The sequence below is a fragment of the Streptomyces sp. NPDC059564 genome (assembly GCF_042735575.1).
Taxonomy (GTDB): domain Bacteria; phylum Actinomycetota; class Actinomycetes; order Streptomycetales; family Streptomycetaceae; genus Streptomyces.
Window position 1 is genome coordinate 1 of sequence record NZ_JBHWBP010000026.1, and the last position, 43,015, is coordinate 43,015.

The following is a 43,015-nucleotide window of genomic DNA, read 5'->3' on the forward strand; positions in this document are numbered from 1 at the left end:
CCCTCCTGGCCACCGCGGCCGCCGCTCCCCCGTGTTGCTCCCCCGTACGTTTCCCCCGTACGTCCCCTGCGGGCTCCCCCGTACGTCCCCCGTACGACCCCCAGGGGTTTCCCCCTTTGTGCTGTCCCCCGTACGCCCCGCGAGCGGTCCCCCGTACATTCCCCCGTACGTCCGCTCACGGGCCCCCGTACGCGTTCCCCGTACGTCCCCCGTACGTTTCCCCCGTACGCCGTGCCGTGGTGCCGGCCCGGCTGGTGCTACGGGCGCGTGCCGGACGCGTGGTTGTCCATGGCCACGATGTCCTCGCCCGAAGCGTGGTTGTCGAGCGGCTTCTCGCCCGGCTTCTTCGGAGCCGGAGGATCGAGCGGATCCAGCGGGTTGATCTCGACGCCCGAAGCGTGGTTGTCGAGCGGTCTGATGTCGCCGTCGAGCGGCAGGCTGTTCTCGTTCGTCGTCATCGGATCTCCTGATGGATGAGTCGGGCCCGTTCGGCGATTCCCCCGCGGACCGCCGAACGGGTAGTCCTCCAGCCGCCCCGGGTGCCCCCCCGGCACACCGGGTCGATGCACCTATCGTGTCGCGTGGCGATAAACGAACGATGAACGCGGCCGTCCATCCGCCCCGGGCCCGCGCCCGGGCCGGTCAGGCGGCCAGCTCGGAGGCCAACAGGGCCCGTACCTCGGTCAGTTCGGCCGACCCCAGCTGCGCGAAAACGGTCTCCGCATCCCGCCAGCAGGCCCGCGCCCGGTCCGGCTGGCCGAGCCGCCGCAGCGCCTTGCCCAGCACCGTCAGCACGGTCGCCCGGCGCCACTCCCCGCCGATCCCGCGCAGTGCGATGGCCTGTTCGGCGTGCTTGGCGGCCAGGGTGGGCCGCCGGGCCGCGAGGTGGGCCTCGGCGAGCCGGAAGTGCGTCACGCCCTCCCACAGGGGCTGGCGGTTCTCGTGGAACAGCGACAGCGCCTCGGCGAGCTGCGTGAGCGCCTCGCGCAGCCGTCCGGCCTGGGTCAGCGCGATGCCCAGCGCGTACCGGCCGTTGGCCAGGCGCAGGGTCAGGCCCATCCGGTCGTAGATGGCGATGCCCTGCTGGGCCAGGTCGATGGCGCTGGGCAGGCGGCCCAGCTCGACGTGGATCCGGGAGAGGTTGCACAGGGCGCTGGCCTCGCCGACGAAGTTGGCGTCGGCCCGGAAGTTCTCGATGGCCTCCAGCAGGTAGCGCTCGCCGTCGCGGTGCCGGCCCTGGTAGAGGGCGATGATCCCGCGGTCGTTGGGCGCCCAGCAGCTGGGCAGCGGGTCGCCGGCCTCGCGGGCCAGGTCCATGGCCTGGCGGGCCTCGTCGTCGGCCTCCGAGAAGCGGCCCGCGACGAGGTGGACCATGGTGAGCGTGGTCCGGGCGCGGCCCTCGGCCCGAGGATCCCGCGCCGCCTGCGCGGCCTCGCGCAGGGTCAGCGCGGCGGACTCGTACTGCTTGGAGTTGGCCCCGGATTCGGCGAGGTCCTTGGCCGCCCACAGCAGGTCCACGGCCCGGCGCAGCGCGGAGGGCCGCCCGGCCGCCTGGCGTACGCAGGCCAGCAGCGGGTCGGCCTCGGCGAACAGCCAGTCCAGGGCGGCGCGGGGCTCGGTCAGGACCAGGCCGGGGTGGCAGGTGTCCGACAGGTGGGCGGGCAGCCGGTCGCCGGGGCGTTCCAGGGCGTACACCCGGGAGGCGGTGGCGAGGTAGAAGTCGAGGAGCCGGTCGAGGGCGGCGCCCTGCCCGTGGGAGGGCTGTTCGTCGCGTTCGGCGCAGGCACGCGCGTAGAGGCGTACGAGGTCGTGGAAGCGGTAGCGGCCGGGTGCGGCCGATTCGAGCAGGGAGCAGTCGACTAAGGCCTCCAGGAGGTCCTCGGTGTCGTGCTCGGGCCGGTCGAGGACGGCGGCCGCGGCGGCCAGGGAGATGTCGGGGCCGTCGGCGAGGCCGAGGAGGCGGAAGGCGCGCTGCTGGGCGGGCTCCAGCTGGCCGTAGCCGAGCTCGAAGGTGGCCTTGACGGCGAGGTCGCCGGCCTGGAGCTCGTCGAGGCGGCGGCGTTCGTCGGCGAGCTTGGCGGCGAGGACGGAGACGGTCCAGGTGCGGCGGGCGGCGAGCCGGGAGGCGGCGATGCGGATGGCCAGCGGCAGGAACCCGCAGGCGCCGACCACGTTGAGGGCCGCCTGCCGTTCCGCGCCGACGCGTTCGGCGCCGACGATGCGGGTGAACAGCTGCAGGGCCTCCTCGGGGCTCATCACGTCGAGGTCGACGAGATGGGCCCCGGCGAGGCCCGACATCCGGACCCGGCTGGTGACGAGGGCGGCGCAGCCCGCGGTGCCGGGCAGCAGCGGGCGCACCTGTGCGGCGTCGCGGGCGTTGTCGAGCAGGACCAGGACGCGGCGGCCGTCGAGGACGGTGCGGTAGAGCGCGGCCCGGTCGGCGGCGGAGTCGGGGATGGCGCTGTCGGGGGTGCCGAGGGCGCGCAGGAAGGAGCCGAGGACGGCCTCGGGCAGCGCGGGGCGGGGGTCGGTGCCCTGGAGGTCGACGTAGAGCTGGCCGTCGGGGAAGTGCGGGCGGGCGGCGTGCGCGACGTGCACGGCGAGGGTGGTCTTGCCGACGCCGCCTATGCCGGCGAGTGCGGACACGGCCATGACCTGGCCCTCGGCGGCGGAGAGGATCTCGCCGAGTTCGGCGACGAAGGGGGTGCGGCCGGTGAAGTCGGGCACGGTGGCGGGCAATTGCGCGGGCCTCACGGGTACGGGTGCCGCCGCCGGGGCGGGGTCTTCGGCGCGGGCGAGTTCGGCGTCCGCGTTCAGGATGCGCTGTTGGAGGGCGGCGAGTTCGGGCCGGGGGTCGACCCCGAGTTCGTCGGCGAGGAGGCGGCGGGTGTCGGCGTACACGGCGAGGGCCTCGGCCTGGCGGCCGCTGCGGTACAGGGCCAGCATCAGCAGTTCGCGCAGCCGCTCGCGCAGGGGGTGGGCGGCGGTGAGGGCGGTGAGTTCGGAGACGGCCTCGGCGTGGTGGCCGACCTCCAGGTCGAGGTCGAGGCGGGTCTCCAGGAGCTGGAGGCGCCATTCGGCGAGCCGGGTCCGCTCGGTGTCGGCGTGCGGGCCGGGGACTCCGGCGAGGGGTTCGCCGTCCCAGAGGTCCAGGGCGCGGGCGAGCAGCGTGCGGGCCAGGGTGCGGTCCCCGGCGGTGCGGGCCGTTTCGGCGTCGGCGGCGAGGCTGCGGGCGATGCCGAGGTCCAGGTCCTCCTGCCGGCGCAGCCGGATCGCGTAGCCGCCGGCGTCGCTGACGAGCAGCCCGGGGTCGAGGACCTTGCGCAGCCGGGAGGCGTACGTCCGGATGGTGGCGAGGGCCTGCGGGGGCGGGTCTTCGCCCCAGATGGCGTCGATCAGCTCGGGGGCGGTCGCGGTGCGGCCGTCGCGCAGCAGGAGTACGGCGAGCAGGGCGCGCTGCTGGGGGCTGCCGGAGGGCAGGGCCTCGGCGCCGTGCCAGGCCCGGATGGGGCCGAGGACGGCGAACCGGTTGTCGGCGGGGGAGGGCTCCACGGCCGGGTCGGGGGGCTCGGGGGCGTCGGGCACGTCGGCGGTGTTCCGGGACCGGGCTGCCTCGGGGTGGTTCCGCTGGTGCGGGATGGCCGGTATGCCGTCCATCTGTCGTCCCCCCTGCCTTCCGTCGGTTTAAGGGTCAGTCTGCCCTGTCTTGCACGCACACGTCAGCCCGCAGCGGAGTGAGCCGCTCCTCGTTCTGCGCCAGATAGCTGACGGTTCGTCAGATCGACGCTACGGTATGAGACATGGAGACCTTCCCGAAGATCATCTCGGTGGACGATCACACGGTCGAGCCCCCTCACGTCTGGCGGGACCGGCTCCCGTCCAAATACCGCGACACCGGCCCCCGGATCGTCCGCGCCCCCCTGAAGGAAATGACCTTCCTCGGCGGGAAGTTCGCACCCGTCATGGGCGCCCCGGGAGACGACGGCCCGATCGGCGACTGGTGGGTGTACGAGGACCTGCACCGGCCGCTCACCCGCCTCGACACGGCGGTCGGGTACGACCGGGACGAGATCAAGCTGGAAGTCATCACCTACGAGCAGATGCGCCCGGGCTCCTTCTCGGTTCCCGAGCGGCTCGCCGACATGGACGTCAACCACGTCCAGTCCGCCCTCTGCTTCCCCACCTTCCCGCGCTTCTGCGGCCAGACCTTCACCGAGGCCAAGGACCGCGAGCTCGGACTGCTCGGCGTGCGCGCGTACAACGACTGGATGGTGGAGGAGTGGTGCGGCCCCGACGCCCGCGGCCGCCTGATCCCCCTCACCCTCATCCCCCTGTGGGACGCCCGCCTCGCCGCCGCCGAGGTCCGCCGCAACGCCGCCCGCGGGGTGCGCGCGGTCGCCTTCTCCGAGATACCCCCGCACCTGGGCCTCCCCTCCATCCACACGGACGAGTGGGACCCCTTCCTCCAGGCCTGCGACGAGACCGGCACGGTCATCGCGATGCACATCGGCTCGTCCTCCCGCATGCCGTCCACCTCGGCGGACGCCCCGCCGGCCGTCGGCTCCACCATCACCTTCGCCAACTGCTGCTTCTCGATGGTCGACTGGCTGATGAGCGGCAAGTTCGAACGCTTCCCCAACCTGAAGATCATGTACGCGGAGGGCCAGATCGGCTGGATCCCGTACATCCTGGAACGCGCGGACGTGGTCTGGGAGGACAACCGCGCCTGGGGCGGCGTCGCGGACAAGGTCCACCGCCCGCCGTCGGAACTCTTCGCCGAGCACGTCTTCGGCTGCTTCTTCGACGACGCGTTCGGCCTGAAGAACCTGGACGCGATCGGCGTCGGCAACGTCCTGTACGAAACCGACTACCCCCACTCGGACTCGACGTGGCCCAAGTCCCGCGAGGTCGGCGAATCCCAGATGGGCCACCTCTCCCCGGACGTGGTGGACCGCATCGTCCGCGGAAACGCCATCACCCTCCTGGGCCTCACCCCGGACGGCCTCTGGCCGGGGGCGTAGCGGAGTGGGACCTGCCTCTGACTGCAGAAACGATATCTCTGGACGTAGATCTTGATATCGTTTAAGTGTGGCAGGGGCAGGTAGCCCCCCGTCTGAGGAGGTTCCCCGTGGCCAGAACCGTGATCGATGTCGACGACGCGCTCCTGGCGGAGGCCGCCAAGCTTTTCGGCACGAAGACGAAGGTCGCCACCGTCAACGCGGCCCTCCAGGACGCCGTCAACCGGCGCAAGCGGGAGGCATTCTTCACCCGGCTCGCCGAGGGGCGCCTGCCGGACCTGACGGGTCCCGTCGAGCAGTCCGACGCCCCGCTCGTACCCGCAGAGCCCCCCGCTCCGGCCGTGCGGGACAAGGCGGCATGAGCACTCGATTCCTCATCGACAAGTCCGCACTCGCCCGCTACCCCAAGCCGGCGGTCCGGAAAGTGCTCGACCCCCTGCACAATGCGGGCCTCCTGGCTCTGTGTGGCGCCATCGAGCTGGAAGTGATCCACAGCGCCCGGGGGCGGGCCGAGGCCCAGGAGATCCGCGAGGAGCTCCGCGGTTTCGACTGGCTCCCCACCTACGACGAGGCGTGGGACCGGGCCGTCGATGTTCAGGCCCTGCTCATCGAGGCGGGGACGTGGAGGGCGCTGTCCGTCCCAGACCTGATCATCGCGGCGACCGCCGAGCTGCACGAAGCCACCGTGCTCCACTACGACGGCGACTACGACATGATCGCCAAGGTCACCGGCCAGCCGACGCGATGGGTCGTTCCGCCGGGCACGGCGGACTGACTTCCCGGGCACGCTGCGATCAGGACCCGCCGGGGCGGTGGACCTTGCACGGTGCCGTGCCGTCGGGGCATGCTTCGCGGGGGCGGAGCGGGAGGGATCATGGCGGTGGACAAGCGGACCGTGGTGACGGCTGTGCTGTGCGCGGTGGCCGCGCTCGGGGCCTCCGCGGCGGTGGCCGAGCTGGTGCCGCCGCCCGACGGGGCCGAGGCTCCCGTACGGGCCAAGTCGGCGACGCCGTCCGGCTCGGCGACCGGGCCCGCGCGCTCGCAGGCCTCCAAGCCCCAGCTCGCGACGCCCCCGCCGGCGACCCCCAAGCCCGGCGGGCCCGCCGCCTTCACCGGCGCCGTGTTCACCGGCGGCCTGGACGGCGACCACTTCTGCACCGCCACCGTCGTCCGCAGCCCCGGCAAGAACCTCCTCATCACCGCCGGCCACTGCCTCCTCGAGGGTGAGCAGGGCGGCGAGGACACCGCCGTCTTCGCGCCCGCGTACGCCAACGGCTTCGCCCCGTACGGGACGTGGAAGATAGAGCGGGTCTACGAGGACGAGCGCTGGGCCGACGGCACCGACGACGACTACGACCTCGCCTTCGCCCGCCTCGCCCCCGACGACAAGGGCCGCAACATCGAGGACGTCACCGGCGGCGCCCCCCTGGACACCTCCGGCCGCGCCGGCGAGGAGGTCACGGTGACGGGCTACCCCGCCGACCGCAAGGTCCCCCGCACCTGCACGGCCGTCGCCACCCGCCTCAGCCCGACGGAGCAGCAGTTCGACTGCGCCGACTTCCCGGGCGGCACCAGCGGCAGCGCCTGGATCGGCCGCGACGGGAAGATCATCGGGATCCTGACCGGCGGGGACACGGACGACGTCTCCACGAGCACGGTCCTCGGCGACTACGCGGCGAAGCTCTACGCGAAGGCCACCGCCGGACACTGACCCGCCCTCGGCGGCGGCCGCCGCCGGGAGGGGTGATTTCCAGCCGATTCGCGTGCACCGCACCGGCCCGCGCGAGTTCGTCCACGCCCTCCCGGCCGACTACGCGTACGGCAAACCGCAGGAGTAGCCGGCCGGCGGCGCGCCTCAGCGGCCCAGTGCCCCGCGCAGGGTCAGGCCGTGGTGGCGGTGGAGGCGGTAGATCTCCAGGCACGACAGGGCCGTCACCGTGAGGGGTGCGCCCAGTACGAAGACGGCCCGGGCGGCCGGCGGGACCTGCGCGTAGGCGCCCGTGGCGAAGTCCACCACGGCCATCTCCCACACCAGCAGGGTGGCGAGGGCGGGCGGGAGCAGCTCGTGGATGTCGGCGGTGCGGAAGACGTGGACGAGGGACAGCCCGATGCCGTAGAGGGCGAAGCCGAGCGACCACAGGCACATCAGCCCCAGGACGATCTTCCCCGGGAGCCCGATCGCGTCGCGCAGCCCCTGCGTCTCCGCGGACACGGCGAGCGGGAAGGTGGCCATGGAGGCCATCAGGGCCAGCACGGCCCCGAGGGAGCGCAGGGCCCGCCTCAGGTAGGCGCGCCGCACGGTGCCGCGGGCGACGGCGACGAAGACGCCCACCACGAGGGGGAGGGTGCAGGCCAGGACGAGCGTGCTGTTCCAGCTCTGGTCGAGGCGGTCACTGGCCACCGCCTCGGCGCCGTCCGTCGGATCGGTGACGGCGGAGTACGTCATCGTCAGCGCGAGCCACGCGGCGAACCCGAGCCCGGTCCGCCACAGTTGGAGCTTGCGCACCGTGGGGTCGGTGATGACGCCGGGGCGCGAGGGGCGGAACACGTGCTGGGCGGTGTGGAAGGGGTTGAACACGAACCGGGCGATCCGCTGACCCCGCGTCGGCGGCGGGGGCGGTGGCGGAGGCGCCATCGCGTACGGGTTCGGGTACCCCTGCGGGGGCACGGGCGGGACGCCCGGTGCCTGTGCGGGGACGTACGGGGGCTGCGGCGGGCCGCCGTACGGGCTGGGCGGGCCGCCGTACGGGCCGGGTGGTCCGCCGGGCGGGCCGCCGTACGGGCCGGGGGGCCCTGCGTAGGGGTTCGGGTGTTCGTCACCCGTGTGCATGCTCACGCCGTCTCCCCGTGGTGCCTAGCCGGTCGGCCTCCCGCAGGGTAGCGGCGCGGGCGGCCGGCCGTCAGCCCCGCCCACCCGGCAGGGCCTAGGCGAGCAGCCCCAGATGGACCGGCTCGGCCGGGGCCTCGGCGAGGAGGTCCGCCAGCCGTGGGGGCCAGAGGGGTTCGCCGAGGGTGGCGAGGCGCTGCTGGGGGAGCCACTGCCAGTGGATGCCGGGTGATTCGAGCCGCGGCTCGCGCTGGGGGCCGGTGGTGACGTAGATGTGCTCGTGCTGGCGGACCGGGATGCCCTGGTGGGTGAAGTCGTGCTCCCAGGTGCACAGCAGCCGCTGCGGCTCCAGGTCGGTCCAGCCGGTCTCCTCGCGCAACTCCCGCCGCACGCACTCCTCGGGGCTCTCGCCCGGGTCGATCCCGCCGCCCGGGGGCAGCCAGTGGATGCCGACTTCGATGTTGTTCTCGCGGAACAGGAACACCGATCCGCTGGGGGAGAGGACGACAATGCGCGCTGCCTGACGAGGAGTTCTCATCGGTTCAGGGTACGTCCGGGCCACCGCGCGGCGGGAGGGGTCGGCGGCCCGGCCGCCGGGCCCGTTCCCGCCGTGCGGCCGCGGTCAGATGGTGACGCAGATGCCGTCCTCGATGGTGCGGCCGTCGCGCTCCAGGCCGCCGCAGACGAGCTTGGAGCCCGCCTGCTCGTACCCGACGCCCCAGCGGTGGGAGGCGGCGTTGACCTTGTTCGAGTGGAAGTCCCCCCAGTAGGAGCGCAGGACACCGGGGAGGCCGTCCTTGGTCTGGACGGTGATGTCCTGCACGAAGCGGTTGTGGTGCGCGGTCATGACGCAGATGTACTTGCCGCACTGGCTGTCCACCTGCGCGTTGGCGGGCGACGCCGCGGCGAGGGCGAGGCCGAGGGCGGCGAGCAGGGTCGCGGACTTCCGCATGACAGATCCTCCTGGGTCGGGTCGGCCGCACCCCCGTGCGGCCGGCCCGACCAGTAGAGCGTCCCGCCGCCTCCGAAAGGTGGCTGTTGCGGTCATTTCCCCTGATCAGGTGGCCTTTGTGGTCTGATCATGCGACCGGCGCGCCAGCCGTACCGTTTCTGCGCGACGGGTGCGCGGATCTACGCCGCCTGCAGCGCCAGCGTCGGGGAGAGGCGGGCCGCGCGGACCGCCGGGTAGAGGCCCGCCACGGTGCCGATGGCCAGGGTGGACGCGAAGCCGCCCGTGACCGCCCACAGGGGGACCACCCAGGGGAGGTCGCCGGCCCGGGCGTAGATCCCGGTCGCGGCCCCGCCGAGCGCGATGCCCGCCAGGCCCCCGAGCCCGGACAGCAGCAGCGACTCGGTGACGAACTGGATCCGGATCTGCCCCTTGGTGGCGCCGAGCGAGCGGCGCAGGCCGATCTCGTGGCGGCGTTCCAGCACCGAGATGATCATGGTGTTGGCGACGCCGACCCCGCCCACCAGGAGGGCGATCCCGCCCAGCCCGAGCAGGAGGGTGCTGAAGGCGCCCTCGGTGGCCGCCTTCGCCTGGAGCGCCGCCGACGGATCCGTCACCGAAACCGCGCTCGGGGTCCGGGGGTTGGCGCTCCGGGCCATGAGCGCGCGTACGTCCGCCACCCGGTCGTCCGCCGAGCGTTCGTAGACCGCCGTCGGGTGGCCGTCGAAGCCCAGCAGCCCGGTCGCCGCCTCCCAGCCGATCAGGGCCGAACGTTCGATCTCCGGGGCGAGGGGGACGGGCTCCAGGATGCCGACGACCGTGAAGTAGCGTCCGCCGATGAAGACCTGCTGCCCCGGCCGTGTGATGCCGAGGCGCTGCGCGGAGACGTGCCCGAGCACCACCGAGGGGTAACGGCCGTTGGCGGCGTTCAGCCAGGTGCCGCTGCGCACGCCGGCGCGGAGCGTGCCGAGGAGGTCGTCCTTGACGGCCTTGAGGGTGATGCCGCCGGTTTCGGTGGAGGGGATGTTCTCCGACCGGCGGACGGACTGCGCCACGTCTCCCGTCGTGCCGACCGACTCGACCCCGTCGATCCGGGAGATCATGCCGGGGGCCTCCGGGGGGAGTTTGGTGTCCTGCCCCGAGAACATCGACTGGCCGGGTGTGGCCACCAGCATGTTCGTGCCGAGCTTGTCGAGCTCCCGCAGGAGCTTGGCCTGGCTGGACGAGGAGATCCCGACCACCGCGATCATCGTCGCGATGCCGATCGCGATCCCGAGCGCGGAGAGGAAGACCCGCATGGGCCGCGACCGCAGCCCGGCCGAACCGGCGTGCAGGACGTCGCGGGGGGACAGCCGAGGCGGCCGCAACTTCGCCCGGCCCCGCGTCCGGGCGCCCGCGTCGGAGCCCGCGCTGGTTCCCGTACCGCCGCCCGCGGCGTCACGCGTGCCGCGGCCGCCGCTCACGCCGCCTCCGTTCCAGGGGCGTTCCACGCGTCCGCCACGATTTCGCCGTCGCGGATGCGGACCTGGCGGGGGAGGCGCGCGGCGATCTCGGTGTCGTGGGTGATCACGGCGATGGTGGCCCCGTCCTCGTTCAGTTCGTGCAGCAGCTCCATCACCGACCTGCCCGACGCCGTGTCCAGGGCCCCCGTCGGCTCGTCGGCCAGCAGCAGGTCCGGTTCGCCCGCCACCGCCCGGGCGATGGCCACCCGCTGCTTCTGTCCGCCCGACAGCTCGTGCGGCCGGTGGTCCATGCGGTCGCCGAGGCCGACCCGCTCCAGGGCCCGCTCCGCCCGGCGCCCCCGCTCGGCGCGCGGCAGCCCGGAGTACAGCAGCCCCTCGGCGACGTTCGCCCGGGCGCTGAGGCCCGGCACCAGGTGGAAGGACTGGAAGACGAAGCCGACGTGCCGCGAGCGCAGCGCCGACAGCGCGCGGTCGGACAGGGCCGCCACGTCGTGCCCCGCGATGGCGACGCGGCCCGCGCTCGGCCGGTCCAGGGTGCCGACGATGTGCAGCAGGGTGGACTTGCCGGAGCCCGACGGGCCGACGATGGCGAGGAGTTCCCCCCTCAGCACCGTGAGGTCGACCCCGCGCAGGGCCGCGACCCCGCCGGGGTACTCCTTGGTGACCCCGGTCAGCTCCACGACCGGGCGGCTGTGCTCCCTCATATCTTCGGCACCCCCACCCGCATGCCGTCCTTCAGGTCGCCGCCGGTCACCTCGACCCGGCCGTTGCCGAACATGCCCAGCTCCACCCGTACGTCGCGGGCCCGGCCGTTCTCGACGACCTGGACGCCGAAGCCGCCGCCGGGCAGCGCCAGCAGCGCGTTCACCGGGACGGACAGCACGCCGGTGCGGGTCTCGCCGGTCAGCGACACCGACACCGGGGACTGGTCCGGGCCCTTGACGTCGCCCGGGCGGTCGAAGACGACGCCGACCTCGACCTTGGCCTTCTTGTCACCGCCCCCGCCGCCGCTCCCGGAGCCCCCGCCGGAGCCGCCGTTCTGGTCGTCCGTACCGGCCGTGCCGCCCACCGCGTCGATCTTTCCCGTCGCGCCGGTGCCGTCCGGGAGCCGGACCGTCACCTGGTCGCCGGTCTTCGCCGCGCCCGCCTTCGCCGCCTCCAGCTGGAAGCGGACGATCCGCTCGGTGCCGGTCACCGTGAGCACCGGCTTCCCGGGCCCCGGCTCGTCGCCGAGCGCCGAGTCGCTCCGCTTCACCCGCTGCGGCCCGGACGCGAAGGCGATGTCCTCCTTGGCGACCTCGCCCGTCTCCGGCGCCTTGTGCGCCTTCTGCCAGCGCTTCACCGCCGCCGTCGTACCCGCCGTGAAGGTGCCGTCCTCCGCGTCCAGGCCCGTCCCGAAGCCGAGGGCCACCAGGTTCCGCTTGAGCTGTTTGACGTCCTCGCCCTTGTCGCCCGCCTTCAGCGGCCGGTACATCGGCGTGGCCCCGTACATCAGCCGCACCGGCTTCCCGTTGATCTCGTAGAGCCTGCCGTCCCGCTCGACCGCCGAGCCCTCCGCGGCCACCCAGGTCAGCACCCCCGGGCCCGGCGCGCTCAGCTTGCGCTCCTGCGCGTAGCCGAGGGTGCCGTCCACCTGTATCCCGGAACTGAGGTCGCCGCGCCGGACCGGAGCCGTCTCCGGGGGCAGGCCGTCGCCGCGCTGCTGGCGCCCGCCGTCCTGCGCGGGCCGGTCGAGGACGGCGTAGCCGCCGCCCGACACGGCCAGGACCACGGCCAGGGAACCCAGCAGCCATGCGCCGCGCCGGGCCATCAGGCCGCTTCGCACTTCTTCTGGGCCTCCTCGAAGGCCTTCTCCTGCCCCTTGGGGACCTCGATGCCGCTCTTCATGCCGCCGCCGTACTCGGGGTCCTTGAGGTCCACGCCGTTCTTGCGCATGCACTGCACCCAGCGCAGTTCCTTGTCCTTCTCCTCCTGCGTCGGCTCCTTCCCGGAGCCGGGACCCTGCATCCCGCAGGCCTTCATGGCCTCCTCCATCTTCTGCGGGTCCGAGCCGCTGCCGACGGTCATGCCGCGCGGGTCCTGGCCGGGCTCGGGGTCGGGGGCGTCGATGCCGTGGTCGCGCAGGCACTTGCGCATCTTCAGCGCGTTGTCGGCGTCGGCGCCCCCGTTGCCCGAGCCGCCGCTGCCGCCGCCCGCCGAGTCGCTCCCGCCGTCCTTCTTGTCCGACGCGCCGCCGTTCGTGCAGGCGGTGACGAAGAGGGTCAGGCCGGTGAGGACCGCGGCCGTGCTCATGGTCAGGGATCGCTTCATGGGCCCGAGCGTGCGGGAAAGCCGGGTTTCGCTTCCCTCTCGCAGGACGCTTACAACGGCGAAATGCGCTCCTCCTGTAGAGAGGGAGGATGCGCGTACTGGTGGTGGAGGACGAGGGATTCCTCCGGGAGATGATCGCCGAGGGGCTGCGCCGCGACGCGCTGGCCGTCGACGAGGCGGGCGACGGCCTGGAGGCGCTGCGCCGCCTGCGCCTGGGCGAGTACGACGTCCTCGTCCTCGACCGGGACCTGCCCGGGCTGCACGGCGACGAGGTCTGCCGCCAGGTGGTGCGCGAGCGGCTGCTGACCCGCGTGCTGATGCTGACCGCCTCCGGGACCGTACGGGACCGGGTGGAGGGCCTCGGCCTCGGCGCCGACGACTACCTCACCAAGCCCTTCGCCTACGACGAGCTCCTCGCGCGCGTGCTGGCGCTGGGCCGGCGCACCCGCCCGGCGCTGCCGCCCGTCCTGGAACGCGCCGGGCTCGCCCTCGACACCGCGCGCCGCTCCGCCGCCCGCGACGGGCACCGGCTCGCGCTCTCGCGCAAGGAGTTCGCGGTGCTGGAGGCGCTGCTGCGGGCCGAGGGGGCGGTGCTGAGCAGCGACGACCTGATCGAGCAGGTGTGGGAGCAGGACACCGGCTACAGCACCAACGCGGTACGGGTCACCCTCAGCAAGCTCCGCGCGAAGCTGGGCGAGCCCCCGCTGATCGAGACGGTGCCGGGGGCGGGCTACCGCATCGCGGCGGGTTCCTGCGGCGCCGGCCGTTCCCCGCAGAGCACCGGTCCGCGATGAGAGCGGTGCTCCGCTCCGAGCGCGCCCGGCTCACCGCGCTGTACGGCACGCTGCTGCTCCTCGCGGGCGGCGGCCTCGTCGCGCTGGTCAACGTACTGCTGCGCAAGGGCCTGTACTCCCGCATCAGCTGGGCCGTCACCACCGTCATGCCCGGCGGAGTCCCCGCCGAGGGGACCGGCGACCCCGTCCCCGGCCAGAAGGTCTTCGAACCCGCCCAGAAGCTGCCGCCCGGCACCGCGCCCACCCCCGAGCAGATCGAGCAGTGGCGCGTCACCCGGAACCTGTCCACCGCCGCCGCCCGGGCGGCCCTGCACGAGCTCACCCTCGTCTCCCTCATCGCCCTGGCCCTCTTCGCCGTACTCTCCGCCTGGCTCGCCTGGTGGATGGCGGGCCGCGTCCTGCGCCCCGTCGCCGTGATCACCGAGACGGCCCGCCGGCTGTCCGGGGCGAACCTGCACGAGCGGATCGCCCTCCAGGCGCCGCCCGGCGAGCTCAAGCGGCTCGCCGACACCTTCGACGGGATGCTCGACCGGATGGAGGACCTGGTCGGGGCGCAGCGCCGGTTCGCGGCCAACGCCGCCCACGAGCTGCGCACCCCGCTGGCCGTGCAGCGGGCCGCCGCCGAGATCGGGCTGGCCGGGGAGCCGGAGCCGGCGAAGGTGGCGCGGATCCGGGAGCGGCTCATCGCGGTGGCCGACTCCAGCGAACACCTCGTGGAGTCGCTGCTGCTGCTCGCCGTCTCCGAGGAGGGGCTGGAGTCGGCCCGGCCCGTGGACCTGGCGGCGCTGGCCGAGGCGGAGCTGTCGGCGGCGGAGGCGGCGGAGGCGGACGCCGCCGGGCTGTCCGTCGTACGGGACCTCGCGCCGCTGACGGTGAGCGGCGACGGGACCCTGCTCGGCCACCTGGTGCGCAACCTGCTCGCCAACGCGGTGCGCCACAACCGCGCGGGCGGCCGGCTGCGCGTGTCGACCTCCGCGGACGGGCTGCTGACGGTGTCCAACACCGGCCCGCTGATAGACCCGGAGGAGGTGCCGGGGCTGCTGGAGCCGTTCCGCCGCCGCGCGGAACGCCGCCACACGGCGGGCGAGGGGGCGGGCCTGGGCCTCTCGATCGTCGCCTCCATCGCCCGCGCCCACGCCGCGCACCTCCAGGCCGAAGCCAACCCGTCCCCGGACGGCGGCCTGACGATCCGGGTCCGCTTCCCGGCGGAACCCCGGGCCTGAGTTCGGCGGGAACGAAGATCGGCTCCTGTACGGTCGGAGCAATGAGCAAGCACGCCCGAGCCCGATCCCGTTCCCGGGGCCGCACCCGTACGCGCTCCCGCTCCGCCGCCCGCCGGCCGAGGGCGCTGACCGTCGCGGCCACCGTCGGCCTGCTGGCCTTCGGCGCCGGCTGGGTGCACGCGCTGCACGAGCAGCCGGGCGCGCCCGTCCCGCCGGCCCGCGCCGACGCCCGCCCGCAGACCAAGGACCGGGCCGCCCGCGACGCCCACCGCCCGGACCCCCGCCAGGGCCTGCCCGTCACCCTCAGCGACGCGTCCCGCGCCCGGATCCCCGCGGAGGCGCGCCAGCTGGTGCTGGTCACCGGCAAGGCGCCGGACTCCTCGGAGTCCACCGTCACGCTCTACACCCGGCCCGCAACGGGCGCCGACTGGGCCCCCGCCGGGCAGTGGCCGGCCCGCAACGGCGCCAAGGGCTGGTCCACCGAGCGCGCGTACGGGGACCTGACCTCCCCACAGGGCGTGTTCTCCCTCACCGACGCGGGCGGCCTGCTGCCCGCCCCGCCCGGCACGAAGTTCCCGTACGACCGGGACGCGGCCTTCGTGGCAACGGGCCTCGGCGTGAACGGGGAGTCCCTGGCCGGCTCCTTCGACTACGTCGTCGCGATCGACTACAACCGCAGGCAGGGCGTGTCCCCGCTCGACCCGGACAAGCCGGACGGCGAGCGCAAGGGCGGCAACATCTGGATCCACGTGGACCACGACGGCCCCTCCCAGGGCTGCGTGGGCATCCCGAAGGAGGCGATGAAGACGCTCCTGGAGACCCTGGACCCGGCGGCGCACCCGGTCATCGCGATGGGACCGCCCGGGTTCTGAGCAGCAGTCCGATGTACGCGAGGTCGAAGACCGAGCACAGCACGCCGAGCCCGAGGATGAACCCGGAGCGTTCCAGCACCCCGAAGAGCAGGGTCGGCGCGAGCGTCCCGAGCCATTTCGCGACGGCGATCAGCAGGGACTGTCCGCGCGGGCCGTTGCGGGCGGCGTACATGCCGATGAACAGGCCGGACATCAGCAGGTTCTGGAGGAACGCCGAGTAGCGGGTGGCGTCGTGCGTGCCGAAGTGGGCGAGGAAGAGCCACTGCACGGCGAACGCGGAGGCGAAGAGGAGTCCGCTCCAGGCCGCGAACAGCGGCCGGGTCACGAAGCCGGGCAGCCCGGCCCGCCCGTACCGCAGGTACGTCCAGATGATCACGGTGTCGGCCACGGCCCACACCACGTTGACCACCCCCTGCGCGGAGAACCCGCCGCGGAACTCGTTGACGGCGTACGTGGTCTCCCAGGCGAAGTTCAGCGCGAGCGCGGCCACCGGCATGGCGTACGTACGGTCCCGCAGCCCGACCCGGATCGCCTCCGCGTACACGACGGTCCAGGCGACTCCGCTGATGAGCGTGAGCATCAGTTCCACGGGCCGCACCCTAGGGGCTGCCCGCCCCGGCGCACAGCCCCCGGGAAGGGTTCGGGCGCGCGCCCACTGCACGGGGGACGCCCGTCGGCCGGTTGCACCGCACCCACCCCTTGCCTGACGGTCCGTCAGCTACGACGATGACCCGGCACGACGCATCGGCACGACGGACAGACAGTCGATCGGCAGACGAAGGCGAGGCGGGCCCGGCATGGCACGCGTGTTTCCGGAAGGCCGGCTGGCGTACGGGATGCAGCTCCCCGTCCAGTCGCAGAGCACCATCTACGCCGAACCCTGGGAGGCGTCGGCCGGCGCGGCCGACCTCGCCGAGGTGGCCCGCGCCGCCGACCGGGCCGGCTTCGGGTACCTGGCGACCTGCGACCACGTGGCGATCCCGCGCCGCCTCGCCGGTCCCATGAGCACCGTCTGGTACGACCCGGTCGCCACCCTGGCCTTCCTGGCCGGGATCACGGAGCGCGTCCGCCTGCTGAGCCACGTCGCGATCGTCGGCCTGCGCCATCCGCTGGTCACCGCCAAGCAGTACGCGACCCTCGACCACCTCAGCGGGGGCCGCCTGATCCTCGGGGTCGGCGCCGGTCACGTCCAGGAGGAGTTCGAGGCGCTCGGCGTGGACTTCGCGCGCCGCGGGGCGGTCCTCGACGAGAGCCTCGACGCCCTGCGCGCGGCCCTCGGGCCCGAGGAGTACCCGGAGTTCGAGGGGGAGCGGTTCTCCTTCAAGGACCTCGGCCAGCTGCCCCGGCCCGCCCAGGCGCGGATCCCCGTCTGGGTCGGCGGCTCCTCGCCCGCCGCCGTCCGCCGGGCCGCCGTGCGCGGCGACGGCTGGCTCCCGCAGGGCGACCCGCGCGACAAGCTCCCGGCGCAGATCGCCCGCCTGCGCGAGCTCCGCGAGGCGGCCGGGGTGGGCGGCCCCGTCGAGATCGGCGCCATCGCCGAGCCGCTCTACGTCGGCGAGCCCGGCTGGGACACCGGCCGCCGGACCCTCACCGGCAAGGCGGAGGTGCTCGCCGGGTCCCTGCGGGAGTACCGGGCGCTGGGCGTGGACCAGATCCAGGTCCGCTTCCGCAGCCGCGACCGCGGCGAGCTCACCGATCAGATCACCGCTTTCGGGGCCGAAGTGGCCCCCCTCCTCAACGACTGAAGGAAGGGCTGGCCATGGGCAAGCTGGACGGGCGCGTCGTCATCATCACCGGTGCGGCGCGCGGCCAGGGCGAGCAGGAGGCCCGCCTCTTCGCCGCCGAGGGCGCGAAGGTGCTGCTGGGCGACGTACTGGACGAGCAGGGCGCCGCCGTCGCGAAGGAGATAGGCGAGGACCGGGCGCGGTACGTACGGATGGACGTGAGCCGGGAGGAGGACTGGGCGGCCGCCGTCGCCGCCGCGAACGAGGCCTTCGGGCCGGTCAGCGGCCTGGTCAACAACGCGGGCATCCTGCGCTTCAACGAGCTGACCGCGACCCCGCTGGAGGAGTTCCGGCAGGTGATCGAGGTCAACCAGGTCGGGGCCTTCCTCGGGATCAAGACGGTCGCCCCCGAGATCGAGGCGGCGGGCGGCGGGACCATCGTGAACACCTCCTCGTACACGGGGCTGACGGGCATGGCGTACGTGGGCGCGTACGCGGCGACCAAGGCGGCGATCCTCGGGCTGACCCGGGTGGCGGCGCTGGAGCTGGCCGCGAAGAACATCCGGGTCAACGCCATGTGCCCGGGGGCGGTGGACACCCCGATGGCCAATCCCGGCCTGCTGGACCCGGCCGGGATGACGGACGAGGCCCGGGACGCGATGGCGGAGCTCTACAAGCGGGTGGTGCCGCTCGGGCGGGTGGGCCGGCCGGAGGAGATCGCACGCCTCGCACTGTTCCTGACCGGCGACGACTCCTCGTACATCACCGGTCAGCCGTTCGTCGTGGACGGCGGCTGGATGGCGGGGGTGAGCATCCTCTGAAGCTTTCTGACGCTCCGTCAGTTGTGCTTCGGCAGGGGTATTGACGGTCATGCCCGGCGGTGGAACAGTCGGACCCATCAAATCTGACGACATGTCAGAAACCTAAGGACGGTGAACCCCCTTGGAATTCGGGCTCTTCGTGCAGGGATACGTGCCTGAGGCGCGGTCCAAGGTCGACCCCGAGGCGGAGCACAAGGCGCTGCTGGAGGAGACCGAGTACGTCATCCAGGCCGACCAGTCCGGCTTCAAGTACGCCTGGGCCTCCGAGCACCACTTCCTGGAGGAGTACTCGCACCTCTCGGCGAACGAGGTCTTCCTGGGGTACCTCGCCGCCGCGACCGAGCGGATCCACCTCGGGTCGGGCATCTTCAACCCCCTCGCGCCGGTGAACCACCCGGTGAAGGTGGCCGAGAAGGTCACCATGCTCGACCACCTCTCCAAGGGCCGCTTCGAGTTCGGCACCGGACGCGGGGCGGGCAGCCACGAGATCCTCGGCTTCATGCCCGGCATCACGGACATGAACCACACCAAGGAGATCTGGGAGGAGACCATCGCGGAGTTCCCCAAGATGTTCCTCCAGGAGGAGTACGAGGGGTTCAAGGGCAAGCACTGGTCGCTGCCGCCGCGCAAGATCTTCCCCAAGCCGTACGGGAAGGCCCACCCGGCCATGTGGTACGCGGCGGGCTCGCCGTCCTCGTACGCGATGGCGGCGAAGAAGGGCCTGGGCGTCCTCGGCTTCAGCGTCCAGAAGGTCTCGGACATGGAGTGGGTCCTGGAGCAGTACAAGACGGCGATCCAGGAGGCCAAGGCCATCGGCGCCTTCGTCAACGACAACGTCATGGTCACCTCGACGGCGATCTGCGCCGAGACGCACGAGAAGGCGGTCGAGATCGCGGTCAACGCGAACATGAACCGCTTCCAGTCGCTGGTGTTCCGCTACCACGACACGTTCCCGCGGCCGGAGGCGATTCCGCAGTGGCCGGAGACCCTGCCGGAATACAACGCGGAGATCATCGAACTCCTCATCGCGGAGGAGCTCCTGATCTGCGGCGACCCGTCGGAAGTCCGCGCCCAGTGCAAGCGCTGGGAACAGGCGGGCGCGGACCAGCTGTCCTTCGGCCTGCCGACGGGTGTATCGCCCGAGGACACGATGACCACCATCAAGCTCATCGGCGAACACGTCATCCCGCACATCGACACCGACCCGGTGCACCGCACCACGCGCTTCCGCGAGGCTTCGGGAGCCTGAGGAACGGGGGCGGCGTCTTCCCGGACCGCCGCCCCGGCACCGGCCCCGACCGGGCGGCCTCCGGCCGGGGCCCACCTCCGTCCGCGCGGCCCCGCTGTCAGGGGCCCCGCCCCCGAACCCCCGCGCCTCAAACTCCCCCAGCTACCGCTGGGAGGTGCCCCCGGGCGGGGCTGGAAGAACCAGCCCCGCCGGCGTTTGAGGCGCGGCCACGGCGCCGCACCCGCGAGCGGCGCTCAGCCAAATCCAGCCCCGCCGGCGTTTGAGGCGCGGGGTCTGGGGCGGAGCCCCAGGGTACGGACCGCAACCGAACACCGGCAGAAGGGACGTCATGCTCGACCACCTCATCAAGGGCGCGACCGTCGTCGACGGCACCGGCGCCCCCGCGCGCGTGGCAGACATCGGCCTGCGCGACGGCCGGATCGCCGTCATCGCCGAGCCCGGCGCCGTCACAGAGGCGGCCCGCACGAGCGAGGACGCGGCCGGGCTCGTCCTGACCCCCGGTTTCATCGACCCCCACACCCACTACGACGCCCAGCTGTTCTGGGACCCGTACGCCACCCCCTCCATGAACCACGGCGTCACCACCGTCGCGGGCGGCAACTGCGGTTTCACCCTGGCCCCCCTCAACCCCGCCCGCCCCGAGGACGCCGACTACACGCGCCGCATGATGAGCAAGGTCGAGGGCATGGCCCTCGCCGCCCTGGAGGAGGGCGTCGACTGGACCTGGTCCACCTTCGGCGAGTACCTCGACGCCCTCGAAGGGCGGATCGCCGTCAACGCCGGTTTCATGGTCGGCCACTGCGCCCTGCGCCGCCACGTCATGGGCGAGGCGGCGGTCGGCGGCCAGCCCACCGAGCAGCAGCTGCGGCAGATGCTCGACCTCTTCCACGAGGCCATGGACGCCGGCGCCTGGGGCCTGTCGACCACCCAGTCCTCCACCCACTCCGACGGCGCCGGCGCCCCCGTCGCCTCCCGCCACGCCCGCCCCGCCGAACTCCTCGCGCTCTCCAAGGCCGTCTCCGAACACGAGGGCACCCAGCTCGAAGCGATCGTCGCCGGCTGCCTCGACCAGTTCTCCGACGCCGAGATCGACCTCTTCGTCGAGATGAGCGCCGCCGCCGGCCGCCCCCTGAACTGGAACGTCCTCACCATCGACGCCTCCGTCCCCGAACGCGTCCCGCGCCAGCTGATCCCCAGCGAGCGCGCCCGCGCCGCCGGCGGCCGGATCGTCGCCCTGACGATGCCGATCCTCACCCCCATGAACATGTCCCTCGGCACCTTCTGCGCCCTCAACCTCATCCCCGGCTGGGGCGAGGTCCTCGCGCTCCCCGTCCCCGAGCGGATCGACAAGCTCCGCGACCCGGACGTCCGCGCCGAGATGCTGCGCCGCGCCGACAGCAAGGAGGCCGGGGTGTTCCGCCGCCTCGCCACCTTCGGGCGCTACGTCATCGGGGACACGTACAGCAAGGAGAACGAGGGCCTCTCGGGCCGCGTCGTCAACGACATAGCCGCCGAACGCGGCCAGGACGCCTTCCACTGCCTGGTGGAGATCTGCGCCAACGACGACCTGCGCACCGTGCTCTGGCCCATGCCCACCGACAACGACCCGGCCAGCTGGGCCCTGCGCGCCGAGACCTGGCGGCACGAGGACGTCATGCTGGGCGGTTCGGACGCCGGCGCGCACCTGGACCGGATGTGCGGGGCCCCGTACACGACCCGCTTCCTCGGCGACTGCCTGCGCGGCCGCAAGCTGGTCCCCCTGGAGCGGGCCGTGAAGATGCTGACCGACGACCCGGCGCAGCTGTTCGGGCTGCGCGAGCGCGGCCGGATCGCCGAGGGCTTCCACGCGGACCTGGTCCTCTTCGACCCGGACCGGATCGAGGCGGGCCCGGCGACCCTGGTCCACGACCTGCCCGGGGACAGCCCGCGCCTGGACGCCCGCGCCATCGGGATCGTCTCGGTACGGGTCAACGGCGTGGAGACCATCCGCGACGACGAGGTGACGGGCGCGATCCCGGGGATCGTGCTCCGTTCGGGCCGGGACACGAGGACGGTGAGCACCCGATGAGCGGCGACTACCCGATGAACCCCGACACCCCCCAGAAGCTCTACATCGGCGGCGAGTGGGCCGAGCCCGCCGGAGGCCACTACGACGTGATCAACCCGGCGGACGAATCCGTCGTCGGCCTCGCCCCCGAGGCCTCCCGCGCCCAGGTCGAGGAGGCGGCCCGCGCCGCCGCCGAGGCCTTCGGCACCTGGTCCCGTACGAAGCCGGAGGCGCGCGCCGCGATCCTGGACCGGGCCGCCGACATCATGCAGCGGGAGTTCGAACCGTGGGCGGCGCTCGCGCGCGCCGAGACGGGCGCCCCGACGGGGATCGCGCGCGGGATGCAGGTGGGCGTCGGGGTGTCCCGCTTCCGGCGGTACGCGCGGGGCGCGCTGGAGCCGGTCGAGCGCGGGCTGCCCCCGCAGGTCACCGAGGCCGGGCCGATGGGGAAGGCGAGCGTGCTGGGCGCGCTGGAGGTGCGCCAGCCGGTCGGGGTGGTCACCTGCATCACCTCGTACAACAACCCGTGGGCGAATCCGGCGGGCAAGGTGGCCCCGGCCCTGGCCATGGGGAACACGGTGGTGGTCAAGCCGGCCCCGCAGGATCCGCTGTCGGTGTTCAGGATGGCCGAGGCCCTGCACGAGGCGGGCGTCCCGGCCGGGGTGGTGAACGTGGTCTCGGGGGCCTCGGTGGAGGTCGGCGAGGCCGCGGTGGACTCCCCGTACGTGGACATGGTGTCCTTCACCGGCTCCACGGGCGTCGGGCAGCGCATCGCCGAGGTGTGCGGCCGGAGCATGAAGCGGCAGCTGATGGAGCTCGGCGGCAAGGGCGCGGCGGTGGTCCTGGAGGACGCCGACCTCGACGCGGCGGTGATGGGCATCGGCACGACCTTCTCCTTCTACTCCGGCCAGATCTGCACCGCCCCGACGCGGGTGATCGTGCACCGTTCGGTGTACGCGGAGCTGGTGGAGAAGCTGACCGGCTACCTGGCCTTCATGAAGGTGGGCGATCCGGGGGAGAGGGGCACGGTGGTCGGCCCGGTGATCTCGGCGGCGCACCGGGACCGCGTGGAGTCGTACGTGGAGCTGGGGCGCAAGGAGGGGGCGCGGATCGCGTACGGCGGGGAGCGTCCGGTGGTCGGGGACGGCCGCGGCTTCTACGTGGCGCCGACGCTGCTGGTGGACTGCACCAGCGACATGCGCGTGGTCCGGGAGGAGATCTTCGGCCCGGTGGTCGTGGTCGTCCCCTTCGACGGGGATGAGGAAGAAGCCGTCCGGCTGGCCAACGACAGCGACTTCGGGCTGCTGAGTTACGTCTGGTCGGGGGACGCTGCCCGCGCTTTCCGTGTCGCGCGGCGGCTGAGGGCCGGCGGGGTCGGGGTGAACACGATCGGCCGGAACATGGAGGCGCCGTTCGGCGGCTTCAAGCGGAGCGGTGTGGGGCGGGACGTGGGCTCGTACGCGCTGCACGCGTACAGCGAGACGCAGTCGATCGTCTGGACGTCGTGAGACGGGGGTCACACGGGAAAGTTGAAAGTGCCCCAAAAGGGGCAGTGCTGCGGTTTCCGCATTCCGGAACACGATGTCCGCCCCCTGTCGTCCAGGGGGCGGGCGCGGACGTGAACCTTGAATTACATGCCGATGAACGGCTGCGGACTCGGGATTCCAAGGTGTTCCCGGCGGTAGTGGCTCGGACTCAATCCCTCCGGATATGGAAAACGCAGCCTCTAACGTCCTGACCCATGACACAGCTGGACGTTCGGCCTCGGGTCGGAGACACGGTGAACGGCGTCGCCGGCGGCGAGGGCGGCGACGGCGACGTGCGCGGCAAGGGCCTCGGCAAGGGGTCCGTCGGCCTGGTGGGCAGCGCCGTCATCGGCATCTCCACCGTCGCCCCCGTCTACTGCCTGACCTCGACCCTCGGCTCCACCGCCGGCGAGGTCGGCGTCCACATGCCGGCCGTCTTCCTGGCCGGCTTCCTCCCGATGCTCCTGGTGGCCTTCGCCTACCGCGAGCTCAACAAGGCCGTGCCGGACTGCGGCACCTCCTTCACCTGGACCGTCAAGGCCTTCGGCCCGCGGATCGGCTGGATGTGCGGCTGGGGCCTGGTGATCGCCACGATCATCGTGCTGTCCAACCTGGCCGGGGTCGCCACGTCCTACTTCTGGCTGCTCGCGGGCGAGATCACGAACAATCCGTCGATCGCCGCCCTGGACGAAAACAAACTCGTCCACATCGCCACCTGTCTCACCCTGATCGCCGTCGCCACCGCCATCAGCTACCGCGGCATGACCGCCACCAAGGGCGTCCAGTACACCCTCGTCGGCCTCCAGCTCGCGGTCCTCGGCCTCTTCGTCGCGATGGCCCTCCAGAAGGCCTCCGCCGGCACCTTCGACACCGGCCTGGACTTCTCCTGGGAGTGGATGAACCCCTTCGCGGTCGGCTCCATGGGCTCCTTCACCGCCGGGCTCTCCCTCTCGATCTTCATGTACTGGGGCTGGGACGCCTGCCTGGCCACCAACGAGGAGACCACCGGCTCCGCCAAGACCCCCGGCCGGGCCTCGCTCATCGCGATGGTCGTCCTGGTCGGCTCGTACCTGGCCACCGGCATCGCCGCCCAGATGGCCGTCGGCTCCGGCACCTCCGGCCTCGGCCTCGGCAACCCGGAGACCTCCGGCAACGTCTTCGCCGCCCTCGCCGGCCCGGTCATGGGCCCGATGCTCGGCATCCTGCTCTTCGTCGCCGTCCTCGCCTCGGCCACCGCCTCCCTGCAGACCACCTTCATCCCGGTGGCCCGCACGGTCCTGGCCATGTCCACGTACGAGGCCCTGCCCGCCTCCTACGCCCGGGTCCACCCGAAGTTCAAGACCCCGGGCCGCGCCACCGTCATGGCGGGCGTCGCGACCGGCGCGTTCTACACGGTGATGACCCTGGTCAGCGAGAACGTCCTGACCGACACGATCTTCGCGCTCGGCCTGATGATCTGCTTCTACTACTCGCTCACGGCCTTCGCCTGCGCCTGGTACTTCCGCGGCGACCTGCGCCGCTCCGCCCGGGACCTGTTCTTCAAGGGCGTCTTCCCGGTCCTGGGCGGCCTGCTCCTCGCCGCGGTCTTCTTCAAGACCCTGACCGACGCCTGGGACCCCTCCTACGGCTCCGGCTCCACCATCCCCGGCCTCGGCGTGGGCAGCGTCTTCGTCATCGGCGTCGGCCTCCTGGCCCTCGGCCTGGTCATCATGTTCGTCACGGAACGCCGCAGCCCGGCCTTCTTCCGCGGCGAAATCCTGACGAAGTCCACCCCGGCCCTGGTCGTCGAGGACTGACCCGGGGGGTAACCCGACGCGTGGCGGGGTCGTTGGACCCGGCATGACTGCCATGAAGCGCACCCTTGCCGCCCTGCTGCTGTCCGGTGGCGCCGCACTCGTCCTCACGCCCGCCGTCGCGCACGCCGCCGGAGGGGACGGGCCCTCGGTGGCGCCGATCGCCAAGCGCGTCGGCGACATCGCCGGCCACCCCGGGCAGGCCGTGAAGGACACCAAGACCGCCGTCGGCGTGACCGCCCAGGCGGCGGGCAGCGCCTCCGGCTCCTCCCTCACGGGCGCCGGGACCGCGCTGGGCGCCGGACTCCCCAAGGCCCCGAAGGTCGGCTGACCCCAGCCGGCGGGCCGGCCCGACCGCCACCCGCCGCCGGCTCAGCCCCAGGTGCGGGAGCAGAGCACGAGCCGGTAGCCGTCGGGGTCGGCGACGGTGACGCCGAACTCGTCCCAGTACGGGTTGTGGGAGCTCACGCGGGTCCCGCCGCAGTCCACGAGCCGCCGTACGAGGGCCTCGTCGGGGGCCTGGCCGAGGTAGACCACGAACAGGTCGTCCACGGTGGGGGTGGGCGCGAGCGGCTTCTCCGGGTCCCGGGTCAGCTCGAAGTGCCACCCGCCTCCCGCCGGGCCGACCATCACGAGGTCGTGCTCCCCGGGCACGTGCCCGGGGGTCCGCCACAGGACGTCCAGCCCGAGCCCCTCCACGTAGAACCGCTCGGCGGCCTCCAGGTCGAACGAGGGCCGCGCGACCCGGACATGGGTGTGTGCATCGATCATGCGGGGAGATTACGACTCGGGTCCGGGACGGGTCGGGTCGGGGGGCCCGCCGGAGAGGCGCGGGCCCCGCCCCCGCCGCCCCTTGCGCCCCTAGCGCCCCTTGCGCTCGTGCGTGGCCGTGCGGATCGTCTCCGTCGCCTCGCGGAAGGCCGGGGCCGCCCGTCGGAAGTAGTCGAACAGCAGGTCCCGCTGCTCCGGCGTGTACTCGGCCAGCACCTCCGCGATCCGCCTCCGCGCCGGCCCCACGGCGGCCTCCACCCCCGCCAGCGCGTCCGGCACGGCCTCGACCACGACCTTGCGCCGGTCGGCCGGGTCGGCGGTGCGGCGTACGTACCCGGCGCGCTCCAGCCGGTCGATCAGCCGCGTCGTGGCGCCCGTCGTCAGCCCCGTACCGGCCGCCAGCTCGCCGGAGGTCAGGCCGCCGGCGAGGGTGATCCGGCTGAGCGCGTACCACTCGGACGCCTGGAGGCCCGCCGCCTCCGCGCCCGCCATGCCGTGCAGCCCGACCGCGTCGACGTACTCCCGGAAGACCGCCCGCTGTTCGTCCCGTTCCGTCATCGCAGACCCGTCCCTCTCCCCTTGCCTATTATCTGCACGTGTGCAGATAATGCATGCGTGCAGTTATTGCACCAGTCTAACCAATCCGACCGAGAGGTACCGCCATGAACAAGAAGACCGTCAAGCGCGCCGCCCTCGTCGCCGCCGCCGTCCTCGCCCTCGGCGCGGGCGCCGCCTACCTCTACCTCGACACCACCTCCGGTGTCCGCCGCACGGGCGCCGAAAGCTGCGCCGACGTCATCCCGGCCGGCGCCGACCGCCGCGACGGCGAAGCCGTCTGCGCCACCCTCGACGCCCTCACCGCCGCCTGGGGGGCCGGGGACGCGGACGCGTACGGCCGCCAGTTCACCGAGAACGCCACCTACACCACCTACGTCGGCACCCACTACGAGGGCCGCGCCGACATCGCCGAAGGCCACCGCGCCCTCTTCGGGGACTTCGTCAAGGGCACCAAGCTCGCCGCCAGTTACCTGGACATGCGCTTCCTCGGCAAGGACGTCGTCCTCCTCACCGGCCGCGGCGACGACTACACCGGAGCCAGGCCCGGGCCCGCCGAGCTCTCCAAGGTCCAGACGTACACCCTCGTCCGCGACACCGACGGCGTCTGGCGCATCGCCGCCTTCCACAACACCCGGCGCCAGAACGTCATGGAGCGCTTCTCCTTCCTCTACTCGCCCGAGACCGCCCCCCAGGCCGAACGGTGACCCGCGCCCCCGCCCGCGCACGGGCCGCCGGGCCGGACGGAGCGGCTAGCGCGGCGTGGTGTCGTCGCCCCTGAACGGGCCGCCATGGCCGGGCACGATCAGATCCGCGGCGGCCAGCACCCGGAGCCGGGAGGCGCGCAACACCTCGCGGTCGGGGGCCACCGGATCGTCCGCCGGGCCGTCCGCGTGCCACCACAGGTCGCCGGCGAAGGCGACCACGCCCGAGTCCGTGCCCGCCAGCAGCGTGATGTCCTCGACGCTGTGGCCCGGGGTGCGGATCAGCCGTAGCGACGGGGTGAGTTCGTAACCCTCCGCATCCCGGTTCCGCCACTGGTCGCCCAGGTACTCGACCTTGTGGTCGTGCACCCGGGCCCGTTCGAACAGGCCCACGTTCATGGTGTTGTCCGGGTGGTGGTGGCTGAGCACCACGTCGGTGATGTCCTCGGGTCCGAGCCCCAGCTCCATGAGCGGGCCGAGGATGTTGTCGCGATGCGCCACCATGCCCGGGTCGAAGATCACATGCCGGCCGGCGTCGGAGACGTAGGAGACGGTGGCGGCGACCCCGGGGCCGGTGGAGCCGACGTATCCGGTGGTCAGGATCGTGTACACGGCGCTGCGGCCGATCGGTGCGTCTGTCATGGCCCCCATCCTTCCGGCCGGGCCGGTCGCGCACGAGTGGCACCTTTGCCACTGATCGCGGGATTGCTGCCACAGCTGCCACACTGCACGGGTGCCTCCCTTTGCGACCGTCGCCGCGTACGCCCCGCCCGGAGTCGGCATGCTCGCCGTCGGCATCGTCACCGAGGTCTTCGGCCCGCACGGCCAGCAACTGCCCGGGTTCGACTTCGCCCTGTGCGCCGAGCGGCCCGGGCCGGTCCCCACCGACCTCGGCGTGCCGCTCACCATCACGCACGGCCTGGACCGGCTCGCCGCCGCCGACCTGGTGATCGCCCTGCCATGGGCCGACTTCCGCACCCCGCCCGCTCCCGCCGTCCTCGACGCGCTGTCGGCCGCACACGAGCGCGGCTCCGTGGTCGCGGCCCACTGCGTCGGTGCCTTCGCGCTCGCCGCCGCCGGACTGCTCGACGGCCGACGGGCGACCACCCACTGGCGGTTCGCCGAACTGCTCGCCCGCCGCCACCCAGACGTCACCGTCGAACCCGACGCCCTCTACATCGACGAAGGCCGCGTCCTCACGGGCGCGGGAGCCGCCGCGGGCTTCGACCTCTGCCTGCACCTGCTGAGGCGGGAGCACGGAGCCGCGATGGCCAACGCCGTCGCCCGGGACGTGGTGCTGCCCTCCCACCGCGACGGCGGGCAGGCGCAGTACCTCGCCGCCCCCGTCCCCGAGGACTGCCGCGACGAGCGTCTCGCCGAGGTGCTCGGGTGGGCCCGCGAGAACCTCCACCAGCCGCTCCCCGTCGCGGAACTGGCCCGGCGGGCCATGATGAGCAAACGCTCCTTCGCCCGCCGCTTCACCGCCGCGACCGGCACCACCCCCCACGCCTGGCTGCGCGGCCTGCGCCTGGGCAGCGCGGAGGAGCTCCTGGAGACCACGGACCTGCCGGTCGAGGAGATCGCCCGCCGCGTCGGATACGGGAGCGCGGCCGTCCTGCGCGAACAGTTCGTGCGCCGCCGGGGAGTGCCGCCCCGCTCGTACCGGCGCTCCTTCACGAACACGCCGTAGCGACCCCGCCCGACCTCGCACTCGGTGTGAAAAGCAGGTGCGGGTGTCCGGGAGGGGCGCCTAGCTTGAGGCCGTGAGCAGCGACTATCCATTCGCCGACGGGTACAACCTCGTCTGGGACCTGACCGGCTTCGGCGACGCGGACGAGGAGATGGTCGAGTCCGTGTCCCTCACGCGGGACCAGTTCCTGGAGATCCGCCACCTCTTCGTGCTGGGTGACGACCCCTGGATGGTGGCGGGCGAGTACCGCGTGGCGCCGGGCATCTGGGACCGCGTACGCGCCGCCGTGCCGGGTGTCCGGTTCCAGCGCGGTGCCGAGTACTTCCTCGGCGCCCGTCAGGCCCTGCCCGACGGGCGCTTCTGGCGTCCGGCCCCCGGGACGGACGCGCCGGGGCCGGTTCCGCCGCCGTGAATTACCGTCACGCCGGTGACGGACATCGTGGGTGTGATCGAACGGCTGTGGCGGTACCCGATCAAGTCGACCGGCGGCGAGCGGCTCCGCAGCGCCGAGGTCGACGAGCGCGGGCTGGTCGGAGACCGGCTCTACGCGGTGCGCGACGGCCAGGGCAAGTTCGGGTCGGGCAAGAACACCCGGCGCTTCCGCCGCATGGACGGCCTGCTGCACCTCGGCTCCCGCTACCCCCAGGGCTGCGGGCAGCCGGAACTGATCGACCCGCACGGCCGGCCGGTCGCCGACCCCACGGCCTACCTCCGCACCTACCTCGGGCGCGACGACGTCGAGCTGGCCCGCGAGGGCGACATCTCGCACTTCGACCAGCTGCCGCTCAGCGTGCTCACCACCGCCACCCTCGACTGGATCCGCGCGGAGATACCCGACGTCCCGATCGACGAACGCCGCTTCCGGCCGAACGTCCTCCTGCGCACCCCGCCCGGCACCCCGCCGTTCGTCGAGGACGAATGGACCGGACGCAAGGCGCGCACGGGCGACGGTCTGTGCGTCGAGTTCGTGCGCTCCAGCGAGCGGTGCGTGATGACCAACCAGGCCCAACAGGACCTTCCGCACTCGCCGCTGGTCCTGAGGACCATCGCCAGAGCCCACGAGAACCGGCTCGACATGCTCGCCAGGGTCGTGAACCCCGGAACCGCCCGGGTCGGGGACTCCGTGGTGCTGGAGTAGCCCGTACTAGGCGCCGAGCCCGCCGAGGAACGCGGTCCAGGTCGCCGCCCCGACCGCGAGCTCGGGGCTCACGGTGAGCTTGGAGTCCCGGATGTGGACGGTGTCGGCACAGGTGGCGACCTCGACGCAGCTGTCGCCCTGACTGCCGCTGTACGTGGACTTGTGCCAGGAGAGGGCGACCTCGACGCAGCTGTCACCCTCACTACCGCTGTAGCTGCTCTTGAACCACCGGAGCTGGGAGCTGTTCACAGGGATCCTCGCATTCGCTTCAACAGGCCCATGCTGTCAGCAGGATTGAGGGCCTGGATGCGAAGTTTGGCATACCGCTGGTGGAGGTCGCTGATGGCTTTCGGGTCGGAGATGACCCGTCCGGTCTTCTGTCCTTCGCTATAGCCCCACCACTCGTGCTCCCGCGATTCCAGTAGCTGGAAGGGGCCATCGGTACCAGCGTGTTGGGTGCTCACCGTCGGCATGATCTGGAGGTCCACATTGGGCAGCCGGGCGCATTCCAGCAGGTGGTCGATCAGCTCACGCGTCACTTCCGGGCCACCCGTCTGCCGCTCGATCACCGTTTGCTCGATGATGAAGCTGAAGGTGATGTACGGGGTGCGGTACAGCAGCTGCTGCCGTTCCAGTCGCCCCTCTATCCGGTCCTCCGCCTCCCGGGCCGTGGGCATGGGCGGAACGTTCTCGATCTGGGCCCGGGCGTAGGCCTCGGTCTGTAGCAGCCCCGGCACCACTCGGCATTCGTACGTATGGAGGACGATCGCCGCTTCCTCCAGCTCCGCCCACCGCCTGAACCAGGACGCCAGACCGCGCCTGCGTTTCATCTGCCGGGCGGCGATCTGGAGGACGCCGAAGGTGTCCAGGATCTCGTCCGCCTTGGTCACGAACTTCACGGACGGATGTCGGCGGCCCTGTTCCACCGAGGCCACGTACTGGACCGAGTAGCCCACCAGTACGCGGAACTGTTCCTGCGTCAGGCCCGCGCGCTTGCGGAAGGCCTTAAGCGTGTCGCCGAAGTTCTTGAGGTCCGGGTCCGGTGGTTCGGCCTCCTTCGTCTTGGCACCGTCGTTGCTGCTCTTCGCGTCAGCCGTCATCACGGTCACCTCCGGGAGCAATGCTCACGATCGGTGACCGCGCCTGTCCAGAGCGTGGGCTACTACTCTTTGGAAGTAGTAGTCGCCTTGCTGGGAACTCCCCTCCCCGCAAGGGATGTTCTCCTCATGACCGCACCCTCCGGCCCCGCCCGGACCCTCGTACGCGTGTTCACTCAGCGTTTCAGCTGCACCCGCCGCGGAGCCCGGCTCGCACGGCAGCTGGCGCTCGTGGAGCTGCACGACTGGGGGGTGCCCGAGGGCACGCCCCTGTCCGCCGATGCCGGGCTGCTCGTGGCGGAGCTGGCGGCCAACGCCGTCATGCACGGGCGCGTGCCCGGGCGGGACTTCGAGCTGCGGATGACGCTGCTGGGCGGGGTGCTGCGGGTGGAGGTGTCCGATGCCCGCAGTGACCGGCGGCCGGTGGTGCGGCCGGCGGACCACCGCGCCGGGTCGGGGTACGGGCTGCGGATCGTGGACGCCCTCGCCACCGACTGGGGCGTCACGGACCGCGTCATCGGCAAAACGGTCTGGGCCGAACTGCCCCGCCGCATCCGCCCACCGGCTCCGTAGCGCGGCGGGAGGGCAGGATCTACTCCGTGTACGGGTCGACGATCCGGTGGGGGCGCTTCGCGGTGTCCAGGGCGTTCCGCGGGAAGCGGGGCCCGGCGATGTAGTGGCGGCCCTTGGTCTGGCCGACCGCGGTGAGCACGCCGGCCTTCGTGAGGGCTTGGAGGTCCCGGGTCGCCTGCTGGGTGTTGATCGCCTCTGCCCGCTCGTACCTCGAGCGGCGCACTCGGCCCGTGATGGCCACTTCGTGCAGGGCGGTGACCTGTCGTTCGCTGATACCGGCGGCTTCCGCGGCATCGAGGAGTTCCATCCAGCACTGGTTGGACCGGTTGACCCGGTGCTGAACCCGCTGGGCCTGCTCGTGGTACGCGCGGAGGTTGAACTTGATCCAGGGGAGGGTGTCCCGCTCCGGCGAGTACACCGGCCCGCCGACCGTCCGCAGGACCTGGTAGTACTCCCAGGTGTGGCCCGGCATCCCGAGCCACTCCTCGATGGAGGAGAACTCCGGAGCGAGTACGCCGCCGCGTGCGATCAGCAGGGTCTGGAGTGAACGGGACATGCGGCCGTTGCCGTCCGACCAGGGGTGGATCTTCGCCAGGTTCAGGTGCGCCATCGCGGCCCGGATCAGGAAGTGGCTGTCGAGGTCGCCCTCGTTGAGCCAGTCGACCAGCTCGGTCATCAGCGCGGGGACGAGTTCACGGTCGGGGCCGTCGTAGTCGGTGGCGAGTTCGTCGCCGGGGGCGGTGATGCGGATCGACGTCTTGCGCCATTGGCCGGCGGTCCTGCCCGGGTGGTGGTGGCCCTGCAGCATCCAGTGCAGGGCGTTGAGCAGCCCCTTGCCGTAGCGGAAGTCGGGGGCGTCGTGGAGGGACTGGATGTAGGTCATCGCCTGCTGGTAGGCGAGGGTCTCGGCCTTGTTCTCTTCGCTGGCGTCGACTTCGCGTTCGCCGTCCATCAGGTCGGCGACGTCCTTCGCGTCGACCCGGTAGCCCTCGATCGTGTTCGACGCGGCGATCGCGCTCGCCGTCAGGGCCTTGCGCAGGTCCTGGGTCCGCTTCACGGGTGTCTGCTCTACCGCGTCGCGCAGGTGTGCGCGCAGGCCTTCGAGCTGTTCGAGGACCCGGAGGTCGACCGGCTGGAGGCGGGGTGTGGAGTACAGCATGAGGGAGTGATTCCCGCGTCCTGTCATTCCCTCGCGATGCCCTCGCGTGGCGACCCTGCGTCCTCAGGCACCCACACGCTGACCACGTGGCTCGTCGGGTGGGTCAGGCGGCCGCACAGGGTGTCCAGCCGGACGTCCTCGGCGCGGATGCCGGTCCGCAGCAGCTCGCGGACGTACGCCCTGAACTCGTCCTGGTCCTGCGTCGAGAAGCGGCGTTCCCACCGCCCGGCCGACCGGGCCGCCCACCTCGCGTCGGACTCCCTGCGGCGCTGCGCCTTCCGCTTGCGCTGACCCGGCATACCGGCATCCCCCCGTCGGGCCGTCCCTGCGCGCCACCCTACGGAACCGCCCCCGGCCGCGGTGGGCAGGCGGGGGCGGGGCGGGGTTACTTCTTGGTGGGGAGGGCCGGGAGGGAGGGGAGCTTGCCGGCCTCGCTGCGCTGGAAGGTGTCCGTGCCGGCCGGGCCCTCCCAGGTGACCTTCAGGGTGGTGGCGTCGACGGAGTCGACCTTGCCCTTCGAACGGGTCGCGCCCGCCGGGCACTTCAGGTCGAGGGCCGAGCCGTTGCTGGTGCCCTCGCAGGTCAGGCCGGTGGCGGCCTCGACGACGAACGCCGTCTGGCCCTTGACGGTGAGGACGACACCCTTGGCGGGGTTCTGCAGGGAGACCCAGCCGCCCTCCAGGGTGCCGGCCTTCGCCGCGCCGCCCGCGCCGCCCGCCGAGGGGCTGGCGGCGGGGGCCGGGGCGACGACGCCGTCGGACGGCTTCTTGTCGGCGGCGGCGGGGGAGGAGTCGCTGCCGCAGCCGGTCAGGGTGAGGACGGCGGCGATGCCGGTGGCGGCGGCTACGGACAGGCGCAGGTGGTTGAGCACGGGAAAGTCCCCCTGGGAAGGCGAGTTGATCGAAATCGGAACGCGCCAAATTACCAGCCGCCGGGGTCGTCAGAGGTACTGGGCGAAGTCGTCCAGGGCCCGCAGCACCTCCGCCTCCCGGGCCGAGGGGAGCTGGAGGACGACCTCCTCCAGGCCGAGTTCGGCGTAGTGGCCCAGCTTCCCCGGGTTCGGCTGGACGGCGTACGGGACCACCTGGAGGGTCTTCGGATCGCGCCCGGCGGCCTCCCAGGCCTGCCGCAGGACCGGCACCGACTCGGTCAGGCCGCGTCCGCCGATGGGGAGCCAGCCGTCGGCGTGGTCGGCGATGGCGGCGAACAGCTTCGGGCCGGCCGAGCCGCCGATCAGCGTGCGCGGGCCGTACAGGGGCCGTCCGGGGGCGAGTTCGCGCGGGGGCTGCACCGGCTTGGGGTGGGCGGCGCTCGGATGGACGGAGCCGTACGCGCCCTCGTAGCCGGTGGGCTGCGGGGACCACAGGGCGCGCATCAACGCCATGTGGTCGCGGACCCGTTCGCGCCGGGTGGCCCACTCGACGCCGTGGTCGGCGGCCTCCTCCACGTTCCAGCCGTAGCCGATGCCGAGGGTGACGCGGCCGCCGCTGAGGTGGTCCAGGGTCGCGGCCTGCTTGGCGAGGCCGATCGGGTCGTGCTGCGCGACCAGGGTGATGCCGGTGCCGAGGTGGAGGCGTTCGGTGACGGCGGCGGCCTGCCCGAGGGCGACGAAGGGGTCGAGGGTGCGGCCGTACATCTCCGGGAGCTCGCCGCCCATGGGGGCGTCGGTGGCGCGGCTGACGGGGATGTGGGTGTGCTCGGGCAGGTAGAGGCCGGAGAACCCGCGCTCCTCCAGGGCGTGGGCGAGGCGGGTGGGGGAGACGGTGCGGTCGGTGAGGAAGATGGTCGTGGCGATCCGCATGGGCGAGGGCACCTCCGAGTCGTGGGGAGGGCCAAGCTACGGCGTTCCGCGCCAGGACGGCAGGGCGCGCCGCGCCCCGGCGGCGCCGGGGCGGCGCCGGGGTCAGGCCGGTGGGAGCGGGTAGCGGGTCAGCCAGGACGGGGAGGAGACCGAGGGGCCGTGGAGGGTGGGGCCCTGGGTCATCTCCAGGGCGAAGTCGTCGGCGAGTTCCAGGACCGTGGCGCGGCCCTCCAGGCCGGCCAGCCAGGCGGCGGGCAGGGCCGTTTCCCCGTGCAGGGCGCCGAGCAGGGCCCCGCACAGGGCGCCGGTGGCGGTGGAGTCCCCGCCGTGGTTGACGGCGAGCCGCAGCCCGTGCGCGACGTCCTCCGCGACGAGAGCGCAGTACACGGCGACGGCCAGGGCGTCCGAGGCGTCGTCGCGGCCGTCGGCGACGGCCTCGACGGCGGCGGGCCCGGGCGTGCCCCGGGTGACGGCGCCGACCGCGCGCCGGAGGGCGTCGGTGACGGGCTGGTGGCCGGGCCGGGTGCCGAGCAGGCCGAGGGCCCGCTGGATCGCGGCGTCCAGGGATTCGCCCCGGGTCAGCGCGTGGACGATCACGGCGAGGGCGCCCGCCGACAGGTACGCGGTGGGGTGGCCGTGGCTCTGGGTGGCGCACTCGACGGCCAGTTGGAGCACCAGGGCGGGCTCCCAGCCGACGAGCAGCCCGAAGGGGGCCGAGCGGACGGTGGCGGCCGCGTCGAGGGCGGTGGGGTTCTTCGGCTGCGCCGGAGTGCCGAGGGTGGCGTCGGCGAAGCCGGTCAGGCAGGCCCGGTCCGGGCCGCGCCGGGCGTAGAGCCACTCCTCGCGGGCGAGCCAGCCGTCGTCCTCGCGGCGCTCGTCGGGGCCCCAGTCGTGCTGGGTCGCGGCCCAGCGGAGGTAGGCGCGGTGGACGTCGGTCGGCGGGTGCCAGCCGCCGGTGTCCCGGCGCACGTGGGCCCGTATCAAGCCGTCCACGGTGAACAGGGTCAGCTGCGTGGCGGCGGTGACGGTGGCGCGGCGGCCGTGGGCGGTGGCCGGATCGGTCAGGCCCGCCGGGCCGTGGGCCTCGCGGATCGCGTCGAGGGAGAGACCGGCGAGGGGCGCGCCGAGGGCGTCGCCGAGGGCGGATCCGAGGAGCGTGCCGCGCACGCGGCTGCGGAAGTCCTGCTGCTCGGCGCGGCCCCACAGGGCGGTGGCCAGGCCCGCGTGGGTACCTGTCGAGGGGCCCGCGGGCGTACCCGCCGACGGGCCGGCCGCAGCGCTCGCGGACTCCGGTGCCGCCCCCGCGGCGCCCGTAGCAGCGCCTGTAGCAGCGCCCGTATCCGGCGTGATCGTCGTGTCCATGCCCATCCCCCCAGGTTCTCGCGCGCACTTTAGTGGACAGGTTCGGTCGATTCCGGAAGGACTCCGTCACGGTGCCCTTAAGTGACCGGAGAACGGCCGGATCGCGAACGGTTCCGGCCACCGTCCCAGCATGTGGCACGTTTTGCCACTCGCCTTCGAGCCGGTCGGTTTCGGCCATGCCTCGTTCACACGGCGTTCTCCGGCCGCCCACAGCCTCGACGTCATGAAGAAGGCAATCCTCGCCGCGACCGTCGTCGCCTCCGCACTCACCGCCTCCCTGGTCGTGGCCCCCGCCGCCTCCGCCTCCGGTGCCGAATCCGGCTGGCACCTCCCCTGGAACGGCCACGGCCAGGGCCGCTCCGCCATCCCCTTCACCGAGGCCACCGTCACCGCGGGCGCCGACGGTTCGTTCACCCTGAAGTGGGCCGCCCAGGGCACCAAGCGCGTCGAGATCAAGGCGAACGGCAAGGTCGTCGCCAAGGGCGGCGCCCAGGGCCAGGCCGTGGTCAAGGGGCTGCCCGCCGCCGACCGCCAGTGGTTCGACTTCAAGCCGGAGCGCGGCGAGGGCCTGCGCCTGGCCGACCGCCTGATCACGCTGGAGGGCACGGCCAACTTCCGCGACGCGGGCGGCTACCGCACCACCAACGGCCAGTGGGTCAAGATGGGCGAGATCTACCGCTCCGACGCTCTGAACAAGCTCACCGCCAACGACCTGGCCAAGCTCCAGCGGCTGCGCGTCAAGACGGTCTTCGACCTGCGCATGCAGGACGAGCGCACCAAGGACGCCGACAAGGTCCCCGCGGGCGCCACCTACGTCGTCGCCGACGTCTTCGCGGGCTCCGGCTCCTTCCAGACCCTGCCCAAGACCCCCGACGAGGCCGTCAAGGCCATGGTCGAGGCAGAAAAGGCCATGGTCAGCGGCGACGGCGGCAAGAAGGCGTACACGCAGGTCTTCGAGGGCATCGAGCGGGACCGCAACCGCGCCGTCCTCTTCCACTGCACCGCCGGCAAGGACCGCACGGGCTGGGCCAACGCCACCCTGCTGACCGCCCTCGGCGTCCCGCAGGACACCGTGATGGCCGATTACCTCGCCTCCAACGACTACCGCAAGGCCGCCAACGACGCGGTGCTCTCGCACCTCCCGGCCGCGCAGGCCGCCGTCTACAAGCCGATGCTGGACGTCCGCCCCGAGTACCTGAACTCCGGCTACGACGAGCTCAAGGCCAAGTACGGCACCTTCGACCGCTACCTGAAGAACGGTCTCGGCATCGACTCGCGCGAGCTGCGCGAGCTGAAGGACGACCTCCTGGTCGGCTGACCCGAGCTGCCCCGAGCTTGACCCGAGCCCCCACGAGCGGCCCGGCCGGAACTCCCACCGGCCGGGCCGCTCCGGCCGTTACCGATCCAGGACCGGCAGCAGCTGCGGCAGGTGCCCGTCCGAGGCGCGGGCCGCCTCCTGGCGCTCCGCCGGGACCTCCCCGTACAGGGTCGTCCGGGCCTTCGCGGGCCGCCCGGCCGCCTCGGCGACCGCGACCAGGTCCCGTACCGACTTGTACGAGCCGTAACTCGACCCCGCCATCCGCGAGATGGTCTCCTCCATCAGGGTCCCGCCCAGGTCGTTCGCGCCGGACCGGAGCATCTCGGCCGCGCCGTCCGACCCCAGCTTGACCCAGCTGGTCTGGATGTTCGGGATGTGCGGGTGCAGCAGCAGCCGGGCCATCGCCGTGACCGCCCGGTTGTCGCGCGCCGTCGGCCCGGGGCGGGCGATGCCCGCCAGGTACACCGGGGCGTTGGTGTGGATGAAGGGGAGCGTCACGAACTCCGTGAACCCGGCGACGCCCTTCTCCAGCGCCGACTCCTGGATCCGGGCCAGCGTGCGGAAGTGGCCCAGCCAGTGCCGCGGCTGGTCCACGTGCCCGTACATCATGGTGGACGAGGAGCGGATGCCGAGCTCGTGCGCCGTGCTGATCACCTCGGTCCAGTCCGCCGTCGGCAGCTTGCCCTTGGTCAGGACCCAGCGCACCTCGTCGTCCAGGATCTCCGCCGCCGTGCCCGGGATCGAGTCCAGCCCGGCCTCCTTGGCGGCCGTCAGCCAGTCCCGTACCGACATTCCCGTGCGGGTGGCGCCGTTGACGACCTCCATCGGCGAGAAGGCGTGCACGTGCATGCCGGGGACGCGCTTCTTCACCGCCCGCGCGATGTCGAAGTACGCCGTCCCGGGCAGGTCCGGGTGGATGCCGCCCTGCATGCACACCTCGACCGCGCCCACCTCCCACGCCTGGGCCGCGCGGTCCGCGACCTGGTCCAGGGAGAGGGTGTAGGCGTCGGCGTCCGTACGGCGCTGCGCGAAGGCACAGAACCGGCAGCCGGTGTAACAGACGTTGGTGAAGTTGATGTTGCGGGTGACGATGTACGTGACCTCGTCGCCCACCACCGACCTGCGCAGGTCGTCCGCGATCCGGCACAGGGCGTCCAGCGCCGGGCCGTCCGCGTGCAGCAGGGCCAGGGCCTGCTCGTCGGTGAGCTCCGTCGGATCGTCGGCCGCCCGCGCCAGGGCCGCCCGTACGTCGGTGTCGAGGCGCTGCGGGACCATGCCGGGGGCCGCGGCCTCGCGCAGGGCCTCCCAGTCGCCGTAGACGTGGTCGAAGTCCTCGCGGCGGTCGCCGGTGCGGCCCTCGGTGTCGATGGTGGCGTGCAGTTCGGTGCGCCCGTAGGAGCCGAGCCCCTCGTCGGGCTCCTGCCACGGGTGTCCCTCGACCGTCGCCGCCTCGTTGGCGAGCCCCGTCTCGGGGTCGGCGAGGGCCCGTACGTGCGGCAGCAGCCGGGGGTCCAGCCACGGCTCGCCGCGCTGGATGAACTCCGGGTACACGCAGAGCCGTTCGCGCAGCTCGAAACCGGCCGCCGCGGACCGCTCGGCCAGCGTGTCGATCTGGGGCCAGGGCCGCTCGGGGTTGACGTGGTCCGGGGTCAGCGGCGAGACGCCGCCCCAGTCGTCGATGCCCGCGCCGATCAGCCGCCCGTACTCCCCGTCGACCAGGTTCGGCGGCGCCTGGAGACAGGCGGAGGGGCCCATGATGTGCCGGGCGACGGCGATCGTGGCGACGAGGTCGTCCAGCTCGGCGTCCGGCATCCCGCGCATCGCCGTGTCCGGCTTGGCGCGGAAGTTCTGGATGATCAGCTCCTGGATGCCGTGGTAGGCGCGGGCGATCCGGCGCAGCGCGAACAGCGACTCGGCGCGCTCCCCGTACGTCTCGCCGATGCCGATCAGCAGCCCCGAGGTGAAGGGCACCGAGGAACGCCCGGCGTCCTCCAGGACCCGCAGCCGGACGGCCGGTTCCTTGTCGGGGGAACCGTGGTGCGGGCCGCCCGGCTCGGACCACAGCCGGGTCGCGGTGGTCTCCAGCATCATCCCCATGGACGGGGCGACCGGCTTGAGCCGCTGGAAGTCGGCCCAGGACATGACGCCCGGGTTGAGGTGGGGGAGGAGGCCCGTCTCCTCCAGGATGCGGATCGAGATGGCCCGTACGTAGGAGATGGTGTCGTCGTAGCCGTGCGCCTCCAGCCACTCCCGCGCCTCGGGCCAGCGGTCCTCGGGCTTGTCCCCGAGGGTGATCAGCGCTTCCTTGCAGCCGAGCGCGGCGCCCTTGCGGGCCACGTCGAGGACCTCGTCCGGGGACATGAACATCCCGTGGCCCGCGCGGCGGAGCTTGCCGGGGACGGTGGCGAAGGTGCAGTAGTGGCACTTGTCGCGGCACAGCCGGGTCAGGGGGATGAACACGCTCTTCGAGTACGTGATGACTCCGGCCCGGCCGGCGGCGGCGAGCCCGGAGTCCCTCACGCGGGCGGCGGAGGCGGTGAGGTCCGCGAGGGCCTCACCGCGCGCCTGGAGCAGTACGGCCGCCTCGGTCGCGTCGAGCGCGACGCCGTCGCGTGCCCGCCGGAGCGCGCGGCGCATCGCGTTGTCGGTCGGAGCGTCACTCGGAGTGGTCATACGGCGAGCATACGATCAGGGGTCCGGTCCGCGAGAGGCGTCATCGCATCAGCTCACCGGCGTTGACCAGCAGCGACTGGCCGGTTATCGCCCGCGCCCGGTCGGAGGCGAGGAAGACGGCGGCGTCGGCGACGTCCCCGTCGGTGGCGAGGTCGGGCAGGGCCATCCGCTCGGTGAGCCGGGCCTGCACCTCGGCCTCGGGAACGCCCTCGGTGTGCGCGGTGAAGGTGACGAACGCCTGCACGGGCGGCCCCCACATCCAGCCGGGCAGCACGGTGTTGACGCGGATCCGGTCCGGGCCGAGCTCGCGGGCCATGGAGTACATGGCGGAGGTCAGCGCCCCCTTGGAGGCGGCGTAGGCGGCCTGCTGCACCTCGTTCGGCGCGGCGATGGCGGACTGCGTGCCGATGATGACGACCGAACCGCCGCCGCCCGCCTTGAAGGCGGGCAGGCAGGCGCGGGTCATGCGCAGGGTGCCGAGCAGGTTGACGTCGAGGATCTGCTGCCAGGTCCCGAAGTCGGCGTCCCGCAGGCCGCCGAAGTACGAGTCCCAGGCGGCGACGTGCACGACGGCGTCGACCCCGCCGAAACGGTCCCGGGCGAGCGCGGCGAGGGCCTCGCACTGGGACTCGTCGGTGATGTCGGTCGTCCGGTGGGCGGTGTGGGTGCCGTCCGGGTCGATCTCGGCGGCGGACTTGGCGAGGTTCGCCTCGGTCCGCGCGCCGAGCACGGCGTTGCCGCCGTCGCGCACCACGGCCGCGGCCACCTGGTGGCCGAGCCCGGCCCCCACCCCGGAGACGATGACGGTCTTCCCTCGCAGCAGCATGGCGTGCCCCCTGGCGGCTGGATCCGGCAATGGATCTGACGGGGCGTCAGGGTAGGGGTGCGGGGCGGGGTTGTGAAGGGGCGGCGCGGGTCAGCTCAGGTCCGCGATGATGTGGGTGATGACCCAGACCGCCCAGAGCAGGGGCAGGATCGCCACGTAGGCGAGCGGCCGGGCGTGCACCGGCGGGCCCTCGTCCAGCGGCTGGCGTCCGGGCGCGGGCTCCGAGAGCGGGAGCTTGGCGAACTTGGCGGCCGCGATCAGGTTCCATATCAGGGTGAACGGGGTGAACAGCACCAGCGAGAGGGGGCTCCACCAGCCCTGGCACAGCGTCTTCGTGGTCATGATCCGGACCAGCGCCCGCCCGCAGCGGCGGCAGAAGGGGCCGTCGAGGCGGTGGAAGCGCATCAGCACCAGCACGCCGACGTGGGCCCGGACCGCGAAGTTCACCGCGTCGGGAGCCCCGCAGTTGCGGCACCCGGCCGCGGGCGCCATGGCGTACGGGGCGCCCGGGTGCGGGCCCGCGTACGGGGGCTGCTGCTGGGGGTGCTGGGCGTACTGCGGGTGCTGCGGCTGCTGTGCGTACGGGGGCTGTTGGGGCTGCTGGGCCCCGTACGGAGGCTGCTGCGGCGGGACGCCCGCGCCGGGCTGCGGCTGCGGCTGCTGCGCGTACGGGTTGGGGCCGGACGGAGCTCCGGAGTACGGGTTGGGGGGAACCGGAGCGCCGGAGTACGGATTGGGCGGGGGAGTGCTCATGGGGGGACCTTCGGGATCTGCGCGGGCAGGGGAGCGGCGAACGTACCAGGGACGGCGGTTCACGGCCCGGCCGAGGACCGGACGAGGCACGCTGGACGTCCTGAGCCACAACCGGGTGAAGCCGAGACGAATGGTGCGTCATATGTGAGGGGGTGGCGGCGAGTCGTATCCGAATACCTGATAGACAGAAGAATCACGGCTCGACCAGCCGACGCCTTCGCCGGCCGCCTTGGGGGGATCGCCGCACTGTGAAGCCGCTTCACCGTCATGTAGTCAACACCTCGCGCAAGGTCCTGTGCACGGCCGCACTCGCGGCCAGCCTGACCACCGCCGCCGTCGTGACCAACACTCCGGTCGCCGGCGCGGGAGAAGCCGAACCGACCCCGGACAGCCCGCAGGCCGCCGACCGCGGCGACGCCCGGCTCGACCTTCCTAACCCGCTCGCCGACCCGGTGGTGCCGCCCGCCGCCGGTGGCGGCGCCGTCGCCGGCGAGGGGGCGTCCGGCATACCCGCGACCGCCCTCGACGCCTACAAGCGGGCCGAGGTCGCGGTCGCCGCGGCCCTGCCCAAGTGCAACCTCTCCTGGGCCCTGGTCGCCGGCATAGGCCGGGTCGAGTCCGTCCACGCCTCCGGCTACGGGCTCAAGGCCGACGGCACCACCGAGCGGCCGATCCGCGGGCCCCGCCTCGACGGCAACGGCTTCGCGAAGATCACCGACACCGACAAGGGCGAGTGGGACGGCGACACCGAGTACGACCGCGCCTTCGGCCCGCTCCAGTTCATCCCCTCCACCTGGAAGGACTGGAAGGCCGACGGCAACGGCGACGGCCAGCGCGACGCGAACAACATCTACGACGCCGCGCTCGGCGCGGGCCTCTACCTCTGCTCGGGCGGCAAGGACCTGTCGGTCCCGGCCGAACTGGACCGCGCGATCCTCAGCTACAACAGCTCGCGCGAGTACGTGAACACCGTGCTCGGCTACATGCGCCAGTACCAGGACGGCACCACCGGCATCCCGAACCCGCCGGTCGGCACCTACCCGACGCCGCCCACGCCGAGCCTGCCCACCCCGCAGCCGCCGCACGTCCCGTCGCCGAACCCGTCGGCCCCGAAGCCGAACCCCACGCCGACCCCGAAGCCGACGCCCACCCCGACTCCGACGCCGAGCGAGCCGTCGAAGCCGACCCCGGCGCCCGCGACCCTCGCCAAGCTGGAGCGGATCGGCGACGCGAAGCTGGAGGCCGAGACCGGGGGCCTCTTCGCGGAGGGCGTCCGCTTCAAGGCGGTGCTCAGCGACGGCAAGCCGGCCGCCGGGCAGGCCGTCGTCTTCGCCGTCGAGCAGGACACCACCGGCGGCACGGGCTTCGTCTTCGGCGACGAGCCGAGCGTGGTCGTCCGTACGGACGCCGAGGGCATCGCCACCGCCCCCCGGCTGAAGGCGGGCGGCACGGCGGGCACCTTCACGCTGCGGGCCACGGCCTACGACGCGAAGAGCCAGTTCACGGTCGCGCTGCCCGGCAAGGTCACCGAGAAGGCGAAGCCGCTGGTGCTCACCCGCACCGACGGCAGCACCCCGGTGGAGGCCGCCGCCGGCACGGCCGTCGAGGGCCTGGAGTTCCTGGCGGCCGCGGGCGGCAAGCCCGTGGCCGGTACGCAGGTGACGGCCACGCTGGTCGAGGGCAAGCCGGGCGACTGGGCCCCGGTGGACCCGAAGACGGCGAAGGGCCCGTACTTCGCGGGCAAGGACGGCGCGAAGCTGTTCACCCTGGCGCTGCCCAAGACCACCGCCGACGGCAAGATCGCCCTGCCGGAGCTGCTCACCAAGGACGTGCCCCCGGGCACCTACCACCTCCGCCTGAGCACCCCGGACGGCACGGAACTGATCCTGGACCTCAAGATCACCACCCCGAAGCCCCCCCCCCCCCCCCGCCCCCCCCCCCCCGGCCCCCCCGAAACCCCCCCCCCCGGCCGGGGCCGC

General features: G+C 72.8%; 44 protein-coding genes. 21 read left to right on the plus strand and 23 right to left on the minus strand.

Annotated features, from left to right (window positions below; translation table 11 throughout):
• Positions 1-257 precede the first annotated feature (257 nt).
• Both ACFV0Q_RS07850 and ACFV0Q_RS07855 read right to left on the minus strand, forming a co-directional pair.
• Positions 258-458 (minus strand): hypothetical protein, encoded by a 201-nt coding sequence (locus tag ACFV0Q_RS07850; RefSeq protein ID WP_385002084.1) that lies wholly within the window; start codon positions 456-458, stop codon positions 258-260.
• A 184-nt stretch (positions 459-642) separates the two neighbouring features.
• Positions 643-3,657, minus strand: a complete 3,015-nt coding sequence (locus ACFV0Q_RS07855) for a BTAD domain-containing putative transcriptional regulator (protein WP_385002087.1) — start codon at positions 3,655-3,657, stop codon at positions 643-645.
• Between the two features lie 143 nt (positions 3,658-3,800).
• Here ACFV0Q_RS07855 and ACFV0Q_RS07860 point away from each other — a divergent pair, with 143 nt between their 5' ends.
• The 4 genes from ACFV0Q_RS07860 to ACFV0Q_RS07875 all read left to right on the plus strand — a co-directional run bounded on the left by ACFV0Q_RS07860 (position 3,801) and on the right by ACFV0Q_RS07875 (position 6,729).
• Positions 3,801-5,021 carry an amidohydrolase family protein gene (locus ACFV0Q_RS07860; protein WP_385002090.1) on the plus strand — a complete coding sequence of 407 codons (1,221 nt, stop codon included), beginning with the start codon at positions 3,801-3,803 and terminating at the stop codon, positions 5,019-5,021.
• A 107-nt stretch (positions 5,022-5,128) separates the two neighbouring features.
• The gene (locus ACFV0Q_RS07865) at positions 5,129-5,380 is read left to right on the plus strand and encodes a type II toxin-antitoxin system VapB family antitoxin (protein WP_385002093.1); all 252 of its coding nucleotides are present in this window, start codon (positions 5,129-5,131) and stop codon (positions 5,378-5,380) included.
• On the plus strand, positions 5,377-5,793 hold the full coding sequence (locus tag ACFV0Q_RS07870; protein ID WP_385002096.1) for a PIN domain nuclease: 417 nt from the start codon (positions 5,377-5,379) through the stop codon (positions 5,791-5,793). Before ACFV0Q_RS07865 ends, ACFV0Q_RS07870 begins: the two co-directional genes overlap by 4 nt.
• A 99-nt stretch (positions 5,794-5,892) precedes the next feature.
• A complete protein-coding gene (locus ACFV0Q_RS07875) occupies positions 5,893-6,729 on the plus strand; it encodes a trypsin-like serine peptidase (RefSeq protein ID WP_385002099.1) in 837 nt (278 codons plus the stop codon).
• 144 nt (positions 6,730-6,873) lie between these two features.
• Here ACFV0Q_RS07875 and ACFV0Q_RS07880 read toward each other — a convergent pair whose 3' ends face one another.
• The 7 genes from ACFV0Q_RS07880 to ACFV0Q_RS07910 form a co-directional block, all read right to left on the minus strand.
• Positions 6,874-7,848 carry a hypothetical protein gene (locus tag ACFV0Q_RS07880; protein ID WP_385002204.1) on the minus strand — a complete coding sequence of 325 codons (975 nt, stop codon included), beginning with the start codon at positions 7,846-7,848 and terminating at the stop codon, positions 6,874-6,876.
• A 94-nt stretch (positions 7,849-7,942) separates the two neighbouring features.
• Complete coding sequence (locus ACFV0Q_RS07885; RefSeq protein ID WP_385002102.1) at positions 7,943-8,383, minus strand: NUDIX hydrolase; 441 nt, start codon at positions 8,381-8,383, stop codon at positions 7,943-7,945.
• An 84-nt stretch (positions 8,384-8,467) separates the two neighbouring features.
• Positions 8,468-8,797 (minus strand): hypothetical protein, encoded by a 330-nt coding sequence (locus tag ACFV0Q_RS07890; protein WP_385002105.1) that lies wholly within the window; start codon positions 8,795-8,797, stop codon positions 8,468-8,470.
• A 179-nt stretch (positions 8,798-8,976) separates the two neighbouring features.
• Complete coding sequence (locus ACFV0Q_RS07895) at positions 8,977-10,161, minus strand: ABC transporter permease (RefSeq protein WP_385002207.1); 1,185 nt, start codon at positions 10,159-10,161, stop codon at positions 8,977-8,979.
• Positions 10,162-10,253: 92 nt separating this feature from the next.
• On the minus strand, positions 10,254-10,961 hold the full coding sequence (locus tag ACFV0Q_RS07900; RefSeq protein WP_385002108.1) for an ABC transporter ATP-binding protein: 708 nt from the start codon (positions 10,959-10,961) through the stop codon (positions 10,254-10,256).
• Positions 10,958-12,082 (minus strand): peptidoglycan-binding protein, encoded by a 1,125-nt coding sequence (locus ACFV0Q_RS07905; RefSeq protein ID WP_385002111.1) that lies wholly within the window; start codon positions 12,080-12,082, stop codon positions 10,958-10,960. The genes ACFV0Q_RS07900 and ACFV0Q_RS07905 overlap by 4 nt, the downstream gene beginning before the upstream one ends.
• Positions 12,067-12,567 carry a hypothetical protein gene (locus ACFV0Q_RS07910; protein WP_385002114.1) on the minus strand — a complete coding sequence of 167 codons (501 nt, stop codon included), beginning with the start codon at positions 12,565-12,567 and terminating at the stop codon, positions 12,067-12,069. The genes ACFV0Q_RS07905 and ACFV0Q_RS07910 overlap by 16 nt, the downstream gene beginning before the upstream one ends.
• Positions 12,568-12,656: 89 nt before the next feature.
• On the opposite strand from ACFV0Q_RS07910, the gene ACFV0Q_RS07915 reads away from it, so the two are divergent.
• Genes ACFV0Q_RS07915 through ACFV0Q_RS07925 form a run of 3 tightly spaced genes read left to right on the plus strand, consistent with a single transcriptional unit; the run spans position 12,657 to position 15,456 of the window.
• Positions 12,657-13,361 carry a response regulator transcription factor gene (locus tag ACFV0Q_RS07915; RefSeq protein ID WP_385002117.1) on the plus strand — a complete coding sequence of 235 codons (705 nt, stop codon included), beginning with the start codon at positions 12,657-12,659 and terminating at the stop codon, positions 13,359-13,361.
• Positions 13,358-14,584, plus strand: coding sequence for an ATP-binding protein (locus ACFV0Q_RS07920; RefSeq protein WP_385002120.1), 1,227 nt, complete (start codon positions 13,358-13,360; stop codon positions 14,582-14,584). Before ACFV0Q_RS07915 ends, ACFV0Q_RS07920 begins: the two co-directional genes overlap by 4 nt.
• A 41-nt stretch (positions 14,585-14,625) precedes the next feature.
• A complete protein-coding gene (locus ACFV0Q_RS07925; protein WP_385002123.1) occupies positions 14,626-15,456 on the plus strand; it encodes a hypothetical protein in 831 nt (276 codons plus the stop codon).
• Here the strand turns inward: ACFV0Q_RS07925 and ACFV0Q_RS07930 are convergent.
• The gene (locus ACFV0Q_RS07930) at positions 15,428-16,036 is read right to left on the minus strand and encodes a hypothetical protein (protein WP_385002210.1); all 609 of its coding nucleotides are present in this window, start codon (positions 16,034-16,036) and stop codon (positions 15,428-15,430) included. The two genes, ACFV0Q_RS07925 and ACFV0Q_RS07930, sit on opposite strands and share 29 nt — an antisense overlap.
• 217 nt (positions 16,037-16,253) lie before the next feature.
• Between ACFV0Q_RS07930 and ACFV0Q_RS07935 the strand changes: the two genes are divergently transcribed.
• From ACFV0Q_RS07935 to ACFV0Q_RS07965, 7 genes are all read left to right on the plus strand, one after another.
• The gene (locus tag ACFV0Q_RS07935) at positions 16,254-17,201 is read left to right on the plus strand and encodes an LLM class F420-dependent oxidoreductase (protein ID WP_385002126.1); all 948 of its coding nucleotides are present in this window, start codon (positions 16,254-16,256) and stop codon (positions 17,199-17,201) included.
• Positions 17,202-17,215: 14 nt separating this feature from the next.
• On the plus strand, positions 17,216-18,001 hold the full coding sequence (locus tag ACFV0Q_RS07940) for an SDR family NAD(P)-dependent oxidoreductase (protein ID WP_385002129.1): 786 nt from the start codon (positions 17,216-17,218) through the stop codon (positions 17,999-18,001).
• A 121-nt stretch (positions 18,002-18,122) separates the two neighbouring features.
• Positions 18,123-19,250, plus strand: coding sequence for an LLM class flavin-dependent oxidoreductase (locus ACFV0Q_RS07945; protein ID WP_385002132.1), 1,128 nt, complete (start codon positions 18,123-18,125; stop codon positions 19,248-19,250).
• A gap of 328 nt (positions 19,251-19,578) precedes the next feature.
• Positions 19,579-21,318: an amidohydrolase family protein gene (locus ACFV0Q_RS07950; protein WP_385002135.1), complete on the plus strand. Its 1,740-nt coding sequence runs from the start codon at positions 19,579-19,581 to the stop codon at positions 21,316-21,318.
• Positions 21,315-22,805, plus strand: a complete 1,491-nt coding sequence (locus ACFV0Q_RS07955) for an aldehyde dehydrogenase family protein (protein ID WP_385002138.1) — start codon at positions 21,315-21,317, stop codon at positions 22,803-22,805. The genes ACFV0Q_RS07950 and ACFV0Q_RS07955 overlap by 4 nt, the downstream gene beginning before the upstream one ends.
• Before the next feature lie 233 nt (positions 22,806-23,038).
• Positions 23,039-24,619, plus strand: coding sequence for an APC family permease (locus ACFV0Q_RS07960; protein WP_385002141.1), 1,581 nt, complete (start codon positions 23,039-23,041; stop codon positions 24,617-24,619).
• 43 nt (positions 24,620-24,662) lie between these two features.
• On the plus strand, positions 24,663-24,947 hold the full coding sequence (locus ACFV0Q_RS07965; protein ID WP_385002144.1) for a hypothetical protein: 285 nt from the start codon (positions 24,663-24,665) through the stop codon (positions 24,945-24,947).
• A gap of 41 nt (positions 24,948-24,988) precedes the next feature.
• Here the strand turns inward: ACFV0Q_RS07965 and ACFV0Q_RS07970 are convergent, their stop codons facing one another.
• The gene (locus ACFV0Q_RS07970) at positions 24,989-25,387 is read right to left on the minus strand and encodes a VOC family protein (RefSeq protein ID WP_385002147.1); all 399 of its coding nucleotides are present in this window, start codon (positions 25,385-25,387) and stop codon (positions 24,989-24,991) included.
• A gap of 90 nt (positions 25,388-25,477) precedes the next feature.
• The gene (locus tag ACFV0Q_RS07975) at positions 25,478-25,945 is read right to left on the minus strand and encodes a MarR family winged helix-turn-helix transcriptional regulator (RefSeq protein WP_385002150.1); all 468 of its coding nucleotides are present in this window, start codon (positions 25,943-25,945) and stop codon (positions 25,478-25,480) included.
• Positions 25,946-26,049: 104 nt separating this feature from the next.
• On the opposite strand from ACFV0Q_RS07975, the gene ACFV0Q_RS07980 reads away from it, so the two are divergent.
• Entirely contained in the window at positions 26,050-26,649 is a 600-nt protein-coding gene (locus ACFV0Q_RS07980) for an SgcJ/EcaC family oxidoreductase (RefSeq protein ID WP_385002153.1), read from the plus strand.
• Between the two features lie 45 nt (positions 26,650-26,694).
• Here ACFV0Q_RS07980 and ACFV0Q_RS07985 read toward each other — a convergent pair whose 3' ends face one another.
• Positions 26,695-27,288 (minus strand): MBL fold metallo-hydrolase, encoded by a 594-nt coding sequence (locus tag ACFV0Q_RS07985; protein ID WP_385002156.1) that lies wholly within the window; start codon positions 27,286-27,288, stop codon positions 26,695-26,697.
• 139 nt (positions 27,289-27,427) lie between these two features.
• Here ACFV0Q_RS07985 and ACFV0Q_RS07990 point away from each other — a divergent pair, with 139 nt between their 5' ends.
• The 3 genes from ACFV0Q_RS07990 to ACFV0Q_RS08000 all read left to right on the plus strand — a co-directional run bounded on the left by ACFV0Q_RS07990 (position 27,428) and on the right by ACFV0Q_RS08000 (position 29,474).
• On the plus strand, positions 27,428-28,336 hold the full coding sequence (locus ACFV0Q_RS07990) for a GlxA family transcriptional regulator (RefSeq protein ID WP_385002213.1): 909 nt from the start codon (positions 27,428-27,430) through the stop codon (positions 28,334-28,336).
• Positions 28,337-28,409: 73 nt separating this feature from the next.
• Entirely contained in the window at positions 28,410-28,748 is a 339-nt protein-coding gene (locus ACFV0Q_RS07995) for a hypothetical protein (protein WP_385002159.1), read from the plus strand.
• A 15-nt stretch (positions 28,749-28,763) separates the two neighbouring features.
• Positions 28,764-29,474, plus strand: coding sequence for an MOSC domain-containing protein (locus ACFV0Q_RS08000; protein ID WP_385002162.1), 711 nt, complete (start codon positions 28,764-28,766; stop codon positions 29,472-29,474).
• A 6-nt stretch (positions 29,475-29,480) separates the two neighbouring features.
• On the opposite strand, the gene ACFV0Q_RS08005 is transcribed toward ACFV0Q_RS08000, so the two are convergent.
• Both ACFV0Q_RS08005 and ACFV0Q_RS08010 read right to left on the minus strand, forming a co-directional pair.
• The gene (locus tag ACFV0Q_RS08005; protein WP_385002165.1) at positions 29,481-29,723 is read right to left on the minus strand and encodes a DUF397 domain-containing protein; all 243 of its coding nucleotides are present in this window, start codon (positions 29,721-29,723) and stop codon (positions 29,481-29,483) included.
• Positions 29,720-30,574, minus strand: a complete 855-nt coding sequence (locus tag ACFV0Q_RS08010) for a Scr1 family TA system antitoxin-like transcriptional regulator (RefSeq protein WP_385002168.1) — start codon at positions 30,572-30,574, stop codon at positions 29,720-29,722. Before ACFV0Q_RS08010 ends, ACFV0Q_RS08005 begins: the two co-directional genes overlap by 4 nt.
• A gap of 126 nt (positions 30,575-30,700) precedes the next feature.
• On the opposite strand from ACFV0Q_RS08010, the gene ACFV0Q_RS08015 reads away from it, so the two are divergent.
• On the plus strand, positions 30,701-31,144 hold the full coding sequence (locus ACFV0Q_RS08015; RefSeq protein ID WP_385002171.1) for an ATP-binding protein: 444 nt from the start codon (positions 30,701-30,703) through the stop codon (positions 31,142-31,144).
• A 19-nt stretch (positions 31,145-31,163) separates the two neighbouring features.
• Here ACFV0Q_RS08015 and ACFV0Q_RS08020 read toward each other — a convergent pair whose 3' ends face one another.
• The 5 genes from ACFV0Q_RS08020 to ACFV0Q_RS08040 all read right to left on the minus strand — a co-directional run bounded on the left by ACFV0Q_RS08020 (position 31,164) and on the right by ACFV0Q_RS08040 (position 35,466).
• A complete protein-coding gene (locus tag ACFV0Q_RS08020) occupies positions 31,164-32,303 on the minus strand; it encodes a Fic family protein (protein WP_385002174.1) in 1,140 nt (379 codons plus the stop codon).
• Positions 32,304-32,326: 23 nt separating this feature from the next.
• Positions 32,327-32,602, minus strand: a complete 276-nt coding sequence (locus ACFV0Q_RS08025; RefSeq protein WP_385002177.1) for a hypothetical protein — start codon at positions 32,600-32,602, stop codon at positions 32,327-32,329.
• Positions 32,603-32,688: 86 nt separating this feature from the next.
• Positions 32,689-33,174, minus strand: a complete 486-nt coding sequence (locus ACFV0Q_RS08030) for a hypothetical protein (protein WP_385002180.1) — start codon at positions 33,172-33,174, stop codon at positions 32,689-32,691.
• A 69-nt stretch (positions 33,175-33,243) separates the two neighbouring features.
• On the minus strand, positions 33,244-34,104 hold the full coding sequence (locus ACFV0Q_RS08035) for a TIGR03619 family F420-dependent LLM class oxidoreductase (RefSeq protein WP_385002183.1): 861 nt from the start codon (positions 34,102-34,104) through the stop codon (positions 33,244-33,246).
• 102 nt (positions 34,105-34,206) lie between these two features.
• Entirely contained in the window at positions 34,207-35,466 is a 1,260-nt protein-coding gene (locus tag ACFV0Q_RS08040) for an ADP-ribosylglycohydrolase family protein (protein WP_385002186.1), read from the minus strand.
• Between the two features lie 223 nt (positions 35,467-35,689).
• Between ACFV0Q_RS08040 and ACFV0Q_RS08045 the strand changes: the two genes are divergently transcribed.
• Positions 35,690-36,784: a tyrosine-protein phosphatase gene (locus ACFV0Q_RS08045; RefSeq protein WP_385002189.1), complete on the plus strand. Its 1,095-nt coding sequence runs from the start codon at positions 35,690-35,692 to the stop codon at positions 36,782-36,784.
• A 78-nt stretch (positions 36,785-36,862) separates the two neighbouring features.
• Here the strand turns inward: ACFV0Q_RS08045 and ACFV0Q_RS08050 are convergent, their stop codons facing one another.
• From ACFV0Q_RS08050 to ACFV0Q_RS08060, 3 genes are all read right to left on the minus strand, one after another.
• Entirely contained in the window at positions 36,863-39,457 is a 2,595-nt protein-coding gene (locus ACFV0Q_RS08050; RefSeq protein WP_385002192.1) for a bifunctional FO biosynthesis protein CofGH, read from the minus strand.
• A gap of 40 nt (positions 39,458-39,497) precedes the next feature.
• On the minus strand, positions 39,498-40,283 hold the full coding sequence (locus ACFV0Q_RS08055) for an SDR family oxidoreductase (protein ID WP_385002195.1): 786 nt from the start codon (positions 40,281-40,283) through the stop codon (positions 39,498-39,500).
• Positions 40,284-40,373: 90 nt separating this feature from the next.
• Entirely contained in the window at positions 40,374-41,036 is a 663-nt protein-coding gene (locus tag ACFV0Q_RS08060) for a hypothetical protein (RefSeq protein WP_385002198.1), read from the minus strand.
• A gap of 248 nt (positions 41,037-41,284) precedes the next feature.
• Here ACFV0Q_RS08060 and ACFV0Q_RS08065 point away from each other — a divergent pair.
• A partial coding sequence (locus tag ACFV0Q_RS08065) for a hypothetical protein (protein ID WP_385002201.1) occupies positions 41,285-43,015 on the plus strand: 1,731 nt, incomplete at its 3' end.

Bases quoted from the DNA above. Each gene is read 5' to 3' on its own strand.
- ACFV0Q_RS07900 (WP_385002108.1), bottom strand. From the start codon at position 10,961: ATGAGGGAGCACAGCCGCCCGGTCGTGGAGCTGACCGGGGTCACCAAG.
- ACFV0Q_RS07960 (WP_385002141.1), top strand. From the start codon at position 23,039: ATGACACAGCTGGACGTTCGGCCTCGGGTCGGAGACACGGTGAACGGC.
- ACFV0Q_RS07985 (WP_385002156.1), bottom strand. From the start codon at position 27,288: ATGACAGACGCACCGATCGGCCGCAGCGCCGTGTACACGATCCTGACC.
- ACFV0Q_RS08025 (WP_385002177.1), bottom strand. From the start codon at position 32,602: ATGCCGGGTCAGCGCAAGCGGAAGGCGCAGCGCCGCAGGGAGTCCGAC.
- ACFV0Q_RS08010 (WP_385002168.1), bottom strand. From the start codon at position 30,574: ATGACGGCTGACGCGAAGAGCAGCAACGACGGTGCCAAGACGAAGGAG.
- ACFV0Q_RS07890 (WP_385002105.1), bottom strand. From the start codon at position 8,797: ATGCGGAAGTCCGCGACCCTGCTCGCCGCCCTCGGCCTCGCCCTCGCC.
- ACFV0Q_RS08060 (WP_385002198.1), bottom strand. From the start codon at position 41,036: ATGAGCACTCCCCCGCCCAATCCGTACTCCGGCGCTCCGGTTCCCCCC.
- ACFV0Q_RS07860 (WP_385002090.1), top strand. From the start codon at position 3,801: ATGGAGACCTTCCCGAAGATCATCTCGGTGGACGATCACACGGTCGAG.
- ACFV0Q_RS07965 (WP_385002144.1), top strand. From the start codon at position 24,663: ATGACTGCCATGAAGCGCACCCTTGCCGCCCTGCTGCTGTCCGGTGGC.
- ACFV0Q_RS08020 (WP_385002174.1), bottom strand. From the start codon at position 32,303: ATGCTGTACTCCACACCCCGCCTCCAGCCGGTCGACCTCCGGGTCCTC.
- ACFV0Q_RS07855 (WP_385002087.1), bottom strand. From the start codon at position 3,657: ATGGACGGCATACCGGCCATCCCGCACCAGCGGAACCACCCCGAGGCA.
- ACFV0Q_RS07980 (WP_385002153.1), top strand. From the start codon at position 26,050: ATGAACAAGAAGACCGTCAAGCGCGCCGCCCTCGTCGCCGCCGCCGTC.
- ACFV0Q_RS07975 (WP_385002150.1), bottom strand. From the start codon at position 25,945: ATGACGGAACGGGACGAACAGCGGGCGGTCTTCCGGGAGTACGTCGAC.
- ACFV0Q_RS07920 (WP_385002120.1), top strand. From the start codon at position 13,358: ATGAGAGCGGTGCTCCGCTCCGAGCGCGCCCGGCTCACCGCGCTGTAC.
- ACFV0Q_RS08055 (WP_385002195.1), bottom strand. From the start codon at position 40,283: ATGCTGCTGCGAGGGAAGACCGTCATCGTCTCCGGGGTGGGGGCCGGG.
- ACFV0Q_RS07875 (WP_385002099.1), top strand. From the start codon at position 5,893: ATGGCGGTGGACAAGCGGACCGTGGTGACGGCTGTGCTGTGCGCGGTG.
- ACFV0Q_RS07850 (WP_385002084.1), bottom strand. From the start codon at position 458: ATGACGACGAACGAGAACAGCCTGCCGCTCGACGGCGACATCAGACCG.
- ACFV0Q_RS07885 (WP_385002102.1), bottom strand. From the start codon at position 8,383: ATGAGAACTCCTCGTCAGGCAGCGCGCATTGTCGTCCTCTCCCCCAGC.
- ACFV0Q_RS08035 (WP_385002183.1), bottom strand. From the start codon at position 34,104: ATGCGGATCGCCACGACCATCTTCCTCACCGACCGCACCGTCTCCCCC.
- ACFV0Q_RS07910 (WP_385002114.1), bottom strand. From the start codon at position 12,567: ATGAAGCGATCCCTGACCATGAGCACGGCCGCGGTCCTCACCGGCCTG.
- ACFV0Q_RS07935 (WP_385002126.1), top strand. From the start codon at position 16,254: ATGGCACGCGTGTTTCCGGAAGGCCGGCTGGCGTACGGGATGCAGCTC.
- ACFV0Q_RS08050 (WP_385002192.1), bottom strand. From the start codon at position 39,457: ATGACCACTCCGAGTGACGCTCCGACCGACAACGCGATGCGCCGCGCG.
- ACFV0Q_RS08045 (WP_385002189.1), top strand. From the start codon at position 35,690: ATGAAGAAGGCAATCCTCGCCGCGACCGTCGTCGCCTCCGCACTCACC.
- ACFV0Q_RS07930 (WP_385002210.1), bottom strand. From the start codon at position 16,036: ATGCTCACGCTCATCAGCGGAGTCGCCTGGACCGTCGTGTACGCGGAG.
- ACFV0Q_RS08040 (WP_385002186.1), bottom strand. From the start codon at position 35,466: ATGGACACGACGATCACGCCGGATACGGGCGCTGCTACAGGCGCTGCT.
- ACFV0Q_RS07870 (WP_385002096.1), top strand. From the start codon at position 5,377: ATGAGCACTCGATTCCTCATCGACAAGTCCGCACTCGCCCGCTACCCC.
- ACFV0Q_RS07955 (WP_385002138.1), top strand. From the start codon at position 21,315: ATGAGCGGCGACTACCCGATGAACCCCGACACCCCCCAGAAGCTCTAC.
- ACFV0Q_RS07940 (WP_385002129.1), top strand. From the start codon at position 17,216: ATGGGCAAGCTGGACGGGCGCGTCGTCATCATCACCGGTGCGGCGCGC.
- ACFV0Q_RS07990 (WP_385002213.1), top strand. From the start codon at position 27,428: ATGCTCGCCGTCGGCATCGTCACCGAGGTCTTCGGCCCGCACGGCCAG.
- ACFV0Q_RS07880 (WP_385002204.1), bottom strand. From the start codon at position 7,848: ATGCACACGGGTGACGAACACCCGAACCCCTACGCAGGGCCCCCCGGC.
- ACFV0Q_RS07970 (WP_385002147.1), bottom strand. From the start codon at position 25,387: ATGATCGATGCACACACCCATGTCCGGGTCGCGCGGCCCTCGTTCGAC.
- ACFV0Q_RS08015 (WP_385002171.1), top strand. From the start codon at position 30,701: ATGACCGCACCCTCCGGCCCCGCCCGGACCCTCGTACGCGTGTTCACT.
- ACFV0Q_RS07915 (WP_385002117.1), top strand. From the start codon at position 12,657: ATGCGCGTACTGGTGGTGGAGGACGAGGGATTCCTCCGGGAGATGATC.
- ACFV0Q_RS07950 (WP_385002135.1), top strand. From the start codon at position 19,579: ATGCTCGACCACCTCATCAAGGGCGCGACCGTCGTCGACGGCACCGGC.
- ACFV0Q_RS07925 (WP_385002123.1), top strand. From the start codon at position 14,626: ATGAGCAAGCACGCCCGAGCCCGATCCCGTTCCCGGGGCCGCACCCGT.